Raw genomic sequence first — 56197 nt, 5'->3', positions numbered from 1 at the left:
CGCTCAACAGGGCGGTGAACTCGTCGTCGGGCGGGTCGTTGGACCAGAGCCCGAACACGCCGCCGGGGTGCAACCGGGCCGCCAGCCGGCGCAGGCCGTCCGCCGTGTAGAAGTCCGCATGCCCGGGATGCAACAGGTGGCGGGGGCTGTGGTCGATGTCGGCCAGCACCGCGTGCACGGGCCCGTAGCCCGCCGGGTCCGCGCTGAGGGCGAAGAAGTCGGCGTGCCGCAACCGGCACCGCGGATCGGTCACCAACGCCTCGGCGAACGGCAGCAGCCGCTGCCGGTGCCACGAGATGACCTCCTCCAGCGCGTCCACGACGAGCAGGGACCGTACGCGGGGGTCGGCCAGCACGGCATCCGCCGTGTATCCCAGCCCGAGCCCGCCGACGACCACGTCGAGATCGCCGACGGCGTCCAGCTCGGTCAGGCCCAGCCGGGCCAGTGCGATCTCGGCGACGGTGAACAGGCTGGACATGAGGAACTCGTCGCCGAGCTTGACCTCGTACACGTCGATCTTGAGCATCGGGTCCCGGCGGCGGCGCAGGCTGAGGTCGCCCATCGGGGTCTGCTGGAAGGCCAGTTCCGCGAATCGCATGCTCATTCCGCCCATGCTGCCAGGTCAGGGCGGCAGCGACCCCGTTAGCGGTCGGCGCAGTGGTCGAGCCGAGATGCCCGTCCGGGCGCCGGGAGCGCCGATCAAACGAGAATCGCGACGTCGCGACCCGCGCGTGGCGGCTGTGTCCTGTTGCCAGCACAACTGGCATCGGGCAACGGATTGCTCACCCCCCGTACGGGTGGAACCGTTGCGCGAGTCGCCATGTGCCTGCCTTCCCGCAGGTCAAAGCGGGAATCGGAGGCCGCCACCCTTGTCCGGAATCTTCGTGAACTACCGGTCCGACGATGACGATTTCGCCGCGGCGCTCGTGGACGATCACCTGCGCGCCGTCTTCGGGGACCACAACGTCTTCAAGGACACCCGATCGCTGGAGGCGGGCACCGACTTCCCGCCGGAACTGTGGCGCCGGCTGCTGTCCAGCCGGGTACTGCTCGTCCTCATCGGACGGCGCTGGCTGGCCCTGACGGACCGGAGCGGGTCGCGGCGCATCGACCGGGCCGACGACTACGTACGGCAGGAGATCGAGGCCGCCCTGCAGTCCGGGCTGCGGATCATCCCGGTGCTGCTCAACGACGCGTCGCTACCGGCAGCGGACGAGTTGCCGGCCCCGCTGCACGGGCTGGTCACGCGGCAGTTCGTGCGGCTGCGCCAGCGCCACTCCGGCATGGACCTGTCGCACCTGGTCGAGGCGGTGTCCTCGAGCGTGCCGCCGCTGCCCGCACCGGCACCCGACGACGGACCGGCTCCGGCGCCGAGCCACGTGGAATTCCACCAGGGCGGGGTCTGGGCCGCGGGCGCGACGATCAACGGGGACGTCGTGGCGCACGACAAGCACGTGCACGGCGGCAGGTCGTGAGTCCCGACCCCGGGGCCGGCGCGACGCCGCCGGTGCAGGCCGCGGCCCCGGCGGCCGCCGTGCCCCAGCAGCCCGCGGCCCCGGCTGACGGCCCGCGCCGGATCAGGGAGGCCGGCACCGAGGTCGCCGCCAACGCCGCGCAGCCGCGCAAGGCCGCCGAAGTCAACAACCTCCGGCGCGAGGCCGACGTCGTGTTCGCCTCGGGCGGCGCGTACTTCGGCAGCGCCACGATGGCCGACAGCGTGGCGCGCGACAAGATCGTGTACAACTTCGCCGGGCCCGGCGCCCGGGCCACCGTGGTCTACCGCCTCGACGCCAACCACGTACGCCTGGTCCGGGAGGCGTTCGTGGCCGACGCCGCGTACGCCGGACTGCTCGGCCGCTGCCGCGGCCGCAACGTGATCATCCTCCAGGCGGCCCGCGGTTCCGGGCGCGGCACGACCGCCCTGCGCCTGCTGCTCGACCACCACCAGAGCGAGATCTACGGACTCACCCCGGACGTGTCGCCGGACGAGATCGGGAAGGCGGTCCGCGGCAGCGGCGGCTATCTGATCGAGAACCTCGACGACCGGCGGATCCGGGAGCTGAGCGCCCTGACCCTGCACGACCTCGACGCGCGGCTCGGGTCGCTCGGCGCCAAGCTGGTCGTCACGATGTCGGCCGGGGTGACACTGCCCGACTCGGGCGTCCAGCGGTTCGTCGTGCAGCTCGAGAGGCCGCCGGCGCACCGGGCCATCCTGGAGAGTCACCTGCGGTACCGGCTCGGCGCGGCCCGCGCCGACGACCTGCTGAGGCGGCCGGGCCTCATCGCGGTGTTCGACGACGTCGTGACGGCGGACTCCGCCCGGGAACGCGCCGCCGAGTTCGCGATCCACGTCGAGGATCTGCTCGCCCGCGGCCGGCTGGACCTGGAACTCCTGCGGGCGCGGATGAGGACGTCGGTCACCGCCGAGGTGGAGACGTGGTTCAGCGGGCTCGCCACGCCGTCGCTGAAGTACCTGGCCATCGCAGCGGCGCTGCTGGACGGCCTGCCCTACCAGACGGTGGTGGAACCGGCCGAGTCGCTGCAACGCCGGTTGGAATCCGCGCCCGGCACCCCGGCGCCCACCTCGGCCACCGATCCGTTCGCGACCGGGCGTACCCATCGCATCCGGGAGATCCGCGCGCAGATCGTGCAGACCGAGGTCATGACCCGGCTGGGCAAGGTGCCGGCCGAGGTCATCCACTACCGGGACCCGGCGTACCCGCGGGCGGTGCTCGAACTCGTGTGGCGCGAGTACGACGAGCTCCGCGGCGCGCTGCTGAGCTGGCTGAGCGACCTGGCGAACCACCCTGTCGACGCGGTCCGGGTACGCGCGGCCGCGGCCGTCGGGCTGATCTCCACCACCGCGTTCGACCACATCAGCAAGGTGGTGCTGCGCCCCTGGGCCGCCGACCACAAGGAGAACAAGCGGGAGATGGCCGCGTACGCCCTGCAGGCCGCCGGCCGGTCCACCCGGCTCCGGCAGCAGGCGCTGGCCCTGGTGGACGAATGGATCGCCGGACCGTCCTGGCAGCTGCACGCCACCGCCGCCCGCGTCTACGGCTCCGCCCTGGGCACGACGCTGCCCGAACACGCCTTCAAGGAGCTCGACCGGCTCTCCGAGAACGACGACCCGGACGTCGCGTTCGCCATCGGATACAGCCTCGCCGAGCTCATCGACGCCGACCACGCCCACGCCCTGCCGGCCACAGACATGACGGTGCGCTGGATGCGCAGCCGCCACCAGGGCCGGAGCGCCACGGGCGAAATCGCGTTCCTCACCCTGGCCGCCGACCTGGTCGCCGTCCCCGAGTCCGGACAGGGCGGCTGGCCGCTGCTGCTCCAGCTCGCCACGGCCGACCGCGCCCTGCACCACAGCGTGGCGTCGGCCTGGGACGTCACCCTCAACGGTGCTCTCTTCCACGAGTACGCCCAGGACATCGCGGGTGCCTGGGCGGAACTGACCGAGCCGGACCCGCGGGCACGCCAAGCGCTGGCCCTGATGCTCGCGGCCGCGGCCGTGGGCAACGACCGCACCGAGAAGATCGTCCGGTGGATGGCCCGCGGCTGGATGACCGGCCCGGGCGCCGTCCGGGCACCCCGCACCGCGCAGGCCGTCCTGGCCGCCTTCTGAACCGGGAGCCGTACCGATGTATCCGCATGCGGGCCACCACCCGCCCTCGTCCCTGATAGTCAACGAACAGCCGGTGAACCGGATGAAGTTCACCGGACCGGTCCTGCGGGCCGGGGTCGCAGCCGTGTACTCGCGGGCCGACGGCACCGTGGTCGACCTGGGCCGCCGGCTCTCCTTCGGGGAGGCGCTCAGCGGCACCTACCGCACGATGTACGAGGTCGACATGTCCCGCCACGAGACGCACATGTCGAGCGGCGGCTCCGACCTGCCGACCCGCGACGACCGGTTCTCGTTCGTGGCCACCGTGACCGTCGGCTGGCAGGTCAGCGCCCCCGACGTCGTTGTCCGCGAGGGAGTACGCGACGGCGGCGCAGTCGTCACGCGCCGGGTTCTGAGCCTGATGCGCGGAGTCAGCCGCCGGTACGAGATCACCGACTGCGAGCAGGTCGAGCAGGAGATCAACGACCTGCACCGCTCGGGGCCGATCGCGATCCGGGAATTCGGGCTGACGATCGACCACATCTCGGCGTTCGTGACGCTCGACGACGGCGCCCGGCGCTACCTGCAGCAGCAGGTGGCCATCGAACGGGAGCGGGACCTGGGCCGGCGCAGCCACAACCTGAACGTCGAGGCGCTGGACAACGAGCACGACCTGGAACGCCGGCGCATGGACGCGGTGCTCAACGGCGTACAGGGTGAGCTCGGGCTGATCGCCCTGCATCTGCGCCACCACCCGGACGAGGGCCTGCAGGTGCTCCAGATGATGCACAACCGGCAGCAGGAGCTCGAGCAGCACCAGCAGGCCCGGTTCGCCAGCTCCGACGAGCTCTTCACCAAGATGCTGGACGCCGGGCTGGTCCAGGCCGCGGACGTGGAGGAGATCCGGCGGCAGGTGCTGCTGAACACGCTCAGCATGGTCGGCGGCGCCTCCGTTCCGGCACAGGGCGCACCCGCGCAGCTGCCCCCGGCTCCTTCTCCGGCGCCGGCCCAGGCGTCTCCTGCAGCGCCGGCCCCGGCGTCTCCTCCGGTGCCGGCCACCCGGCCCGCGCCGCCGGTGCGGGGGCGGGGCGGCAGTCCGGCCACCCAGCCCGCCGCCCAGCCGGCCGCCCAGCCGGCCGCCCAGCCGGCCGCGCAACCGGCCGGTCCTCCGGCTCCCGCGCCGGATCCCAACGGCGTCGGTGGCTGGCGGCCGCGGAAGGGCTCGCAGCCCGGAACAGGCGCCGGTTGACGTGCGATCCCTCTATCTGCTGGTCGTGATCGTCGTCATGGGGAGCCTGCTGGTCGGCTCGATCCTCGCCATGGTGCTGGCCGAGCGCCGGTCGTCCGGCCCCCGCAGGCCGCGCACCCGGCACCGGCTCCGGCTCCGGCTCCACCGCCACGCCACCGTCGCGAGCGGTGTGCACCCCGTCCACACCCCGCACCCACGACAGGAGCCGCCCGTGCACGCTCCTCACCAGAGTGCCCGGCCGTCCGGTGCCGGCCCGCAGAGCGGTCGCCTGCTCGACCCACCCCCGCCGGGACCCGACGGCCCGCCGGCGGCCGCACCCGCCGCTGCCCCTGCACCAACACCCGCCGCTGCCCCTGAACCTGCCCCGGCACCTCCTACGTCGCGCCCGGCGGTGAGCACGGTAGAGAAGGCGCTGGTGCCGGAGCAGGCTGTGGCGCCCCGCTTCGTGCCTGGGTCGCGGGCCTCGCAGATGCCCTGGCTGCTCCCCATGGAGAGTGCGTCCCCGTCCGGCGTAGCCGCGGATCAGGCCCGCCTGCGCAATCTCGAGGTCCGGGCGGCGTCGGTGATCGGCGCGGGTCACCGGTGCGAGGAGCCGGTGAAGCCGCGGCAGGACGCGTACCGGGTGGCGCGCGACCGGACCGGCCGGCATCTGGTGGTGGCGGTGGCCGACGGCATGTCCGACAGCGCCCGCTCCGAGCTCGGCGCCTCGGTGGCGGTCGCGACCGCGGTGGCATTGGTACGGCGACACCTCGACGGCGGCAAGGACGTGGCCGACCTGCGCGCCCGGGAGCTCTTCGGCGAGGTGTCGGACGCGCTGGTGCAGGCGGCGCGGGACCGGCGACTGGACCCGGCCGACGTCCGGACCACGCTGGCCGTCGCGGTGCTGCCGGCGTACCACGCTCCCAAGGAGGTGGCGACGGCGTGGGTCGCGCAGATCGCCGACACCCACCTGTGGCGGCTCGACGACGACGGCTGGCAGTGCCTCACCGGCGGCGCCAAGGACACGTACGACGGCAGCGTCCTGGACGCATTCCTGCCCCATCGCCCGGAGGCGGCGCGGGGAGCCACGTTCGACTACGCCGGCGACGACACGGTCGCCGTCCTGTCCGACGGGGTGGCCGACGCGTTCGCCGAGGTGAGCGGGGCGGCCGAGTGGTTCGCCGAGCGCTGGCGCCGGCCGCCGCCGCTCGCGTCGTTCGTGCTCGACGTGGACTTCGAGGCCAAAGGGCTCCAGGACGACCGGACCGCCGTGGTCGTCTGGGCGGGAAACCAACCGGCGACGGGCGGAGCCGCGCGGCGATGAACCCCCGGACCATTCCCGCCGTCCTGGACGTGAGCCGGCTCGGCCCGTTGCCGTCCACACCGGACTTCGACAAGGCGGGCGAGAGCGACGGCATCTGGCGGGTGCCGGCCTTTCCGGGCCACCTCTTCAAGCGGCTCAACGCCGAGGCGGCCCGCAAGATCGACAGCGTCGCCCTGGACCGGCTGGTCGCGCAGCCGCAGACCCTGACCGACCCCGGCGACCGGAGGCTCATCGACGAGGCCACCTCCTGGCCCGCCAGCCGCATCGTGGAACGGGGAGCCACGATCGGCGTACTGACCCCGGAGGCGCCCTCCGCCTTCTCGGTCAGCTGGCTGGCCAAGGCCCGTACCAATCCCAACCGGTACGGCCCGATCCCGGTGGACTACCTGGCCAAGCCGAACTCGTGGCTGGCCGAGCGCGGCATACCGCAGCAGTCGGCGGCGGACCGTGCGGCCACCTGCATGAGCCTGGCCCGGGTCGCGTGCCTGTTCGAGCGGTGCGGGATCGTGTACGCGGACTGGTCCTACGCGAACGCCTTCTGGCACCCGACCCTGCACATCGTCTACGTCTTCGACCTCGACGGCTGCTCGTACGGCACCCGCCCGCATGTCTTCACGCCCGAGTTCGAGGACCCGCTGACCCCGGATCAGAGCCCGGTCGACGCGTACACCGACCGGTATCGGGTGGCGTTGCTCATCGGCCGCATGCTCACCGGGATGCGCCGCAAGAACGAGGTGTACGCGGCGCTGGGAACCATGTCCGACGCCGTGCCGCAGACGTTGCTGCGCATGCTGACCGCCGGGGAGCGTACCGACCGGCCGACCCTGGCCGACCTGACCCGCAGCTTCGGCCAGCCGGTTCCCACGGCCCGGGCCGCCGACGCGACCGGGGTGGTGACCTGGCGGCCGCGCCGCGACTACAACGGGTCGCGGACTCCGAATCCCTCACCCGGTTCGGTGGCACCCGCATGGCGGCCCCGCCGCGACTACAACGGGCCACGGACTCCCGCCCCGGCACCCCGCCCTGCCACCGGCCCCCGCTCGGCCGCCGGTCCCCGCCCGGCCACCGGCTCTCATCCGGTCGTCGGGTCTCACCCGGCCACCGGCTCTCACCCGGCCACCGGCTCTCATCCGGTCGTCGGCCCTCGTCCGGTCGCCGGCTCGGGACGGGCACCTGTGCCCGTCAACAGGCCGGTCCCGCCCGTATCCCCGAGATATTCGCCGCCCCAGACGACCCGGCCCGCCCCCTCGGGCGGTGGGGCCGCCGGCCCGGTCCTCGCCGTGCTGGTCCTCATCGTTCTCGTCGTGCTCTGCGCCTTCGCCATCTTCTGACAGTCCCGAAAGGACCCGGCCGTGATCGACCCCGTCGTCAAATCGAAGTGCCTGCCCGCCTACGTCGTCATCGACACCTCGAGCTCCATGAAGCCGCAGGAGCAACTGCTGAACGAGACCGTGGACCACGTCTTCGACGTCCTGGGCAACAGCCCCCGCGTGTCGGAGTTCGCCCACATCTCGATCATCACGTTCAACACCGACGCCCACGTGGTGCTCGAGATGGCCGACATCGACCAGGTGGCCAACCTGCCGATGATCACCTGCGAAGGCACCACCAACTACGGCCGGATGTTCCAACTGGTCAAGCAACGCATCGACACGGACGTCACCGCGCTGCACGCCAGCGGAAGGGCGGTGCTGCGGCCGGCGGTCTTCATCCTCACCGACGGCGCACCCATGGACAAGAACTGGGCCGCCGACTTCGGCTCGCTGACGGACAAGATCTTCCGCAGGAGGCCGCACATCATCTCGTACGGGTTCGGCACCGCGAACCCGGCGGTGCTCGGCAAGATCGCCACCAAGGCGGCCTTCATCGCCACCGACGTCGACAACGAGAAGGAGGCCATCGTGAGCATGCTGACCAGCCTGCTCAACACGCTGGTCACCTCGGCGAGCGCCCAGGAGTTCCGCATCCCGGAGCAGGCCGACGGCTACGAGCGCGTACCGATCGAGTTCGTCGACTGAGCCGCTCAGGTCCCGCAGAACGTCCGGTAGACACCGAAATCCCGCGGCGCGGGAGCGGCGTAGCGCTCGAGGCCGGGGCGCTCCTGGTAGGGAGCGCTCACCGCGCGTACCAGCCGATCCAGCGGTTCCAGATCGCCGTCGGTCGCGGCCGCGAGCGCTTCCTCGACCAGATGGTTGCGAGGAATGTAGACCGGGTTCACCCGATCCATCGCCGCAGTGTCCGGGCCCAGGGCTCGCCACCGCGCCAGCCAATCCTCGAACTCCGCACCGAGCTCCCCGTCCCCCGAGAGGGACCGGAAGAACGAGGTGTAGTCGACACCGCCCTTGTGGAGCAGGGTGAGCAGCTCGTCGACCAGCGAACGGTCGACGTCACCCGTCAGCCCGAGCTTCTGCCCCATGCCGGCCGACATCAACTCGTCGTACCGGGTGCGGAACCGCCCCAGCGCCGCGACCGCCGCGTCCTCGTCGTCGTCCAGCAGCGGCAGCAGCGCCTCCGCGAGCCGCGCGAGGTTCCACTGCGCAACCAGCGGCTGATTCCCGTACGCGTACCGCCCGCCGTGGTCGATGGAGCTGAAGACGGTGGCCGGATCGAAGGCATCCATGAAGGCACAGGGCCCGTAGTCGATGGTCTCGCCCGAGATCGTCATGTTGTCGGTGTTCATGACCCCGTGCACGAACCCCACGAGCATCCACCGGGAGACGAGCGCGGCCTGAGCGGCCACAACAGCCTCGAGAAGCGCAAGGTACGGCCGCTCGGCGCCGACGGCTTCAGGATGATGCCGGCTGATCGCATGGTCAGCCAGGCGCCGCAACAGGTCGAGGTCGCCGGTGACCCGTGCGTACTGGAAGCTGCCGACCCGCAGGTGACTGGCGGCGACCCGGACGAGCACGGCCCCGGGCAGCGGCGACTCCCGGTACACCGGGCGCCCGGTCGCCACCACCGCCAGGGAGCGGGTCGTCGGGATACCGAGGGCGTGCATGGCCCGGCTGACGACGTACTCCCGAAGCATCGGGCCGACCGCAGCCAGCCCGTCACCCCCGCGGGCGAAGGGCGTCCGCCCGGAGCCCTTGAGATGCAGATCCCGAAGCCGGCCGCTGCGGTCGGTGAGCTCGCCGAGCAGCAACGCACGGCCGTCGCCGAGCCGCGGAACGAAACGACCGAACTGATGCCCGGCGTAGGCCTGAGCAACCGGGGTGGCCGACTCGGGAAGTGCGGTGCCGAGGAGGAAACCGAGGCCTTCGGGGGTGCGCAGCCACGCGGGATCGAGGCTGAGGTCGGCGGCCACCGACTCGTCCAGCACCAGCAGCCGCGGCTCGGGAACATCCTCGGCCTGCCACGGAACGGCCATCCCGGAAAGCTCACGAGCGAAGCGGTTGCCGATCATCACCCCTCGAGGGTACGTCCGGCGGCTCCTCGACCCACCGTCGCCCGACCGCGACGTAGGCGGCGTCGGCTCGGTCCACGACCAGGATGGTTTCTCCTGTACGCCGGGTACGCGGAGTCGGATGATCCACACCCAGGACGCGGATGCGCTGACCGCTCGCCTCGTCCCGTAGCCGCGGGATCCCGACGAACTCACCGCCCTGCGTCGAACCCACAGCGATGAGCCCGCCGCGCGTCGAAATGTCGAAGACCTCGTTCACGAGGAATTGCACTGCTGTCATGGCGGCTGGTCCTATACCTCGCTGTCGTACGCCTGATCTTCGACGGCTGCCGCCCAGCCGGCCACTCGGCCTCGCGGAGATCGCCCGTCCGCCACCTTGGCGCGTGTACGCGATACGCCGATTCGCCCCTCCCGAAGCCTCCAACCGGTATGAAACGGTGTCCTTGAGACCTGAGGAGGCTCCGATGGCCGCGACGGACAACCGCGACAGCGCCGACCTGAAGCTCGAGGTAGTCACCCTCCCGGTCAGCGATCTCGCCCGGGCGAAAGCGTTCTACGCCGGCCTCGGCTGGCGGCTCGACGCCGACTTCGTCCTCGGCGGCGCGCGGGCGATCCAGTTCACCCCGCCGGGCTCCGCCTGCTCGATCCACTTCGCCACTGACGCTGCGCCCGGTTCGGCTCAGGGCTTGTTCCTCGTCGTTCCCGACATCAAGGCCGCCCGGGAGCAGCTGGCCGCGCGGGGTGTGCAGGTCGGCGAGATCTTCCACCGTACGCCGGAAGGCCAGGCCGGCGGGCCCGCGCCCGACGGCGCCTCGTACAACTCGTACGCCACGTTCAGTGATCCGGACGGGAACGGCTGGGTGCTGCAGGAGGTGACCTCCCGCCTGCCCGGCCGCATCGACGGCGCCGGGACGACGTACTCGTCGGTGAATGATCTGGCAAGTGCCCTCCGGCGGGCTGAGGCGGCTCATGGGGAGCATGAGCAGCGCACCGGCGAAGCCGATGAGAATTGGCCCGATTGGTACGCCGAATTCCTCGTCAGCGAGCAGGCCGGGACGGAACCTCCGAAGTAGACGGGCGGCGGCCCCAGGCTACGAAGACGAAGAGCGCGAACAGCACCATCGGCGTGATCACCAGCGCGCCGCCGTGGAGGATGAACGCCTGGGTGATGGTGGCCCCCACCATGAGCAGCGCCAAGCCGGCCGCCGCCAGGCCGGCGAGGCGTGGCACCAGCAGCCCGATGCCGCCGGCGAGTTCCACCAGGCCGATGAAGTAGCGGAACCACGTCGCGGCGCCCATGTCCTCGAAGGTCTGGACCGCGTACGCCTCCCCGAAGAGCTTGGGCCCGGCCGAGGCGACGATGAAGAACAGCGCAAGGGTGATCTGGAGTGCCCACAGCGTGCGGTGAAGTCCCCGGGCGAGCGGTGCGGGTGCGGCGTTGACGGCGGTCATGACGATCATCCCCTTGTTCGAGTGGTGAGTGCACCAACTCAGACTTCCGGGGCGCGCCAAACTCATCGCCGGCCGGAGAAAATGTCGTGGCCGACCCCGGCGCGATCACTCTCTGCGTACCCGTGATACTCATGCCGATTGATTTTCGGTCGACTGCGAAACCGTCCGACGCCGGGGTGACGCGGTCGTGATCATGGGGGAAACATGGGGAGCAAGCGTTTCGCGGCAGTGGCCGCCGTCGCCTTTGTGGTGGTCGGAGGCTTCGCCGCGCCGGCCCGGGCGGCGGAGATTCTCAACACCGCCGTCGTGGCTGACGGCACGCTGACGGCGATCTTCAAGGACACCGAGGCGAACAGCCAGATCGACATCGACCTGCAAGACGGGTACGTCGTCATCGCCAACCGGTGGGGCTGGCTGGATCCGGGTGCGGGCTGCACCGCCGTCGACGGCCGGACCGTGCGCTGCAAGGCCGACGTCATCACCGGCGTGTCCGTGGCGGCCGGGGCGGGCGACGACACCATCACGAAGACGGCGAGTGTGCCCGGCGTCCTCGACGGCGGCCCGGGTGACGATGTGATCAAGGGTGGTCCCACCGGGGGCTCGGGCTCGAACCGGCTGATCGGTGCGGCGGGCAAGGACTGGCTGGTGGGCGGCCCCGACCGGGACGTGCTCGACGGCGGCCTGGACGGCGACCTGTTCGGCAGCGACGGCGGGTACACCACGGTCAGCTACGGCTCCCGTACCGCGCGCGTCGTCGCCGGCATCGGCAAGGGCAGCGGTGGCGAGGCCGGCGAGGGCGACGTCATCGACGCGAGCGTCTGGGAGATCGAGGGTGGCTCCGGCGACGACGAGCTCACGGGCGACCTTGGCGTCGCCCAGCGCAGCCACTCGCTGCTGGGCGGCCCCGGCAACGACCTCCTGACCGCCGGCCACGAGGGCAACGTCCTGGTCGGCGGCGACGGCGACGACGTCCTCAAGGCCACGTACGGCGTCTACGCCACCAGCGAGTTCCGCGGCGGCGACGGCCGGGACGAGGTCACCTACGCGGGTCGTAACGAGAAGCTCTCCATCACCCTCGACGACGTCGCCAATGACGGCAACGGTCGCGACAACGTGCACAGCGACGTCGAGAACCTGACCGGCGGCTGGGGCGCCGACACGCTCACCGGCGACGACGCCGCGAACACGATCGACGGCGGTGGCGGCGACGACGTCCTGGTCGGTGTGGGTGGCAACGACACCCTGGACGGTGGCTACGACAGCGACACGATCGAAGGCGGCGACGGCGACGACACCATCCCGGCCGGCCCGGCCGACCGGGCGGCCGACACGGTGCACGGCGGGGCGGGCACCGACACGGTCTCGTACCGCGACCGGAGCGGCTACCTCAGCATCACGCTCGACGGCGTCGCCAACGACGGCCAGTGGATCGGCAGCGGCTGGGAGGGCGACAACATCGGCACCGACGTGGAGACCGTCTACGGCGGCGCCGGAAGCGACACCATCGTCGGCAACACCGGTTCGAATCACCTGTACGGCCTGAGCGGCAACGACACCATCAACGGTGTCGACGGCATCGAGGGCAACGACACCGTCGACGGCGGCGACGACACGGACGCCTGCACCGCGGATCACGGGGACGCCAGCGCGAACTGCGAGTCGTAAGGCGCCCCTTCGTGCGGCTACCCAGCCGACGGTAGCCGCACGAGCAGGCCCGCGCCGCCCAGGTCGCTTTCCACGACCTCCAGCGAGCCGCCATGACCGGCGCAGATGTCGCGGGCGATGGCCAGGCCCAGCCCGGATCCGCCGGCGTCGCGGGCGCGGGCATCGTCGAGCCGGGTGAAGGGCAGGAGCACCCGTCGGCGGTCGGCCGCAGCGATGCCCGGCCCGTCGTCGGCCACGGTTACGCGTACCGTTTCCGCGGCGGGATCGGGTCCGACGGTGACCGTGACGGCGCCCCGGGCATGGCGTTCCGCGTTGTCCAGCAGATTGCGCAGCAGCCGGTCCAGCTGCGCCCGGTCGCCGGCCACGATGGCAGGACCCGTCACGTCGCAGCTGACCCGGATCGGGCCGGCACGGCCCCGGTCGGCGACCTGGTCACGGGCCAGGGCCGCCAGATCGACCGGCTCACGGGGGACCGCGACGGCGGCCTCCAGCCGAGCGAGCAGCAGCAGATCCTCCGCGAGGCGGTGCAACCGTCGCGCCTCGGTGGCCGCCTCCTGGATCACGGCGGCCTGGTCGGCGGGATCGGGGTGGGCGGCCGCCACCTCCAGAATCGCCCGCACGCTGCCGATCGGGGTACGCAGCTCGTGCGCCGCGTCGGCGATGAATCGGCGCTGGCGCTGGGCGGACGCCGCCAGCCGGTCCAGGGTGTCGTTGAACGTCACGGCGAGCCGGGCGAGGCGGTCGTCGGAGTCCGGCACCGACAGCCGCCGGTCGAGCCCCCGCGCGCTGAATTCTGCCGTCTGCGCCCGCATCCGCTCCACCGGTCGCAGCGCCCGGTCCGTTGCCAGCCACGCCACCAACGCCACCAGGACCACTGCCACCGGTACGCCGGGCGCGAGCAGACGATCGACACGTGCCACCGCACGCTCGGCCTCGAACGGCAAGACCATGACGTACAGCCGGATCGGCGGGGTGTAGAGGGGCTTGGCGCGCAGCCCGAGCTGGGTCAGATCCCAGGGGGTGTCGAGGTCGGTGTCGGCGTACAGCACGGGATAGGTGCGGTGCGCCAGCCTCCCCCGGGCGCCGGGCGGCGGGGCGCCGAGCCGTACCGAGCTGTCCTGCGGCCGGTAGTCGACGACCCGGCCGGTCGGCGGCGCGGGCAACAGCGTCCGGTCCGCGACGTACGGCTCCAACTCCTCGCTGCCTCTGCGCACCGTCCCGTCGGCGGAGACCAGGAGGTAGGCGACCGTGTCCGACTCCGGGACCGAGGACTCGCCCAGACTGAACGTGACGAAAACGTTGAGGTCGTCCTTGTCGAGCGAGGGGTTGCCGACGATGGTGTCCTGCAGACTCAACACCATCGTGCGGGCCTCCTGCTCGGCGGCGCGCATCCTCTCGGCGTACACGATGTGCCGAAGCCACAACCCGGCACCGAGCAGCAGGAGACTGGCCGCGACGCCGGCGGCGAACGCCGCGCGGACCCGGAGGTCACGCACCGAGATCCTCCAGCCGGTACCCCACGCCGCGCACGGTGTGGATGGTCCGCACCCCGAAGGGAACGTCGATCTTACGGCGGAGCGCACTCACGTACACCTCGACGATGTTGACGTCGCCGTCGTGGTGCAGGTCCCAGACCTGATCGAGAATCTCCGTCTTGCCGACCACCTCGCCGGGCCGGCGGATCAGGGTCTCCAGGACACCGAACTCGCGCGGCGTCAGCTCCACTGCCCGGCCCGCCCGCTGACAGGTGCGCGCCGCGGGGTCGAGGACGAGGTCGCCGACGCGCAAGTCCGGCGCCGCCCCACCCTTGCGCCGCAGCAACGCCCGCAGCCGCGCCACCAGCACCACGTACGAGAAGGGTTTCCGCAGGTAGTCGTCGGCGCCGGTGTCGAGCGCCTCGGCCTCGTCGTACTCGCCGTCCTTGGCGGTCAGCACGAGCACCGGGGTTGTGTCCCCGAGGCGGCGTAGTTCTGCGCAGACGCGGTACCCGTTGAGGCCGGGCAGCATCAGATCCAGCACGATCGCCGCGTACCGCTGCTGCGCGGCGTAATCGAGCGCCGCCCGGCCGTCGTGCACGAGATCGACGGTGAAGCCGTGCGCCTCGAGGCCGCGGCAGATCGCGCCGGCCATCGCCCGCTCGTCCTCGACCACCAGAATCCGCACGTCGCCCAGCTTGACACGCCCTCGCGGCGACCCTGAAGACGATCTTCAGGCGGTTCAGGACCGGTTCAACGGCAGGTTGCCAGCCTCCACGCCGTGACCCTCCTCGACCCCGCCCCGCCGCACAGTGTCAACCGCGCGCGCCCTCTGTGGCCGCACCTCGTAGCCGCGATGTGCTTCGCCGGATATCTGACGGTGTCGCTCCGACAGCACTGGTTGATCCGTACGACCGGCTACGACCTGGGCATCTTCGAGCAGGCGGTGCGGGCGTACGCCGACGGCCGGCCGCCGGTGGTGGAGCTGAAAGGCCCCGGCTTCAACCTGCTCGGCGACCACTTCCACCCGATCCTGATGCTGCTCGCGCCGCTGTACCGGCTGTTCCCGACCCCGGAAACCCTGCTGATCGCCCAGGCCGCGCTGGTCGCGGTCTCCATCATTCCCATCGGGCGTACGGCGGTGAGCATCCTGGGCCCGATCGGAGGGACCTGCGTGGCGGTTGCGTACGGCCTGTCCTGGGGCCTGCAGGAGCTGATCGGCTTCGACTTCCACGAGGTCGCGTTCGCCGTGCCACTGCTGGCGTTCAGCCTCGAACGGCTGTTGCGCCGGCAGTGGCCCGCGGCGGTCGCCTGGGCGGTGCCACTGGTGCTGGTCAAGGAGGACCTCCCCCTCACGATCGCCGCACTCGGCGGATACCTGGTGCTGCAACGGCAGCGCCGGCTCGGCCTGTGGACGATGGCGTTCGGGTTGGCGACCACGGCGCTCGTGGTGCTGGTGGCCTTGCCCCTCTTCAATCCGGCGCACCACTACGCGTACTCGATGCAGGCAGGTTCCGGTACCCCGCTGTTCGACCGCCTGGCGACGCAGGCCGGTACGGTCATCGCGCTGCTCAGCGTCGGCGTGTTCGTCGCCGTACGGTCGCCTGTCCTATTGCTTGCGGTGCCGACCCTCGGCTGGCGCTTCCTGGCGGACAACCCGAGTTACTGGGGCACCGGCTTTCACTACAACGCGGTGCTGATGGTGATCGTGTTCGCCGCCTTTCTCGATGCGGCACGCTCCCTCGGCCGCCACGCCCCGGACGCGACCGCCTCGCGCCCGTCGGGTCGGCTCGGGGTCGTGCTGGCGGCCGGGTGCCTGGTCGCGTGCGCGGTGCATGCGCCGGGACGGCCGCTCCGAGCCGTGGTCGACCCTTCGTTCTGGCGGCGGGATCCGCGGGTGGCGGCGGCGCACGCGATCCTCGACCGGATTCCGGACGACGCCGAGGTGGCGGCGACGAACCGGCTCGTCCCGCAGTTGACGGGCCGCGCCCGGGTACGCATGTTCCCGCCGCCGGGCACCGCATCGACGGCGGAATGGGTGGTCGCCGATACGGCGGTGGACGACTGGCCGTACCGGACTGCGGAAGTAGGCGCCGAGGTGAGCACGCTGGGCGCCGCCGGCTATCGCACGGTCGCCGGCTCAGACGGATTCGTGCTGCTGCACCGGGTTCACCCGGATACGACCACCAGATAGGAGCTGGTGGCCGGGAGGATGTCGCCGACGTTGGTCACGATGGACCGCGCCTCCTGCGTCGAGATGCGGCCATCGACTTTGGCGCGGAGCGTCTCGTCGGCCCACGAGAGATCGCAGACCTGTTCCTTCTTACAGCTGAACGCGTGAGTGACGGTGAGTTCCTTGCGGTCGCCGGTGCACGTCTCGTCGCCGTCGACGCTGTCGGGATAACACAACCGCTCACCCGTGAGCCGGAACTCGAGCGCGACCGTGATGATCGGCGCCTGCTTGGCGCGACCGGCCGGCCCACAGCCGTACGCGGAGCCGGTCGCCCTCGCGGTGACCGTTACCGCGCGTGCCTCATCGGCTTTATCGCGAGTGCCGGTCGCTTCGATGCCGGCCTTCAGGTACGTCCGTTCTGAATCGGACGGATCGCCCGCGTAGCACTCGGAGTCGGCGGCGGGCTCCGTCGAAGCCCGCGCCGCAGCAGGCGGATCAACCGACTGCCACACCACACTAAGGGTGATCGCCAGGCCGAGAGCCGCCATCACGGCGCCCAATCGGTAGAGGCGTCTCCGCCCGAGGAACGGCAGGGTGGAGGTGGCCATGGGGGGGACGCTACAACCTCATGATCTCCGCCGTTGTCCTCATCACCCCCAGCCGTTCGCCCCGTGGTGCGTTAGGACACTATTGCCTTAGCGTTTCCGCGACATCTTGCCGCGCAGTTCAAGTTCATCACGCTCGACATCCGAGAATATGAGCACCTGATACTGCTCGAATGGCTCATGCGCGGCCGGAACTGCAACGACCCTCGACAAGAAGGCCACCGCCAAGAGGCCGCGTGTAGATCTGGCGCCAGGGCGGAGAGCACGGCGATGCCCTCGTCGCGGTAGGGGTAGACGGTGGCGCGGGAGATGCCGAAGCCAAGGCCCGGCAGCGTCATGTCCTCGGCCTTGCGAAACCGTCGTGTCCGAGGCCACCGGCCCGAACACGTCGCCCTGATGACGCAGCACGTCGATGTCGGCGAGCGCCTCACGCCGCCGGGATCAGCACCACGAAATCGACTACCACCCGGCCCGGTCGGCCCGGCCCGGTCGGCAAGCAACCGCGGCAGAGCCGCAGCGACGTGTGAACCGCCGGTGGCGACACGCAGATCCTTCGACCAGGCTGTAAAATGCACTCCGGAAGTGCCTCATAGTAGAGATCCTTGCAGATGTCGCAATTGCAAGGTAAAGCAGATCAACGCGCGGGTGCCGCGCCGTTTTCCGTGGGCTCGGCCTTAAGGACGTGTCTATCGATGGCTCCACGCCTGCCTCCAGCATCATCCGGTACGGCTACGTTTCGTCCGTGTCGTACCGAGTCAGCATCCATTCCTTGCTGAGAGCACCTCACTGTCGAACCTTTCGATTGTCTACAACGTACCGTTAAGCATGGGTGGCGATGTCGACCAAAGAATTGAGCCGGTTTCGTCCGGGGGAGTGCCGCAGCGGTCTCGTCGGGGTGGTCGGGTGTGCCCGTTGAGCAGCCGGCCGGTGGTGCTGTGACGGCGCCGGGATCGGGTGAAGGCGGGCGGGCTTGGTGGAGGTCGCGCTGGTCGCCGTCGTTGGCTGTGCTGGTGCTGCTGTTGTGTGTCGCGGCGGGTGTCCGGTTGGGTTTGCTGGTTCTGGAGTGGCCGGCGAGTAACAGCGACGAGGCCACGTTCGGGTTGATGGCGATGCACATCGCCGAGGGTCGCGAGGTCCCCAGCTTCATGTACGGCCAGTCCTACATGGGCACCGCGGAGGCTTACCTCGCCGCCGGTGTGTTCTGGGTGTTCGGTCCGTCGCTGATCGGGCTGCGGATCGCGATGCTGCTGTTGTACCTGCTGTTCCTCACCGCCATGTACGTCCTGGCCCGGCGCCTGTACGGCACCTCGGTGGCGTTGGTGTCGGTGGGGCTGCTGGCACTGGGCTCCCGCGAGTTGTACGGCCACCAGTTAGTGGCTCAAGGCGCGATCCCCGAAACGTTGCTCGCCGGCACGCTGCTGCTGCTGCTCGGCCACCGGCTGCTGGACACCCCCGACCAGCCCAGCCACGCGGGCGCCCAGCGGTGGCGGCTGCTCGGCTGGGGCGCCACCGCCACGCTCGGACTGTGGAGCACCGTACTGATCGCCCCGTTCGTGCTCACCTCCGCCGTACTCGTGGCGATGAGCCTGCACCGGCGGAAAGCCGCCATCCCCGGCAGGCTGTGGGTACTCGGCGCGGGTCTGCTCACCGGTGCCCTGCCCTGGATCCTGCACGACCTCACCCGCCCCTGGCAGGACAGCGGCGTGGTCAGCGTCATCAACATGTACCTCAACGGCGGCACCGGGCTCAACGGCGCCCAGTCACCCGGACTCGCCACCCAAATAACCAACACCGTGACGACCAGCCTGTCGTACGTCACCGGAGGCTCCGCCATCGCCCACCCGTACTCACGGCCCGCGTGGTTCTTCGGCTACACCGCAAGCTGGCAACCACCCACCGACGACATACCCTCCGCACTCTGGGGCATCGCCCTCATCGTGCTGTGGACCACAGGCTTCACCACCTGCATCCGCGTACTGCGCCACCGCCACCACACCCAGCAACAACACCAGCCGCAGCAGCAGCAGCGGAACGGGGACGCACCCACCCAGGCACAAATCTGGACCCGGCTGGCGATGCTGACCGCAGCCGCCCTGACCGTCGCCGCGTTCGCCGCCAGCCCCACACCAGGCGTCGCCCCCGCCAACAACTTCCGCTACATCATCGGCGTACTCATCGCCACACCCGCGGTCCTAGCCCCGCTGTGGCACCTGCGCAGCGCAGCACCCAAAATCGGCGCCCTACTCAAAAACGCCGTACTCATCCTCGTCGCGACCACCCTGAGCCTGGGCACCCTGCAAGCCTACCGAGACGCCGGCCAAGGCCCCACCGAAGCACCCCGCCGACAACTCATCAACGCCCTGCAACACGAAGGCATAACACACATCTACAGCGGCTACCTCGAATGCAACCGGCTGACCTTCCTCAGCCGCGAACACATCACCTGCGCCGTACTGTTCGGCGGCCCCACCGACGGCCTGCACCCCGGACTCGACCGCTACCAGCCCTACCGCACCGCAACCCAAACCGACCCACGAGCAACCTACGTCTTCCGCACTACAGACACCCGCAACACCGCCCTAGCCCGCTCGAACTGCAGCTGGCAAAAACACTGGAACCTCGCCGGCTACGAAATATGGCAACCAGCAGACCACTGCCCCATCCCAGCCGAGCACGCCCGATAACCCCTGCACGCGAGACACAGTTGCGAACACGAACATGAACCCGAACGTCGCGTCGAAGCCGCGCAGGTTTCGTGGTTATCGCCGACGCAGGGCGGGCGCCCACCACGGATGAAGAATCCGGAACGCCGGATAACCGGAGCCCGACGCGGTGGCGAATGCCCAGATGATCAATGCCAGCCGTACCAATGCGCGCTTCTGCTTGGTCATTCTCCTGCCCACGATGTGTGTGCCCCTTCGTGATCGCGCAGCACATCGCGACCGCGAAATCACTTTAGTGTTCCGACGTGTCGTCGACCGTCGTCGATTCGACAGAACTCTTCGGTTCTCGGCGAGCAGGGTGCGTTAGGAGCGGTTTCGCAGGGAACCTTCCTTGCCCACCTGGCTGACATCGGTCCGCGAGGCCGTACGCGGGCCTCGCCGCGCTCAGCCTTGGTCAAGAAGCCCGGCCCCAACTCATGGAGCCGGGCTCGATGCCGCAGGGCGGCCCGCCTTGCGGCATCGTCCGGTTGCTGTCAGCTGACGGTGAGCGCGGTGTCGTCGATGACGAATGACGTCTTCAGCGAGGAGTCTTCGATCCCGGTGAATTTGAGGGTGACGGTCTGCCCGGCGAAGGCGGCCAGATCGTACGAGCGCAGGGTGTACGCGCTGGCGTTGAGGTTGGAGAACACCTGCAACGTGGTGGTGCCGACCTGCACGGTCAGTTTGTCGTACTGACGGGTGGTGGTCGTCTCCGCCGTGGCGATCTTCAGGTAGAACGACAGCGTGTAGGCGCTGCAACCGGCGGGAAGGGTCACCGACTGGGACAGGGTGTCGGTGTGGGTCGAACCGTAGCCGTCAAGCCGCGCGTCACGGGTGCCGGTGCGCGGCGATCCGTCGCCGGTGTTCGCGCCGATGACTCCGGCCGAAGCCGTCCACGGTGCCGTCGCGGTTTCGAAGCCGGGATTTCCGAGCTTCTGGCCGGCGCCGGTGCACCCCCCGATCCCGTTGACCGTCAGGGTGTACGAGACGCTGTGGGTCACCAAGCCCGCTCCCGTCACCGTGATGCTGTACGAACCGGGCGCGGCGGCCGCAGTGGTCGCGACGGTCATAGTCGACGAGGCACCGGACGTGACCGACGCCGGGCTGAAGCTCACCGAGACACCGGCGGGAGCACCGGAACTCGTCAGCGAGACGGTCTGCGCGCTGCCGGAGGTGGTGGCGGTGTTCACGGTGGCCGTGGCCGAGGAGCCCGGGTTCACCGTGCCAGAGCTCGGGCTGATTGACACCGAGAAGTCGTTGGCCGGCGCGGTGCCCGTGGTGAGTGTCCAGAACGCGTACGTCTCGGCGTTGGCCCAGCGGCCCAGGGAGGTGCCGTTGATGTTCGATGGGTAGGTGTCGCATGCCTGGTGGTAGCAGGAGTCGTACGCCTGCCCGGCGGTGCCGCCCCACTTGGCCACCTGGGCGCTGGTCTTTCTGTAGCTGGCCCCGGTGGAGTTGATCGATGACGGGATGCCGGCGTTGCGGAACGAGCCGTCGTCGCTGCAGCACTCGGTCGACGTTTCGGTGGGTACGTTGATCGAGGTGAAGTATTCGCGCAGCTTCACGGCGATGGCGTCGGTGCCGGTGACGAAGTAACCGCCGTTGGTGGAAGCGACCATGTCGAAGGTGCCGTACGCCTTGATCGCGGCCTTCTGGGCCGTCGTCAGCGAGTTGACGTAGAACTTGGAGCCGATCAGGCCCTGCTCCTCACCGGCCCACCAGCCGAACCGGACGTGGTTGGTCATGGTCGGGTGGCTTGCGGCAAGTTGGAGCGCGGCTTCGAGGAGCGTGGCCGTACCGGAGCCGTCGTCGTTGATGCCTGGCCCGGCCGACACGCCGTCGGAATGGGCTCCGAACATGTAGGTGTTGCTGGTGTCGCCGCCCGGCCAGTCGGCGATGATGTTCTTTGCGGAGCCGTTGCAGGTGGTGCAGGTCTGCGCGGTGACGGTGAAGCCGGCCGCCTGCAGCTTCTGCTGCAGATATGTCGTCGTCGCGGTGTGACCCGCCGTGCCGGTGGCTCGGTTGCCGCCGTTGCTGCTGGCGAAAGTCTGCAGCTGTTGCAGGTGGGCGTTGACATTGTCGACATCGACGGTTGGCGGAGCCGCCGACAGGGAAACGCTGCTCGCCGTCACGGATGAGCCGGACGATCGCACGCCGGTCGAGCCCGCCGCCGGCAGCGGGCTGAGCCCCACCGTCGCCGCGAGGAAAACAGCTAGGGCAGGTCCTGCCGTCACCGTTCTGAGTCTCATGAGGGGCTCCTAGGGTCGATGCCGATTCACGGCTGGCCGTAGGAAAACAGGAACGTGTAGCCATGCACAAGATATCGAACTACCTATATCTCATGACCGCCCATGGAGGCCGAGGGCGTCGTTGACGCCATCGAATCGGCCCGAAGTGCCGCATCGTGACGGCATCTTCCTGATCGCCGAGGCGACGTGCGCGGCTACCTCGCCAGGTACTCCCGAAAGTTCTCCGGGACCGCATCAGGAGCCGCGCACTGTGTGTCGCCGCTTTCCGGGCGGCCAGGATGCCCGCCCCGAGTTCTCGGGAACGCCGCACCGAGGCCCTGTTACGAAGCCCCCGGGTGCGGCCCGATCAGCGGGCAGTCGGGCAACTCGGTGTGGGTCACCCGGGCGCCGGGGCCGAGCGGCAGGGCGATGTCGAACCGGAAGCAGACGTCCTTGCTGCCGGCCGGGTAGCGCGTCGTCACGGCCCACCGATCGGCCGAGCGCTCGATCGTCCACATGGTCCCGACCACCGCGGTCACCTCGGCGTCGGTCAGCTTGCCGTCGGCGACCGCGGACGCCAGCTTCTGCTGACCATGGTCGGCGAAGCTGCGGGCGGCCGCCAGCGACTGGTCGTCGACCGTATCCTGGTGCCGTGGCAGCGCGACCCCGAACAGCCAGACGACCACGCCCGCCACAAGCAGGAACGCCAGCAGCGCGAGACCGGCCAGGGTCACGACAGACCCGCCGATGAGGCGGAGCCGTCGCGACCCCGTGCCGGTGTTGTCAGCGGACATCAGGAACCTTTGTAGCCGATCTGGTCAAGAGTGGTGCGCATGACGCCGGCATATCCCGGATTGCCGGTACCGGTGTCCTTCGGGTGGAAGGAGGCGCGGCTCAGGCAGGCGCCGCTGAGGAGGTCGGGCAGGCAGAACGGCGTTCCGCGGTCCCGGCCGTGGTCACCGGCAGGATCGTCGCGTGCGGCGCTACCCCGATGGTGGCGCCCGACCGGCCGCGCCCGGCGATCAGCATGGCGATCGCCGTGCCATGGCCCCAGGCGTCGTTCACTCCATTGCCCAGGTCGGGGAAGGCCCGGCCGGGCAGCACCGCGCCGGCGAGGTCGGGCAGGTCACGATCCACACCGGTGTCCAGCACGCCGACGGTCACGTCGTCGCCTTGGCTGAGCTGCCAGGCCCGCGGCAGCCGCAGTTGGTCGATCCAGTAGTGCCGGTCGATGCCGGACGGGGCCGGGGTGGTGCCGAGGACGGACGACAAGCTCAGCACGGTAGCGATCATTCGCATCGACAGCATGCTATCGCCGACGGTTCACGTCGTGCGGACCCGTTCAAGAGACAGGCGCGCGTTCACGCCGTGGCTGCGGACCTCGGTCACTGGCACCGCATGAGCGCCGCCACTCCGGGGCATCGCTGACGCTCGCCCCGAATTGCACGTCGTCTCCGTGGTGCTCGGGCATACGTCGATCGCCATTACGACGGACGTCTCTAAGGTCACCTGCTGGAAGCAGGCCGGCGCTCGGCGGCAGAGCTGATGTCACGGGCGCTCCTCGGGGCGCCGGGAGCCAAAGCGGCTCCCAGAATCCCGGTAGCTCCCAGCGTGGCTCCCACGACGGCCGATGAGCAGAATCCGTGGACATGAGAAAGGCCCTCAACCATGCCATATTGGCTGGTGGAGGGCCTTCTCTGAGAAGTGCGCCCGAAGGGACTCGAACCCCTAACCTTCTGATCCGTAGTCAGATGCTCTATCCATTGAGCTACGGGCGCTCAGTGCGTTGCCAGCATACACACCGGCTCAACACGCGGAGACTCCGGGATTCGAACCCGGGAGGGGGTATAAGCCCCCAACCGCATTAGCAGTGCGGCGCCATAGACCAGACTAGGCGAAGTCTCCTCGGGAGCCTTACAGGCCACCGACCGTCGAGGATACCGGACCGCCCGATGGCCCGGCAAAGAGGTTCCCCTCCGCGCGCCGCGCTGGAAACTGATCGACCACACGCGCCTCCAACAGGTGAAACCTCCGCGGCCAGGCTAGGCTGCCACGGCATGGAGGAGAAGCAGCCGCCGCCGCGTCGTCCGCGGGCTCCCCGGCCCGCGTTCAGCACGTCTGACCAGCCCGAATCCTCCGCGCCGCCGGCCCCTCGGGCCCGGAAGACGCCGCCCCCGGTGACATTCCGGCCGCCGGCTGCGGACAAACCCCAGAAATCTTCGGGTACGGGCACACCGTCGCCAGAAGCAGATCCGTCCACCAAAGTGAACGGCTCATCCCCCCGCGCCCGCAAAGCCACCACCCCGGGGAAGGCAGTGGCGAAGAAGGCGGCACCCGCGAGGCCCGTCCCGGCCGTGACGAAGGCCACGCCCCCGAAGCCCACGCCCGCGAACACCACGCCCGCGAAAGACGGCGCGCAAGCGGGCCAGGCCACCCCGGCGAAGAAGGCCACGCCGGCGAGCGACGCCACCCAGACCGGGCAGGACACGCCAGCAAAGGCCACGCCGACGAGCGACGCCACGCAGACAGGGCACGCCGCCCCAGGGAAGAAGGCCGCGCCGACGAGCGCGGCCACCCCGGCAGGGCAAGCCACTCCAGCAAAGAAAGCCACGCCGACGAGCGCGGCCACCGAGACGGGGCAAGCCGCCCCAGCGAGGAATTCCGTGCCGGCTAAGAAGGTCACGAAGTCGACGGCGGCTAGGAGGACTGCGCCGCTTAAGAAGGCCGTCAAGGCGGCCGCTTCCGAGCTGGCGCCGGCCGTGGTCGAGCCGGACATGACCACCGTCCCGGACGAGCCGACTCCCACACCGGAGGAGAAGGCAGCGACGTCCGCCCCGAGCGGCCCGGCGGCCAGGGCAGCAGCGGCCACGCCCAGCGGCTCAGAGCCGAAAGCCAGCAGCCCGGCGGAGCAACCCTCACCCGGCAAAGAGGCCGGGGCGACAACCCGGGCTGCCGAGCCCCCGGCTACGGCCCCGGGGCAGCCGGGGGCTGTCGTCCCCGTACAGCAGACCCTTCCGCCGCAGATTGCTCCATCGACGGACACCGAGTCCGTTGAAGCCCGCCGGCGCAGCACCGCGGCGGCCCGCTTCGAGGCCTGGGCCCGCATCCTCGCCGATCCCGCCCACTCCCCGGAGCTGCTCGCCGTCGCCGCCGTTCAGACCATCGGCCCGCGTGCCGCCGAATGGGCTCAGCGCATGCGGGATGCCTATCCGGCCGCGGGGCCTGATGCGATCGCTCGGCTGGCGGTGCAGCAGTTCACCCGGTTCGGCAGTGTGAACAGTGTCTTCGCCGCGGTCGCCGGCTCGTACGCTCCGATTGCGCTGCTCGGTGCCGCGGCCTTGACGCAGGCGGAGCTGGCGCTGCACGTGGCCGCGGCGTACGGTGTCGACCCGGCCGACCCGGCCCGGGCCGTGGATCTGCTGGTGCTGACCCGGGTCCACCCTGAGCGGGAGGATGCGGAGGCCGCGCTGGTGTCCGCGCAGGAGCACAGCTACGAGGGTGCCGGGCTGACCGATGCCGCGTGGCGATTGGGCCGGATGGTCGCGGTGCATGCCGGCGGCTGGGCGGTTCTCCGCGTTGCCAACCGGTACTTCCCCGGCGCCAGTCTGCTCGCCGCGGTACTGACCAGCCGGGCCGCCGCACAGACCATGGGAGCTCGGGCCACGCTCTTCTACCGGCGCTGAAGCCAGGGCTGAACTCGCGGCGTACCCCGATCGGGTGACCCAAGCGCACGCACATCCGGACCTATCCGCACAAGCGACGCGCCGACTGTCGGCAATTGTGCGCTCTATGTCGCACTTTCGGTGCGATGCGTAACCTCTCGCTCTGCCCACCCTAAGGGCATGGGAGACCTCGCGCGTTTGCTCAAGGAGAGCTGGAGCCTCGTCGAGGAGCACCAGGAGAAAGTCGCCGGCTATTTCTACGCGCGCATCTTTCTCTCGCACCCCGATCTCCGGGACCTCTTCCCCGTCCATATGGACGTTCAGCGGGCGCGGCTGCTCAACGCGATCGTCACCGCGGTGCAGACGCTCGAGGATCCGGAGAAGTTCGACGACTATCTCCGGGGCCTCGGCCGGGACCACCGCAAGTTCCACGTGGAACCGGAGCACTACGAGGTGGTCGGCGGCGCGTTGATCGAGGCCATGCGGCATTTCGGCGGCGAGCAGTGGGGAATCGAGTACGACCAGGCGTGGGCCGACGCGTACGCGGTGATCGCCTCGAAGATGCTGGCCGGCGCCGACGCGGACACGAACCCGCCGTACTGGTATGCCGAAGTGATCTCGCACGAGCGCCGCGCCAATGACATCGCGGTCTTCACCGTGATGCCGATGCAGCCGCTGGAGTATCGGGCCGGGCAGTATCTCAGCCTGGAGTGCCCGCGGTTCCAGCCGCGGTTGTGGCGTACGTACTCACCCGCGAACGCTCCCCGGCGCGACAACACTCTGGAGTTCCACGTACGCGCGGTCGGCGCCGGCTGGGTGTCGAGTGCGCTGGTCCGGCGGCTGGAGGTCGGTGACATGATCCGGCTCGCCGCGCCGATGGGGTCGATGAATCTGGACCGGCGCTCGACCCGGGACGCGGTGTTCGTCGCCGGCGGCACCGGCCTCGCGCCGATCAAATCGCTGCTGGAGGAGCTGACCCGGTACAACCGCACGCGCTGGGTGCACGTCTTCTTCGGCGCCCGGACCCGTGACGACCTGTACGACCTCGCCGAGCTGAACCGCCTGGCCGCGCGCTACCCGTGGCTGTCCGTGGTCACCGCGTGCAGCGACGATCCCACCTTCCCCGGCGAGCAGGGCAACATCTCGGACGTCGTCGCCCGGTACGGCCCCTGGAACGAGCACGACTTCTTCGTCTCCGGTTCGGGCCCCATGGTCAAGGCGACCTTGAAGACGCTGGCCGAGCTCCAGGTTCCGTCGATCCGCATCAAGTACGACAGCTTCTCCGAGATGTGACGGGATGGGACGAGACCGGGGATGTAGCGAGACGCTAATAGCTCCACGGGCGGCCGGTCTGGCCGTACTCCTCGACCGGCACGAGGGCGGAGTCGGCGGCCATCCGGTCCACGTAGAGGCGTCCGTCGAGGTGGTCGATCTCGTGGCTGACCAGACGCGCCATGGCTTGTTCGAAGGAGGTGATGACCCGGGTGCCGTCGAAGCGGGCGTGTTCCACGTCCACGCGTAGCGGCCGGACGACCAGGCCGCGGTAGTCGAAGAACGAGAGGCAGCCCTCGTACTGTTCGTCGGTCTCCCCGGACTCGTCGACGACGCGGGGGTTCAGCAGGACGACGGGCTGGGCGCCGCGTTCCGGCGGCCGGACCATGGCGGCGGCAACCGCCAGGCCTATTTGCGGCGCGGCCAGCCCCACCCCCTTGCTGAAGTCGTGCACGGTCTCGAGCCGGCCCAGGGTGGCCCGCAGCGCGGCCACGGCCTCTCGGGCGTGCGATTCCTCCCGGGGCAGTTGAAAGTGCCGGGCGCGCTGGCGGAGCAGATCCGCTCCGCGCTGCACGATGCCTATTCCGCGCATCCGCTGGCTCGCTCTCAGCTCATGGCCGTTCGGCTCCGGTGTACGGGGTTCCACGGCCGTTCGTTGCCGGGGGACGCCTTCGTCTCCGGTGTGCGGGGCGGTCTGCCCGCGGAACCGCCATTCGAGGCGGTAGCGGGCGTTGAGCAGGGGTGCGTCGGTCGACCATTCGAAGACCGCGCGCCGGTCGTCGTTGTGCCGTTCGAGCGGGGTACGGACGGGCACCTCGGCGGCCAGGGATGTCTCCACACCCCAGACCTGCGGTTCGAATTCGACCGGGAAGTCCAGGCGCACGGTGAGGTTGCGGGTGGGCAGGCGCACGGCCCGCTGGAACCAGTGCCCCCACTTCTCCTCGTCGACCGTGTAGGCGTAGTCGATGGTTGTGCGTTCGCCCGGATAGAGCGGGAACTGGCCGTGGTCGTTGGCGAAGAGCAGCCACACCTCCTTGGCGGCGTCGCGGTCCAGTTTGAGTCGCCACTGCATCGGCTCGACGGCGTCGCCTTCCCCGGCGACGGCGTGCAGGTCCATCTCCTCGAAGCTGAGCGGGTGCTGGCGGTGGTGCTGGTTGGAGCCGGCCGGGTCGTGCGGATAGCGGTCCACGGCGATCTTGACCAGGTACCGGGTCACCGGCTCGACGCCGGCGTTGTAGAGGGCGCGCCGGATCCGGCAGCGGTACGCGCCCTTCATGTACGTGAGCTCGGCGATCTCCTGCTCGACGATGAGTCCCGTCCCGGGCGGCAGCCACTGGACGGGCACCGGTGGGTCGCGATGCAGCTGGGTGCCGCGGGCGTGGCGCAGTTCGTCGTACTCCTGGAACCGCTGCCAGATCACGCCGCCGGCGGCCAGGACGGCCTCGGCCCGGCGGGCGAAGTCCTCGGTGGGTTTGTGCCGGCGGCCCTCGACGTGACTGACGTAGGACGGGTCGAAGCCCATCCGGGCGGCGAGCTGCTTCTTGGTCATGCCGCGCTCGACCCGCCATTGCGCAAGCGCCGCCACGAACTGGTCGGCGGCCCTCTCGACTGGCGAGGTGGTCATCACGGATGTCCCCTTTGCGACAGGAAGTTCAGTGTCCATGTCTTCCGGTGTCCGCATGGGGCTTGTAGCGCGTTGCCGACAGATACCTTGACGAAACCGGCAACGCCGCAACGCTGCGTTAGGTCACCCTTGCTCGGGGTATTGATACAGAAATACCTGTCTGGGCCCCCACATCGCGAAGCCTTCCGGGCATGGTTAGGCTAGCCTTAACAGAGTACGGTGAGTGATCCTGAACGATGTGCGAGGGCGAGGTGACAGCAGTGATCCCGCAGAGCTCCTGCTACCTCCGGGCCGGCGGCCGCCGGTGACCACCACCCTCGACCGGTCCGTCGCCGGTCACTCGGCCTTCGCCGAGCCGCCCCTCGCACCGGTCACCGCAACCCTGCAAGCGATGTTCGGCACGTCCACCGAGCTGCCGGGTCTGGCGCCCGACCTTCTGGTACGCGACACGACGGGCTGGATGCCGACGTCGGAGCTGACCGGCAGCGCCCTGGACGTCATGCTCGACTCGTCCGAGCGACGCTGGCAGGCGCAGCCCCACGCGGCCGCCGCGCTGGCCTGGAAGGCGTACACGTACTGGCTGGCCCTGCCGGCGGTGCTGGGCTGGGCCTCGGCCCGTCGAGTGCCGCTGCTGACCGGCTCCGACGTGCTGATGCACTTCGACGACCCGCGTCCCCTGGTGACGATCGGCCTGCACCCTGACGTGACGGTGGCGGTGCTGCCGTCCGACCCGCTGGCCCTGAGCGGCCGGGCAGGCGTGCGGGTGGTCCCCACCGAGGCGGCCCTGCTCGAGGAGCTGCGACGGTCGCTGCTGGACGAGCACCTGACGCCGCTGCTGGACGCGATCCACAGCCGGGTAAGGCTCGGCAGGCGCACCCTGCTGGGCTCGCTCGCCTCCGGGATCGCGTACGCGGTACTCCGCTCGGCCGACGTCCTGCCGGGCTCGTCGGCGGAGACCATCGGGGTCCTGCTCGGCGCCCTCGGCGTTGAGGACCTCATCGAGCTGGTCCCCGGCCGCGCCGGCAAGCTGGAGGTGCAGCGGAAGACCTGCTGCCTGGCCTTCACCCTGCCGCAGCCCAAGGTCTGCATGGGCTGCTGCATCCAGCAGCACTGACCTCCGTCAGCTGAGAGCGGCTCCGCTCAGCGTCGCCTTGGGGTCGTCGACCATCGCGCGGACGTTCCACACCCAGGCGCCGCCGGTCCACGTCGGCTGGAAGCCGAGCAGGTCGGTCATCGCCCGCAGCATCTCGATGTCGCGCTCCTGAGGCGTGAGCACCACCACGCCGGCCTTCCAGTAGCGGAGGTCGGCCAGCGTCATCTCGCGCCGGGTGTCGGTGATCTCCGGGGTGGGGTTCCCCTGCTTGATCGAGCTCATCAGCCCACTGGTCGGCCGCCACGGCGGCGAGAACAGCGCCGCGCGGTCCGCCGGGTCGAGCGGGTTCTGGGCCGGCAGCAGCGCGTACGCGCTCGCGATCCGCATGTCCTGCCCGGTGTAGGCGCTCCACCGCATCGGATCGGGGTACTGGCTGTCCGGCAGGGGCAGGGCGACCACCGTGTGGTTGTCGTCGACGTACTGGCGCCAGGCGCCCGACGTCACGAAGTCCGGCACCGGCTCCATGGGGGCCGTCCGCAGCGGAGTCGGGGCGAGCGGCACCAGGGCCATCGCCACCGCCGTGATCATCGCAACCCGGACCGGGCCGCGGGCGGACGGCTGGGCCTTCATCAGATCCGAGGCCTTCTGGCAGCCGAGCGCCAGCACGATGCCGATGACCGGCGCGATCGCCATGGCCCAGCGGGTCGGCACGGCCGAGTTCAGCACCGGGACGCTGTGCAGCAGCGCCCAGATGCCGTTGACGCCGGTGTCGGCGCCGTTGAGGTGGACCCGCGGGCCGAGCGACAGGGCGCCGAAGAGCAGCGCCAGGCCGGCCAGCGTGAGCACGGCCGCGCTGCGGCGCATCCACGCCACCAGGCCGAAGAAAAGGATGATCAGGCCCCAGCCGAAGAAGGAGTTCTCCTCGGAGGCGTTCTGCGCCAGGCGGGCGGCGGTCACGCTGTTACCGGCGATGGAGCGCTGCGCGTACGCGGTAAAAGCGCCGAGGTCGGTGCCGAAGTACCGGACGAACTCGGACAGGCCGTGATAGCTCTGCGGCCCGAAGAACTGCACGGAGAGCGGGTATGCCAGCACGGCCAGCGTCACCGCGGCGGTCACGCCCAGCGCGCGCAGGAAGGTCGTCACCTCGGCCCGGGCGATTCGCTTGCGCCGTGAGATCGCCATGGCGGTGCAGAAGATACCCAGCCCGACCGCGGTCATGAAGAGGATCTCGAGGTTGATGAACGCCTGCCAGACGAGCAGGCCCGCGAGGATCAGCCCGTTGCGGGCCGCGCGGCCCGGCGTACGCAGCGCGAGGGTGCGCCAGATGATCAACGGCACCAGGAACTGCGAGACGATGTTCGGGTGGCCGCCGGCGTGCGCGACCATGCTCGGCGCGAAGGTGACGAAGAGCGCGCCCACCCACGCGGCCAGCCGCGAGGTGACGAACTGGCGCGAGAGCACGAGATACCACGAGATGCCGGTGATCGCCAAGGCGAGAGTGAGAAACGCGTTGAACGCCACATGCGGCCCGAAGAGGACAGTGACCGGCGTCATCGGCAGTGAGACGGCCAGCACCGAGGTGTTGGCCATCATGTTCACCCCATCGGGGTAATTCATGCGATCGGAGAAGAACGGATAAGCGCCATCCGTGAGCACGCGCGCACCGTGCGCCAGCATCCACTCAAAGAATGCTTGATCCTGAGGATCATCGCGCAACTCATGATCAAGATTGAGCCACAAGGGCGCCGTCAGGAAGAGCGCTACCCCGACAAAGGTGGCGATCGCCAGCGCGTCTCGCCAGGTGAGAGAGCGCCACCAGCGGCGCCGCGGCGCCGGCTCCAGAGCCGGCTCGGGGGCCGCCTCGGTCGCCTTGCGATCTGCGGGTATGACCGTGATCGGCGCGGCGGCAACCTCGCTTTCGAGGGTGCGCAGCTCCGCATCCAGGTCTTCGGTGGCGGCCTCCGGGTCCGGTGGCAGAACGTTCCCGCCGGGCGACTGGCCGGTCGAGTCAATACCCGTAATCGTCATAGCATCGGCGAGCCTAACGGAGCTTGGTAACAGTGTCGTGACGGGCGGCCGAGGCGTGATCGACCCGATATGTACGCGCGTTTTACCGCCGCCTCACGCCAGTGGTGCATGATGGGTAACGATCCCGGGTACCCCCGGGGCAATGTCTCAATCAGGCAAAAATGGAGCGGTCAGCCCCCGCTCAACTTTCGGTTGCGCGCACCGGATGCTTAACTCTTCCGGTCCCGCTGTCAGCTCGGATCGGCAAGACGAGGGAACCTTACTTATGGCAGACATCACTGGAGACCAGCGGATCCAGTCCGAAGTGCTCGAAGGCCTCGCCATGGCCGTGAACCACCGTCGTTGGTTCGTCGAGCTGGCTCTCCCCTACCTGGGGGAGAACCCGATCGAGATCGGCAGCGGCCTCGGCGACTACGCCCTGGAGTGGGCGGAGCACGTTCCGCACTTCACCGCCACCGAGGCGGACCCGGACCGGCTCGTGCAGCTCAAGGAGCGCCTGGCCGACCACACCAACATCGACGTGCGGCAGATGCTGCTGCCGGCGCCCGACGCCGCGGGTGAGTACAGCGCCGCGGTCTCCTACAACGTGCTCGAGCACATCGAGGACCACGTCGGGGCACTGCGCAGCATGGCCGAGCTGGTCCGCCCCGGCGGCCGGGTCATCCTGATCGTCCCGGCGTTCATGTTCGCGATGAGCCAGGTCGACATCGCGACGGGCCACATCCGCCGCTACACCAAGAAGACGATGCGGGCCGCCATGACCGAGGCCGGCCTGACCATCGAGAAGCTGCACTACGCGAACGCGCTGGGCCTCATCGGCTACTACACCGCGACGAGCATCTTCAAGCTGGCCCCGAAGGAGGGGCCGATGGTGAAGATCTACGACAGCGTCGTGCTGCCGGTCACCAAGGCCGCCGAGAAGGTCGTGAAGCCGCCGTTCGGCCAGTCGGTCTTCGTCGTCGCGAAGGTTCCCGGCTGACCCAGGCACACCAGAAAGCCCGCCCGGTCACAGACCTGGCGGGCTTTTCGGCGTACAAGGGGCGGGAATTCAGCCCTTGACCTGGTACGTCGGGCGGATCGTCGCCCGCGCCAGCGTGTGGAACGCCAGGTTGAAGCCGACGTACGCGGGAGTCGCGTCCTCGCCGACCTCCAGGCGGTCCACGTCCAGGGCGTGCACCGCGAAGACGTACCGGTGCGGGCGGTCACCCGGCGGCGGGGCGGCGCCGCCGTAGCCGGCCTCGCCGTAGTCGGTGCGGATGGTGAAGGCACCTTCCGGCAGCGGGTCGGCCCCGCGCGGCAGCTCGGTGACCGAGGCCGGCAGGTTCACCACCACCCAGTGCCAGAAGCCGCTGCCGGTCGGTGCGTCCGGGTCGAAGCAGGTCACCACGAAGCCGCGGGTCCCGGCGGGGAAGCCGGACCAGGCGAGTTGCGGGGACAGGTTCTTGCCACCCACGCTGGGATGCACGTACAGCTCGTCGAGCGGATGCCCGTCGGTCACGTCCGTGCTGGTCACCGCGAAGGACGGAACCGGCGGCAGGATGTCGTAGGGATCCGGTGCCTCTGCGCGCTCCAAATTCATGCTGTTGTCCTTCCAGCTGTGCGGACTCCGCGGTCCAGACTGCCCCTGTGAGCTAAAAGTAACCGAGTGAGATGTCGCACAGCTTTCGAACCCGATAACCCCCGTGACCGGTTCGCCGAGGAAACGCACAGCTGGTGCGCGCCCTGGGGCTTGACCGGGGCGATAGTGGTGTCAGACATCCGACCGGGTTCGAGCGGCAGAGATCCCCGTGCCCGGTGGTGATCGGTCGCTCAGCGCAGCCGCGGCCAGCAAGTCGGCACCTGTCCAGCCGGACAGGTGCCGACTGCCATGCGGGGCGGCTACAGGCCGAACAGCGGCAGGCAGGGTTCCAGACCGGTGATCTTCACCTCGGTGGTCCGCGCCGCGGCCCAGGCCGGCCGGTCGAGGACCAGCCGCCGGCCCGGGACCCGCTCCCCGCGTACGACGTGCCACTCGGTGCCGTTGTCGGCGTAGCCGAGCTTGCGCGAGACGGCGTACGAGGCGGCGTTGTCCTCGAACGCCTCCGAGGTCGCGAGCTCGGCGCCGAGGCCCGTGAAGGCGAGATCCAGCACCGCCGCCCGCATCTCGGTGCCGTATCCCCTGCCCTGGTGCGCCAGCCCGAGCCAGGACCCGGTGCCGACGATCCGCGCCGTGGCGAAATCGCGGGCGCCCATGTCCTGCGTACCGATGACCTCGTCGCCGGCCACGACCACCAGCTGCAACGCCCAGTCGCCGGGCGACCAACGCCCCCATTGCGTCCACTGCCACTTGATCGTGTTGCGGGCCCGTTCCTCGGGCGTCGTGTGGGTCCAGGGCGCCACGAACGGCATCACCGCGGGGTCGTGCACGCCGGCGGCCGCGACATCGCCGAGCCGGGCGAGATCATCGAGATCCGGCAGGCGCAGTTCGAGCCGCGGCGTACGAAGCCGCAGCCCGAACAACGGCCAGTGGTCGGTGATCATGCCGCCGATTCTGGTCGCGCCGCTTCCCGGCGGCGACCGAATTAGAACGGCGGTGCCGGATCAGAACCGCTCGATGTGCAGCCCCGCGTACAGCCGGCGGTACACGACCCCGGTCCGCTGGTTCCCCGCATCGATCATCATGCCGCGGCCCATGTAGATGCCCACGTGACCGGCCCCCACGACGAGGTCGCCGGGACGAGCCGCGGCGCGCGAGACGGTACGTGCCCGCGCCGCCTGACCCCCCGACGAGTGCGGCAGCCGCAGGCCGGCACGGGCGTACGCCCGCTTGGTGAAGCCGGAGCAGTCGAACGCGCGCGGACCCTCCCCGCCGGGGGAGTAGCGCTTGCCGACCTGCGCCCTGGCGTAGGCGATCACCGACGCCATGCGCGGCGACGTGCCGCGTGTGAGGCGAGGGCGGGCCGCGACGGCCCGCCGGACGGCGCGCTTGCGCAGGACCGGACGAGCTTGCGCACGACTCGCGACGGCTGCGGCACGGCGACGGGCGGCTGCGGCACGGCGTCGAGCTGCTGCCGCACGGCGTTGGACCGCTGCGGCACCTCGTTCAACGGCGGCGGCACCTCGTTCAACGGCGGCGGCTCGGCGTTCGGCGGCGATCCGCCGTTCCACCGCGGCCATGCGCTCGGCGAGCAGGATCGCCTCCTCGGCCTGGCGGGCGGACTCCTGGTCCCGCCGTACCGTCAGAATCTGACGCTGAGCCGTCGCGGCAGGCCGGGTGACGGATCGCCGGGCCGCCGCCCGGGACGCCGCCCGGTCGCGCGCCCGTTCCTGCACGGTGGGCATCGCCGCCTCGGCGGCGGCCGCGGAAAGCGGGAGCAGCGGCAGGTCAGCGGGGGTAATGGGTTCGAAGACCGGTGCAGTGACGGCCAGCGCCAGGGCGCCGGCGGCCAGCACGCGGCCGGTGGACGGACGGGACAGCAGAGCCTCCGAACTAGGCCCGGGGCACTCACGCGCATCCCGTCCCGGCGCGGTCGGGAACTGCCGCCGCGCCGGCTGTCATCCGTTGAACGGCGACAATGGGAACCCGGACGTTATTGATTAATTCCGCCGACCATGCCAACACACATTCGTGGTGCTGTTCGGCGGAACAGAAAAAATTAATCCCGGCCGGTGTCGATTCCGGTGACGCGCGTTCGTGTAGATCGTGACGAACAAGTCGAGAGGAGCCAGACATGAAGACGTACCTGCTCAGCATGTACCAGCCGGACGGGCCGACGCCTCCGCCCGAGGTCCTCGAGCCGATCATGCGGGGCCTGGCCGCGCTCAACGAGGAATTGCACGACACCGGAGCGTTCGTCTTCACGGCGGGTCTCTGCCCGCCCGACACGGCGACCGTGATCCGCGCGAAGGAGGGCGATGTGATGCTGACCGACGGCCCGTTCACCGAGGGCAAGGAACACGTCGGCGGGTTCACCGTCGTCCGGGCGACCGACCTCGATGTCGCCCTGCGCTGGGGCGAGCGGATGGCCGCGATCACCACGCTCCCGGTCGAGGTGCGGCCATTCTCGAGCTGAGCGAGGTCTACCGCACGGAGTACGGCCGCGCGGTGGCCGTCCTGACCCGTCTCCTCGGCGATCTCGACCTCGCCGAGGAGGCGGTTCAGGAGGCGTTCACCGTCGCGTCGGCCCGGTGGCCACGGGACGGCCTGCCGGCGAGCCCCGCCGGCTGGATCATCACGACGGCCCGCCGCCGGGCCGTCGACCACCTGCGCCGGGAATCGGCGCGCGGCGCCAAGGAGAGCGAGGCGCTTCGGCTGCTCCCGCCGGAGCCCGCCGGCGAGGAGGAGGACCTCTTGCGCCTCATCTTCACCTGCTGTCACCCCGCCCTCCGGCAGGAGGCACAGGTCGCGCTCACGCTGCGGCTGCTGGGCGGGCTCACCACACCGGAGATCGCGCGGGCATTCCTGGTGCCCGAGGCCACGATGGCCCAGCGCATCGTCCGGGCGAAGGCCAAGATCCGGGACGCGGGCATCCCGTACCGGGTGCCCGGGGACGCCGAGCTGCCGGATCGGTTGCGGCCGGTCCTGGCCGTGCTCTATCTGATCTTCAATGCCGGGTACGCGGCCGGCAGCGGCCCCGACCTCGTCCGCGACGACCTGTGCGCCGAGGCCGTCCGGCTGACCCGGATGCTCGCCGCGCTGATGCCGGACGAACCCGAGGTGGCCGGACTGCTGGCGTTGCAACTCCTCATCAGCGCGCGCCGCCCCGCGCGGACCACTGTGGACGGCAGGCTGGTGCGGCTCGCCGACCAGGACCGCTCCCGGTGGGACTCCGCGCTCGTCGCCGAGGGGCAGGAGCTCGTCCGGGGGTGCGTACGGCGGGGCCGGCCGGGGCCGTACCAATTGCAAGCAGCGATCAACGCCGTGCACAGCGCCGCCCCGACCGCCTCGGCCACCGACTGGCCGACGATCCTCGAGCTGTACGACCAGCTCCTGGCCCTCGCCCCCACGCCGGTCGTCGCGCTGAACCGGGCGGTGGCGCTGGCCGAGGTCGCGGGGCCGGAACCGGCGCTGACGATCGTCGACGGCCTGGCCCTGAACCAGTACTACGTCTTCCACGCGGTACGCGCCGAGCTGCTGGCCCGGCTGGGGCGCGCCGACGAGGCGATGGACGCCTACGACCGGGCCTCGAAGCTCACCGAGAACGAGGCGGAGCGGTCCTACCTGCGCCGGCACGGGCATCCGTAATACTCGGCGTCATGCCGACCTCACCGATCGATGACATCCGCGCCCTGTCCCCGGCGATCCGCAAGATGGCGCCCCTCATCGAGCAGGACCGCGGCGTGCCGCCCGCGCTGATCGAACAGCTCGCCGGGCTGGGCGTCTTCCGGCTGGCGGCCCCGCGGGAGTGCGGTGGTCTCGAGGCCGAACCGGGCGCGCTGGTCGAGATCTTCGAGGAGCTGGGACGGGCCGACGGCTCGACGGGATGGTGCGCGATGATCGGCGCCGCGACCTCGATGGCGCTCGGCCATCTGCCGCCGGCCACCGCAACGGACCTGCTGCGGGACCCCCGGTTCCTCATCGCCGGCGTGGCCGCACCGCTGGGACGGGCGGCACCGGTCGAGGGCGGTTACCGGGTGAGCGGACGGTGGTCCTTCGCGAGCGCGTGCCACCACGCGACCTGGCTGGTCGGCGGGGTCGTCACGCCGGCCGGCGCGCGGCTGGCCGTGCTGGACGCGGCCGACGTGTCCATCCACGACACCTGGGACGTGGCCGGGCTGCGGGGCACCGGCAGCCACGACTTCTCCGCCGACGACGTGTTCGTCCCCGCCGACCGGACGTTCTCCCTGGCCGAGCCGCCTCGGCAGGCCGGGCCGCTGTACGCGTTCCCCGCCCTGTCGCTGCTCGCGCTGGGCATCGGCGCGGTGGCCCTGGGCATCGCACGGGCGGCGATCGAGGACTTCGGCGAGCTCGCCCGGGCCAAGCGGAACCCGGTGACCGGTGATTCCATCGGCGCGAAGCCGGCCGTACGGGTGGCGGTCGCGGAGGCCACGGCGCTGCACGGCTCGGGCCTCGCGTACCTGCTGAGCGCGGTGCGGACGGCCGGTACGGACACAGCCGCCCGTGCGGCGCTGCGGCTCGCGATCTCCACCGCGACCCGCAACGCCGCCAGGGCGGTGGACCTCGTCTACAACGCCGCCGGGGGCACCGCCGTGTACGACTCCAGCCCGCTGCAGCGCCATTTCCGCGACGTTCACGTGGCCACGCAACACGCCATGGTGTCCGGCGACGTGACCGAGACGGTCGGCGCGGTGCTGCTGGGTCTCGGCGACACCGTGCCGACCGCGCGGCTCTGATCAGCGGGTCAGGGTCGCGTACAGGTGGAAGCGGGTGACGCTGCGCGGATGCACCCCCGGCATGGTCCGGACCTTGTCCCACAGCGGGCCGCGCGAAACGCCGCCGTCGTTGGCGGCCAGGGCCTTGCGGTGTGCCTCCGCGGTCTCCCACTCGGCGTAGTTGAAGACCTGGGAGCCGTCGGTGCTGAGGTGGAAGAACCCACCGATGCCCCCGGAGGGCAGGCCCCGGTCCGCTGCCAGGGCGTCGAACACCGCGTCGATCCAGGTCCGCGCGATCTCCGGGCCGTCGGTGTCGACCCGGACGCTCACGATCGCGCCCGGGGTGCGGCCCTCGGCGTGCCGGTCTCCGCGGTAAAGCCGGTACGCGGCCAGGCCGGGCAGGTCCAGCGTCGGGTTCTCGGTCGTCCACTGTGAGTAGTGCAGGACGCGATCGCCGTCCACGTCGACGAAGAGCGAGAGGGACAGGAGCCCGTCCGGCCACGGCTTCGCCCGCCACGCGGCCACGACCGCTTGCGCGGCGGCCCTTTTATCCTCAGCCACCCACTCGCCGGCGAGCACGATGGCAACGTCGTCACGGGCCGGGTCGGGCATCCGGTCGCTGATCCGCATGGCCTAGGTCCCGTACGGGCGAACGGCGCGGGCCTCCCGCAACGTGTGCCCCCACCAGGCGAGCCGGTCCAGCATCCGTTGCGCGGCGACGGCGCTCTCCGGGTCCACGGGCCGGCCCGCGGCGTCGAAGCACTGCCGGCCGCCGTGGAAGCTCACGGTGTCGCGCACGGTCATCGCGTGCAGTTCGGCGAAGACGGTACGCAGGTGCTCCACGGCTCGGAGGCCGCCCGACAGTCCGCCGTACGCGACGAAGGCGACCGGTTTCGCCTGCCATTCGGCGTAGTGGTCGTCGATCGTGGCCTTCAGCGGCGCCGGATAGCTGTGGTTGTACTCCGGGGTGACGACGACGAAGGCGTCGGCCTCGCCGAGCTGCTTGGTGACGGTGTCGGTGCCGTCGGCGAGATCGACGATCTCGGCGGCCAGGTCGGATCGCCCGCCGATCTCGGCGGCGACCCAGGCTGCGACGGTGGGGCCGAACCGGCCTTCCCGGGTGCTCCCGACGATGACTGCGGTGCGAAGCGGCGTGATGTCCATGCCGGGGACGCTAAAACCCCAACTAATGTTGAGGTCAAGCCGACGAGGGGACGACGCGATGGAGCTCACGGTGGGGCAGCTCGCCGACCGCAGCGGGGTGACGGTGTCGGCGCTGCATTTCTTCGAGCGCCAAGGCCTGATCACGAGTACGCGCACCGCGGGCAATCAGCGCCGCTACCGCCGGGACGCGCTGCGCCGGGTGGCGTTCATCCGCATCGCCCAGCGGGTCGGCATCCCGCTGAAGGAGGTCGCCGCGGTCCTCGCGTTGCTGCCAGACAACCGCACGCCCACCCGTGAGGACTGGGCCCGGGTGTCGCAGTGCTGGCAGGAGGAACTCGACCGCCGCATGCGCCACCTCGAGCAGCTGCGCAGCGACTTCACCGGCTGCGTGGGCTGCGGCTGCATGTCGATCGACCGGTGCCCGCTGATCAATCCCAACGACGAATTGGGCCGACTGGGCGCGGGTCCCCGCCGCTTGATCGGTGACTGACGCCATTCGGGCGAACCGGACTCAGTGGACTTTCTCCCGGGCGTAGCCTCCGCCCCGCGCACCTGTCAAGATTCGAGCGTTAAGTCCGAAAAGCCCCGAAAGGCGCCCGCCTCATGCGTCGCACGTCCTCCCTTCTCCTGGCCTTCCTCACCGCGACGGTCACCCTCGTCGCCGGCGCGGGCACGGCCGCCCACGCGGCCCAGGCGGCCGTCAAGATGACCTTCAACGCTGCCCCGGAACCGGTGGTCAAGGGCGCGCCGGTGACCCTGAGCGGCCGGGTCTGGATCGGCGCCACCGGCAACCGTTCCCGGGTCAGCTTCTACTTCCGTCAGAGCGGCACCGCCGCGTACGCCTACAAGGGCTTCGCGACCGCCACCGACGCCGGCATCTTCACCCGCCGCTTCACCGCCGAGACGACCGGAACCTGGAAGGCGGTCTTCGCCGGCACCGCGGCCCGTAAGAACGCCGCCCGCCTCGACGCCGTGCAGGTGATCCAGCGCCGCTCCAAGGAGATCGTCAGGTGGACGGGCGACTCCGCCGGCTGGCAGAGCCCGACCGTCAAGGTGCCGACCGTCGACTTCAAGGCGATCGTGTCCTGGAGCTGCACCGAGCCGGACTTCTCCTTCCTCTACCTGACGTGGGAGGGCAAGACGAACGGCTACGAATACGTCGGCGCGGAGAAGCAGTCGGGCACGCTCACGCTCAACGGGCACGAGGGCGGACGCCTCGGCTTCTTCAACATCAGCACCGCGTCGAACTGCTCGTGGACCCTCCGCGTGTTCTCCGGCATCACGACCGTCCAGGTCTGAGCACACTCACGGCAGGAGCACGATCTTGCCGAGATGATCGCTGGACTCCATCAGCCGGTGCGCCTCGGCCGCCTCGCGCATCGGCAGGGTGCGGTCGATGATCGGCCGGATCGTGCCGGCGTCGACCAGCGGCCACACCTGATCGTGGACGCCGCGCACGATGCGGGCCTTGTCCTTCACCGGACGGGCCCGCAGCGTCGTCGCGGCGACCGACCCCCGCTTGGCCATCAGGGCGCCGAAATCCAGTTCGCCCTTGCGGCCGCCCTGCATGCCGATGGTGACGATGTGGCCGTCGGTGGCGAGCGCCGCGATGTTCCGCGGCAGGTACTTCGCGCCGATGATGTCGAGGATCACGTCGGCCCCGTGGCCCTCGGTGAAATCCAGGGTCGCCTCGACGAAGTCGTCGGTGGTGTAGTCGACAGCGAGGTCGGCGCCGAGGGCCAGCAACTGCTCGTGCTTGCGCTCCCGGGCGGTGACGATCACGGTGGCGCCCAGAGCCTTGCCGAGCTGAATCGCGAACGTGCCGATCCCCCCGCCGCCGCCGTGCACCAGCAGCGTCCGGCCCTGACGCAGCCGGGCGACGTCCACCACATTCGACCAGACGGTGCAGGCGACCTCGGGCAGCGCGGCCGCCTCCTGCAGCGACATGCCCCGCGGCACCGGCAGAAGCTGGCCGGCCGGCACGGCCACCCGCTCGGCGTAGCCGCCACCGGTCAGCAGGGCGCAGACCCGCTCGCCTAGGTGGTGCCCGGTGACGTCCGGGGCCAGCGCGGTGATCACCCCGGCGCACTCGAGCCCCGGATACGGCGAGGCGCCGGGCGGCGGCGGGTAGTGACCCTGCCGCTGCATCACGTCGGCGCGGTTGACGGCGGCGGCGGTCACCTCGACGACGACCTCGCCCGGGCCGGGCTCGGGGTCCGGGACCTCGGCCCAGACCAGCGCCTCGGGGCCGCCCGGCTTCTCGATCACGATGGCGTGCATGGGATCAAGCTTGCCCGAGGGGTCCGACAGGAAACGGAGAGGGCTCGCGGGCGGCACCCACCGCCACCCGCGAGCCCTCCGTCTCAGGCGGGCACGGCCCACCGCTGGTTGGCGCCTCCGGTGCAGGCCCAGATCTGCAGCTTCGCCCCGTTCGCGGTGCTGTTGTCCTTGACGTCGAGACACTTGCCGGACGCCGCGTTGACGATCGCCCCGCCGGACACCTGCCACTTCTGCGTCGCGACGGTGTCGTAGCAGTCCCACAGGTGCACGGTCGCCCCGTCGGGGGTGCCGTTGCCGGCCACGTCCAGGCACTTGCCGAGCACGCGGACGGTGCCGTCGGCGCCGAGGGTCCACTGCTGGTTCGGACCCGGGGTGCAGGTCCACATCTGGGGCAGAGTGCCGTTGGTGGTCGATCCACCGGTCACGTCCAGGCACTTGCCACCAAGCCCGCTGATTGCACCGGTACGGCCACCGCCCGACTGACCGCCGCTCCACGTGAACGTCGCGGAGGTCCGGGCGGGCAGGCTGTACACGAAGGACTGGCTGCCCCAGTTCACCTTGACGCTCTGCGTACCGCCACTGGTGTTGTACGCGATGAGCGCCTTCGAGCCGTCCGGGTTCTTCCACGCCACGTTCTTGACCGTGCCGTTGGCGGTCGAGTCGATCCGTACGGCGCCGGGCTTCACGAACTTCGTGAGGTGCCCCATCGTGTAGTACTCGATCGTGTAATCGACCTGCCCGTGCCGGCTGTCGCCGTTGTGCACCGTGACGAGGCCGGTGCAGGTGCCACATCCGCCGTTGTGCGGCCCCTTGTTCTGGTCGACGGCGAGGCTCCATTTGGTCCAGGACCGCGCCCAGTTCCGGGTGTAGTCGATGAGCGTGTTCATGTCCTCGGCGTGCTGATCGCCGACCCAGGTGCCGCCCGAGTGCTCGGTGAAGTACTGATTCATGGACGGGTACTGAGCGCGTACCGAAGAAGCCTTGTTCGGATCGCCGCCGTAACCGTGCCATGCCACCCCGCCGAAATTGGGATGGTTGCGGATCGCCGAGTCGTTGACCAGGGGCGCACCCCAGGTGTCGTAGTCGCTGTAGTTCCAGTCGTGCACCAGCAGCTTGGTGCTCGTTCCGGCGCCCTGGAGAGCGGGAAGCAGATCGTTCCTGGCGAACGACTGAAGACCGGAAACAGACCACTGCATGGAGGGATATCCGGGACAGCATCCGGGTTCGTTCTGCTCGGTCACATACTTCACGGGTACGCCCTGAGCCGCGTAACCCTGCAGGTATTTGACGAAGTACTGGGCGTACGTCTTGTAGTACTCGGCCTTGAGGTAGCCCTGGTTGTAGGAATTGTTGTCCTTCATCCAGTACGGCGCGGACCACGGCGAGGCGAACAACGTCAGCTGAGGATTGAGGCCCCGAGCCTGCTTCGTCAGCGCCAGCACATCGGTGTCACGGCTCAGCGAGAAGTCGTTGAGGTCGCAGCACGTCTCGTCGTACGAATAGCTGGACCGCGCGAGATCCGAGGACCCGATCACGTTGCGGACGGCACTGACACCGATGCCGCCGGTGGGGCTGAACAGCTTCGTCATGACGTCGTTGCGGGCGGCAGCGGAAAGCGCCCCGCTGCCGTTGATGAGCCAGGCGGCGGTGTCGGTGAACGAGGCACCGGCACCCTCGAACTGCTGGTACGTGACGTTCTCGTTGACCGTGATCGTCTGGTTCGCGCCACCGGTGCTCGACGCGAACGCGATGGGTGTCTGCTGCTGCAGGCCACGGGTGACCGTACGGCCACCGCTGTCGCTGGTGGTGGTGAGGTAGATCTGCACCGGCTCGTTCGCGGCTTCCGCGGACGGCGCGAACGCCACGAGGGCGCCGGCGCCGAGCAGGGTTGCAGTCACCGCACCGGCTAGCTTGCTACGGAGGGGCATGACGGGGATCTCCCTTGACCGGAGGTGGGGGCCTGGCCGGGATAGATAAGTAAGCGAACAATTAACACCTCCGTCGATGTCTTGTCAACGTCGTGAACCCGGCCGCGGGAAAGGTCTGCCCAGTTCAGGACCATGTTCTGGACCTTAAATTAAGTTGCAGCCGATACCTGTTAAGGTTGATAACAGAAAACGGATCGAGTTCGCCCGTTCGGCCACTCTTCCTGAGAAACTCCTTGTCGGCGTTGTCCTGGACATCCACGCTCATCGACACTGCACGGGTCCCCGGGGACAGGGGCCTGGCCGGCGCGGGGGCGCGCCGCCAGGTCCCGCGGCTAACCCGCCCCTCCAGGCCGGCGACGTCCACACCGGCACCTAGTGAGGGCGGCGTCACGGCGCCCCGTGTCCGATCCGCCGCACGTAGGGCGATCTGGCAGACTGAGTGCCGCTGTCCGGGAGGGCTCGCCTAGTGGCCGATGGCGCCGGTCTTGAAAACCGGTATGGGGAAACTCATCGTGGGTTCGAATCCCACGCCCTCCGCACTGCCTGACCTGCGTTTTCGCAGGTGAACCCTCGTATCTGAGCGTGAGAGCCGGGCGGCGCCGTGGGCGCCGATGTCCAGCTGTTAACGGCCAGAAACGAGGGTTCACGAGCGTCCGTGTCGAATGCGTGTCGACGAGACTGCGGCGTTAGCCCTGGTCGTCGCCCTTGTCGGCGTCACTCTGTGTCGATGAAGGCTCGGGTGCGTCGTGCGGTGCCTCGGCTGGCTCCTCTTGGGTGGCCGCTTCGATGCGCCGGCGGTCGATCTCATCCTGTCCGGTGAGGCACTTGGCGTAGACGCGCAGGAGTACGTCGACGCCGTGGCCGGCCCATTCGGCCACCTGGACCGGGGAGACGCCGGCGTTGAGCCAGGTGGAGACGCAGGCGTGCCGCAGGCTGTACGGCACGTCCAGCAGCGGCGAGGCTGCTTCCTCAGGCGTGAACGCGGCTTTGCGGGCGTGGTGGAAGGTTTCGAGGTACGCCCATTCGGCCAGCAGTCCGCCGCGTGGTCCGAGGAATAGCAGGTCGCCGGGGCCGATGTCGTAGTTCTCGAAGTGGGTGAGCAGGATCTTCACCAACTCCGGGTGCACGGGGAACGGGCGGGTCGCTCCGACCGCGCGGTGCTTGAGTTGCCGCGCCTCGCGGGACTCGCCGTTGTTGGTCCAGCGCCGGCCGCCGCGGGGGTTGGAGGCGTCGAGCAGTCCTTCGCCCCAGCCGGCTTCCGGGAGCTTGAGGAAGGTGCTTCGCCGTACGTGCAGCGCCTCGGAGGGGCGCACGCCGGCCCAGTATTGGAGGGCGAAGAACGCGGCGATTCTCTGCCCTCGTGGGCCGGAGTCGCGCACCGCGTTGAGAAAGCGGCGCGCCTGTTCGGGGTTGACGACCGTTCGGCGGTCGACCTCCCCGACGACTTGCGGCGCGGCCACCGTGGGGTCGTCATGCTCGGCTGCGGGCCCACACCGGAATCGGCAAGGAGAACGTGCGACACGCGACGGGCAGCCATGCCAGGCCTTCACCGTCCGGGTCTTCGCCCACCTGGTGACGACCGTGGATGATGGAGGGCATGACGGCCAGCGGGGAGCACGTGCTGTGGAGTCACTACGCCGACAGCCCGCCGACCGGCCGGTCCCGCTCCCTGCTGGTAGGCGCGGCGCTGCTCACGGTCGCCCTGCTCGGGGTGGCCTGGCGCATCCGGTCACCTCGCCTCGCGCCGTTCTTCGGCCTGGCGCTGATCGCCGGAACCGGGCTGCTGCTCTTGCATCTGCTGAAGTCGCGTCGCCGCGAGATCTCGCGCGTCTGGACCGATTCCGGCCGGCCCGGTGTCCTGCTGATGCGTCGCGCCGGCGGCGCGGTCCAGACGCTCGACCCGGCACGGGTCAGGAGGATCTTCCTGGTGCACACCTCCGGCTCGTACCGCGATGAGCGTCCCGGCGAGCCGGGCGAGTCGCACAGCTACGTGCTCACCCGCGTGACGCTACGAGCCGGCCTGACCTGGTACACCACGCCGAATCAGCCCCTGCCCGACAGCGAGCCTGGAGACGCCGGGCGGGAACAGCCGTCCCGGCCGGAGACCCGCAGACGGCTGGTGGCCACGTTCCCGAACGCCCGGCTCTCGCAGCGGCACCTCCGCCGAAGCCAACGGGAGTCCACTGAATGAGACAGACCGCTGTTCCCTGGATTGAGGGACTCAGCGAGATCCTTCCCCGAATGCCGCGTCCACCTCTGTGATCAGCCATGTCAGATCCTGCTCCCGGCACACTCGGCGTAACGCCTCGTCTTCGACCTCCCCGCCGGCGGACGGCGGATCCGTAGGTGCCGCCTTGTGTTGCCTGATTGCGGTCGCGGAAGAATCTTGCTCAGACCACTTGACGCCATACCGGAACGCCTCGGGCTTTTGTCTCGGCGGGCGTGGGCCTGGTTCGGATGGCGCGTGCAGTGATGGCTATCCGGCGCGCCGGGGGCCCTTGCAGTTGCTGGTCGACGCGGACAGCATCCCCGAATGACTGAGCCAGGCGCCAACGAGTGCCGGGTTTGCCGCGGGCCGGTAGAGTCGACCGATGCCAACGCCTGGTTCCGAGGTGCCGCGCGGCGTTGCGGCTGCCATGCCGGAGGGCTGGCGGCTGGTGTTCCTCCCGAGCCTGACCGGGCACCTGTTGTCGTCGGCCGCCGCCGGCATGGTGATCCCCCTGGTGGTCACACTGCCGGCGACACTGTTTTGCGTACTGCCGGTCGCCGGCGTGGTCGGCGGCGGCGCTGGGGCACTGCGCACGGGTCTGGTCCTGTTCGGTCTGCTGCTGCTCGCCGGCGTCGCGGTGGCGGTCGCTCTGGTTCGCGCCGCCGGGACGGATGTGCGCTGGGTGGAGTTGCGGCCCGGCGCGGCCCCGACGGTGCTCGTCGTGCGTCGGGTGTGGGGCAGGTCGACGGTCCGGGTGGCAGACCTGCGTCGCGTGGTGGTTGTAGAGCGTCGCAAGCTGGATCGCCGTATCGGTGTGCAGGTGGTGGTGCACACCGGCGGTGAGACGGTGACATGTACGGCAGGACAGGGCAGCCCGACGGAGCGGGTCGGCGTGGCGCAGCTGGCCGGTTGGGTGAGCGAACGCCTCGCCTCGGCCGGGGTCTTGGTGGAGTGGGAGACGGTGACGGAGCCGGCCCTGCTGACGGTCGAGAACTGGTGGACCGCGGAGAAGGTCGCCCAGGCGTGGCGAGTACCAGTCGCGCGGGTCCCCGAGATAGCCCAGCAGCAGGGGGTACGCTCGCACACCGGGCTGTCGCGGATCGGAGCGACGCACCAGCCCGGCCGGTCCACCGGGCCGCGTTACGATCCCGACGACGTCTGCCGGGTGGCGGCTCGGCGATCCGTCGAGGAACGGGCGCCGGGCGGGTGACGCGGGCCGCAGTAGCCGACGGCGACGTCCGTCTGGTCCGGCTCGGCGTCCGCCAACGGCACGCCGCCACCGACCACGAGCTGGTCGTCCACGCCATCGTGACACGTCCACGCCCGTAGAGTGATCGTCATGGGCGCAGCGAACGCTGGACCGAGTCGCCGGGCATGGCCACCAGCGGCTGGCACGTCGGCGCTGTTTCTTGCCGTGATCCTCGCCGGTTGCGGCGCGGAAACCGCCAACGAGACCTCAGACTACGGCGAAGTCACATCCGTCAACGGCAGCACTGTCACAGTGTCGATCATCGGGTGCCGCAGCGACTACGACCCATACGACGACCCCAGCTCCTTCGAGTACCGCCACCGCAAGCTCATCGCCCCCTCACGGTCGCCCAAGCCGTACCACAGCTCCAGTTGCCAACACGTGCTCAAGCTCGACCAGTTCACCGATCTCCGCGGCGCGGCCGTACGAGCCGGCGACACCGTCTCGCAGACCTGCCACCGGGTCAATGGGGACGGAGACCTTCCGACCACGACGTCAACGGTCTGCACCTACCACGTCAGGGCTGGGCCCTGATTCGAGCCGCGTGACAGCGCACATGACCTCAATTTAAGAGCTCAGTTCAGAATGCGCTTCATGCTGCCTGGTAGCGCCTCAGTGACCAGTGCCGTGCCGTGCCATGACGGTGACGCCGATGAACGCGGCGATCGACAGCGTGATCTCGGTGAGGACGACGGGCAGCGAGGTGCTGTAGTCGGTGGATCGGGCGAAGGCGATGATGAGCGGTGTGATGACCGCGCCGGCCGCCGGCAGCAGGATGCCCATGGCGGCCGCGGTGCGCCCGATGCCCGGAATCTGACGCAGAAGGATACGGACTCCCGCCACGGCGCCGTCGAAGTCACCGATGCCGTTATCGGCGGCCCAGCGCTGGAATCCGTTCAATCGCGCGGTAGACCGTCGAGCGTGCCACGCCAAACAGCTCGGCCGGCTTGGCGCTGGTGCGCTCGCCGACCCGGTGCAGGGCCACCAGGTGCGCCTCCTGCTTGACGCTGAGCTTGGGTGCCTCTCCCCGTAGCCGGCCCCTTGGCCTTGGCGATCTTCATACCTTCGCGGGTCCGTAGCCGGGTTAGGTCCGCATTGGAGGGCAGTCAGTGAGCGTCCCGATGAACGATCCCCAAACGGAACATCAGCGCCGACGCTCACCCGTCACAGCCAGCGATAGACGAAAGATCAACTATCTGACGGCTGGTGACGCGTTTCTACCGGCACCCTGATACCGGCGGCGAAGTGAACGCTGCCGCGCAGGACCATCGGTGACGTAGGCGGCGCCGACGCGAGCCCAGGGCTCGCTGCGCGGCTCAGCGCGACGCGTTGCGGGAGTCGATGCCGACCTTGACCCAGTACGCGAGTTCGCCATGGCTTTGTAGTTGGTCATGCGGCACGGTGAGCCACCTGCGGCCCATGGGCCGGTCATTGCCCATGTGCGCCGGTTCTCCTCCTCGTCGAAGCAGGTCGTCGTACTCTGCGGGATCGGTGCGCACGAGCAGGTCACCGTCACGACCGGCGGCGACTGTGATGCGCTCATCCACCATGAACGACAGGCCATCGAACATGGGCACTTCACGCACGTCTGATGTCCGGCCAGCACATCCCGGAGCCCTCGCGCGAGGGCGTCACGCGGGCTCGGGGCAGGCGTGGTCACCGGCCACCCTTGGCGATGTAGTCCTGCCCGTCGTAGTGGAGGTTGAGCGTCTCGATGACGCCGTCGCCGAAAGTGAAGAATTCGGCGAACCGGACGGTGCCGCCCGGCATCTCGGCGTCGTACAGCACGGCGGATCCCTGCTCGTCGATATCCCCAAGATTTTCCGCGGTATCCCCACTGCTCTTGCGGTTCGGGGGGCCTGCCGGCCCAAGGCTCGGACCAACCCCGCAAACCACGCCCGCGGCACACCGGCCACTGGCCACCGGCCGAGCCAGCAGAGACTTTAACGACCTTGTGCGCAGTGGTTGGTGTTTGTTTGAGCTGGGCGTTTACCAGGTGAGGCCGGCGGACTTGTCCGAGACGTGGCCGGCGACGGCGTTGATGGTTTTGGGGAGCAGGTCTCGGCGGCCGGTGTAGCGTTGCAGGACGCGCCACCATTTCACTTCTGCGACGGTGTGCCCGACCCCTCGCCAGCGTCCAGCGGATCCTCACGGAGGCCGGCGGTTGACCTGGCTCGGCTGGCAAACGTGGACGAGGGCCTGGCCGGAGACGACGGCGCGCCTTGAGCCGCCGTCTCATGCTCGGAGCGCTCATGTGCTACGGTGACCGAGTTGCAGTTTTGATTTCCGTAGACGTTTTCGGCGCCTGATGGGTCATCCAAAACCCGTCCAGGCGCCTTTCCGTTTGTACCTGTCGGTTCCGGCGCGGCGATCAACGCGGCGACGTAAGAGTCCGCACAGTGCGGCCTCTAACAACCTGCGAAAGAGCAGACATGACTACAGGCACCGTGAAGTGGTTCAACGCCGACAAGGGCTTCGGCTTCATCACCCCCGACGACGGCGGCGCCGACGTCTTCGCCCACTTCTCCGCGATCTCGACGAGCGGCTACCGCAGCCTCGACGAGAACCAGAAGGTGGAGTTCGACATCACCCAGGGCCAGAAGGGCCCGCAGGCGTCGAACATCCGCCCGCTCTGATCCACACTCCGCGAACGGCGGTCCGACTGATTCAGCGGGCCGCCGTTCGGCGTTTCATCCCCGGTCCTCGCGGGACGCTTCCGAGATCAGCGCGACTGGCCGGCCCGGTCAGCGACCCGGTCGACCGGAAGCAGTCCTGCGACTGCAGCATCGCGGGGAAACGCCGAACAGCGGCAGCTGGATGGGTCTTGAACCGCCCGTGCGTGCACGAGCATGAGCGGGGTCCATCGGGGGCACAGATTGCCAGAGAATCCACATGCCGCGGCCGCGGCCCATTCGATTGCCCGATACACCGTCGAGCGGGCGACGCTGAACAGCTCCGCCAGCCCGGCATTGGTGTGCTCGCCGACTTGTTGCAGTGTCACGAGGTGCGCTTCGCGCTGCACGTTCAGCTTGGACGCCCTGCCCGCAGTCAGCCCTCGGCCTTGGCGCTGTCGGTGGACAGTCGGCACAGCGGACCCTGAGGTCCTTCATGGCGGCACTGTACCGTTTGGCCCTCGCTGGCCGAGCACTTGACCGGCGGGGCTTTACGGGACTCGCCGATTAGGGGGGCTGAACGCCCTGTCGGGTGCCCGGTGGGGCGACCGACACCCGGTACAGATGCGTCCGGACCGGTCCGGCAACTCAATCATGATCAGCGACTTGGCTCCGGGGCTGTCCGGGGCATAGACCCGATGGTCGTCGTGCTTACCGCAGCTTCTACCTACTCCCGTTTATGCTCCGCCGCGTGCGCGACAACGAGGTGAACGGCATGGATCTCAACGAGGTGCTGCTAGCGGTGGAGAAAGCCGCCCCGGTCGACGCGGTTGAGGCGGTGACTCGGAGCGTGGGGTTGAACCTGGACGCGTTGTGGGTGTCGTTCCTCGTGGCGGACATGAGCGGCCGTGCCCTCGTGCGCCTGGTCCACGTCCCGATCGGGGGTGACGTGCCTGCCGGCCGTCGGCAGGACGAGGATGTTGCGATGGTGCTGCCTTTCGACGGCGGTCCGCAGGAGCAGGCGCTACGCGCGCAGCGGGTGCTGGTCGAGTACGTCGGTGACCAGCACGTGGTGCGGGCGCCGGTCACCCAGCGCGGCGAGGCCATCGGGTTGCTGGAGATCGCCCTGCCTGCCGCACCGACCGACGCGGTCGTGGAGCGGGTATCGCGCGCCGCGCACACGTTGGCGTTCGTGGTGATCGCTAACCGTCGGCACACCGACTTGTTCGAATGGGGGCAGCGGACGAGTCCGTTCACCCTCGCCGCGGAGATCCAGCGGCGGCTCCTGCCCGCATCGTTCACCTGCGAAGCCGACTCATTCACTCTGGCGGGATGGCTGGAGCCGGCAGCCAGCATCGGCGGCGACACCTTCGACTACAGCCTGGCCCGAGACCTGCTGCATCTGAGCATCACCGACGCGGTCGGCCACGGTGTGCACAGCGCCCTCACCGCGACCCTGTGCGTCAGCGGACTACGCAACGCCCGGCGCCGCGGGGGCACCCTGCTCGAACAGGCACAGGCCGCGGACGAGGCGCTCATCGCCAACGCCGCGGCCAGTTCGCCCTTCGCCACCGGGCTTCTCGGCCGGCTGGACCTGTCTACCGGAATCCTCGCGGTCGTCAACGCCGGACACCCCACCCCGCTGCTGGTCCGCGACGGGGCTGTGCAACCGGTGGCGCTGCCCGCCAACCGGCCTTTCGGGGTGCTGCCTCACAAGCCCTACCGGGCTGCCGAGATTGAGTTGCAGCCCGGCGACCGGCTGGTGCTGCTCACCGACGGCATGCTCGAACGCGGCGCCGCCGCCCTGGACCTGTCCAAACGGCTGCAGCACCTGAGCGCGCTGCACCCCAGGGAGGTCGTCCGTGTTCTCGGCGACCTCGTTCTTGAAGTCGCCGGACCTGTCCTTCCCGACGACGCCTGCCTGCTGATCCTCGACTGGCACGGAGGGCACGGCGATACCCGCCACACGGCAGCCGGCGCCGACCCCCACCGGGCCAGCAAACGGCACCGCGGATAGCGCGGAGGCTATGGCCCTGCTCGTCACCGGCAAGCGGGTACGACAAACGGTCCCTCTCGTGGCAGAGAAGGACCGTGCGGGCGGTGAGATCAGGCGGCGTCCGCTTGCCGTTGGCGCTGGTGGTTCTGATTGTGCCGGAGCGCTTCCTCGAGCTGATCTTCAAGGATGATGATCCGGCAGGCGGCTTCCAGAGCGGTGCCCTGACCGACCATCTCCCGGGCTCGCGCGGCAAGGCGCAGCTGATAGCGGGAGTAGCGGCGGTGCCCGCCGGCCGAACGAAATGGGGTGAACAGCTTCGCCTCGTCGAGCCGGCGCAGGAAGTCCTGCGAAACGCCGGTGATCTCCGCGGCGCGGCCCATCGTGTAGGCGGGGTAGTCGTCGTCGCCGAACATGTCGTCGGGTTCGGCCATATACACCTCCATGACGAGGGCCCCGGCGCGGAAGCGCCGGGGCCCGGGGTTACGGGTTGAAACACCATCTACCGACAGGTTCGTCGGGTTGCCGTATCCGCACCTGCCGCCATCGGCGGTGTGGGGTGCGAGGATCGCATAAGCGTGACCGGAGACCACCTCTCGTTCGATGGAAACTACGGTGTCCGCGCCAGAGTCGAAACTGCATCCTGGCGGCGGGCGATCCAACGGTGTTCGGCCCTCCCTTTCCTCTGCTTTCAATTTCTGTGGTGCTTGTCGTGCTGTCCACCGGTGCCGGAGCCCACGCGACTTCATAGCCCCGTTCACGTGCGACGGACTGTCCTGCTCCAGGCGAGCCCTGAACCAGCGTCGGCCCGCCTACTTGCTTGCCCTGACCTGGAACTACGTCAAGGTCTTACTTCCCACTTCCACGTGCCTTACCATGCCTTGCTGCGCGCGGTGATCAGAACTTCCACCGCTGTGCCGAGCGAGCCACGACGTTCCGGGCCCTGCTTAACGCTCGACGTGCGTCGTCTGCGTGTTCGACGATCTCTGTTGTCAACGACAGGAACACTAGCACGTACGGCGGGGATGTCTAGTGGTTCGAACTTAGATTTTCTCGGCGGCTGTCCCTACTTTCCGCATCGCATCGATGGTTGTCCCCCGACGGCAGCGACCTCACCGAGTGGCTCATCGCCTGGGGATGGATGGCTCCGTCGGACGGCAAGGGCCCGAGCCCGTGCCCAGCGGCCTACTACTGCGCCGCGGCTCCCTCGCCGTCAGATGACGCTTGCTGTAGTTGAGGAGCTAAAGCCGCGAACGGCTCCCCTTCGACAGGCTTACCGAAACCCTTGATTCCGCGCTGGCGGTGGACGCGGTCGGGGATGCGTTAGTACACGGCCGCAGGTCGGCGGCAGCTACGGAACGTAAGCTGTCGCGGAGCCAGCCGGACGAAATGGCGGACGCACCTAGATCTTCGAATCAACCGCGCGTCGAATACGTGTCGGCGAGTTCGGGCTCAGCGGCTCGCCGGAGGCGTTGCCGCAGCTAGGACGGGTCGCCTAGGGGCCGATGGCGCCGGTCTTGAAAACCGGTGAGGCGTTCCGCGTCTCCGTGGGTTCGAATCCCACGCCCTCCGCACCTCACCTGCGTTTCCGCAGGTAAATCCTCGTTTCTGAGCCGGTGAGCTGGGCGGCGCCGCGGGCGCCGATTCCAGCTGTTAACGGCCAGAAACGAGGATTCACGACTGTCCGCGCCGCATACGCGCCGTCGGAACGGCGGGCTACCCGGCTTGTTCGCCCTGGTCACCGTCACGTTCGGTGACGTCAGGCGTCGCCCTTGCGTCGTCGAACGCCTCCCGCGTTGCTTCCTCGAAGCGCTGGCGGTCGATCTTGTCTCATCCGACGAGGCACTTGGCGTAGACGCGGAGAAGGACCTCGACACATTGACCCGCCCACTCCGCGACCTGGGTCGACGGTCGCATAGTGACGGTGATCGCCGACCCGGACACCACGATCGTCGAGGTGACGGTCAGCGGCCGATGGGACCGCCGGCTACACGAGGCCAGCGCCCGCATCCTGCACGGCTGCCTCGCCGCGCATTCTGCAGCGATCATCATGGACCTGTACGACCTCGGCGATCCCAGCGGTGCCAGTGCCGCGTTCTGGTCAACCGTGCGCCGATGGGGCCAGCGGATGCAACCATCGACGCGGGTCGCGGCGTGCCTGCCCACCCAGACACCGTTGGCCGTTGCACTCCGCCGCCGGGGCCGGGGCCGAGACCTGCCGACATACACGAGCGTGCCGGAAGGCCGCGCCGCCCTCATCAACACCAGCGCAAAGACCGACCAGCCGCCGCGACGGCTGCGCCTGCAGCCCGAACTGACGGAGGTGGTCCGAGCCCGCCGGCTGCTCATCGATGCCTGCGCCCGCTGGCAACCATCCGAGCTGGAGATACGCGCCCGGCTCGCCCCGAATAGGGCGAGTGGTCGAACGCCGCCCAGCACGCATACGCGCCGGGCGATCAGGCTCCACCGGTGAAATCCGCCCGTCCAGGACCCTTGTGCCTCTGAGCCGCCGGGCCGCTGCCGGAATCGGGCAATCATGACAACAGCTGTGCAGCAGCCGAGGGCTGCCTCCGGAAGCGACATCAGCCCTGGTCGCGGAGCCGACTTTCCAGGAGCGCGGAAAGCTCCTGGGCAAGTGCCCCCAGGCTTTCGCCGCGGTACACACCTGCCAGCTCGTCCAGCAGTCGGGCCACGACCGCGGCCTGAGCCGCCGCCAGCGCCAGCGTTCGTCCCGCGGACCGGTCCCCCTCGACAAGCCGTTCCCGCAGACGTTCGGTGTACTCATCGCGATCGAGCGGGTTGCCGGAACTATCCCGCACAGCTGCTGTGGGGCGCGGTGGTACTTGGTCGGCAGCCGGGGCCTTGCTGAACTGGGCATGTTCGGGGCAGTAGTCAGTCTGGCGGATCGGGTCAGAGGTCCAGCCGACAGCGTGATCACGAGCCCAGGATCGGGCGTCCGCGTCATTGCGCCACGCCTCGATGGGCAGCGGCTCCAACTGGATCGGGCATCCCGCCACGTCGCAACTGAGAACGGCCCGCCGCAGCGCGCCTCCCCTGGACAAGTGGATGCTCACTACAGCCCGCTCTCGTGGTCGTCGCACTATGCGACCGAGTCATCATCGGCTGACGGACCGGTCACCGCGCAACTCGATGCTACTGCCCGGCAGCACTTCTCAATCATCGTGGCGGCTGGAAAGGGCGTAGGGTCGGTATGCAGCTCGGATTCCAGGACCGCTACGAGGATCTCTTTCCTTGCCCGCGTGCCGCGATCAGGCAAGCACGACACTGCACGTCCACCGGCCCGTTTCAGGGAGGTTCGATCATGTCCAAGGACTCGACGACCAAGGCGAACGTCAAGAAAAAAGGCAAAACCATCAAGGAGAAGCAGACCGCGAAGCGCCTCAAGCGCGACGAGCTGAGCGGCCAATCCTCGAGGATCCCGACCACGGGGCGCTGAGCACCAGGGGCGCACACCACCGGTCCGGGATCGGCCAGTTGAATCAGGACCAGCTCGACTAACTCGCCCTGACCCAGCCAGCAGTTGCTCCCTGATCGCCGCACACCAGGCCCACCGTGAACCCCGCCACCACCGGGCGCTACAGCGAAAGCATGAACTGGGCGACCCCCATGTGAGTGCGACCTGCCCGACGGCCGCTGAGCATTGACCGAAGGGCACCCTGAACGCCTGGCGGCCGGCGCGCACCGACGCCGGCGTCAGCGGCCGCAAGCCCGCACACGACCTGCGCCCAAGCGACAAGCCATCCACGTTCTGGCTTGTCCACAAGAGTCATCGTGCCCAGCTGAGCGCCGGTGCGGACACCTCCAGCCCGCAACTAAGGGCTGCCCGTACTCTCATGGAGATCGGGAGCGGTATGGCGGGACGCCTCTGGTTCACGCGGCGAGGTAGGGCGCGGCCGTCGGGCGATGCCACCCGCCGCACGTGGACGATCGAACCGGGCTCAAGCCATACCGCGCACCTCGGCCTCGAGGGCGGTGGTGGCGAGGTCGTAGGGGATCCAGGTGTCGACCGGTCGTCCTAGCAGCGTGGCGAGTTCCACCGCGGCTCGGCGAGCTCGCGTGACGGCGCAGTCGACCTGCGCCGCGTCCGCGAGGGGTGCCTTGGGAGTGGCGCGACGCAGGGCATCGGCGACGCGTCTGTCGACGATCTTGTTGATCCAAGCGAGGACGTCGAGGTCTGGACCGTTGTGGCAGCCGGCGAGCCACCAAACTTCGACGTAGGTGGCAGCGAACACCATGACCGCCAGCTGTTGGTCTCGCAGGCGGGAGTCCAGCCGGGCACGCACATGGCCGCAGGTGTGCTCGAAAAGCGAGACGAACTCGTCTTGACTACCCCTCGAGATCGGTCGCATCAGCCGACGAAGGTGATCATCCAGCGGTGTGACCGAGGATTGGCCTCGAGTGCTCTCGTCGAGATGTGACCGCTGGAGGGCCGGCTTACGATGGAAGATCCGCATGGGTTCGCTCCTGCTCGGCGGAAAGGAACGCCGCCGGGGTCCAGAGCGACAAATATGATCGACTCGAATTTGCTCTTCGACGCTACGACATCGAGGGTAGGACGACCAATGCGGTCACCCGAGAGGGGGAGCAGAGATTTTCCGCGTGCGGCGCTCGGCATCGTTGTCCCGCGGCGGCGAGCAACGCCTCGACGGGCAGCCGTACCATCCCGCTCTTGGGCGAGATCGCCCAGTAGCGCAGCGAGCTACCGTCCTGGCGCAGCGGGCCACCGCGCTGGCCGAGCAGCAGCGCCTCGGCAGCGATCGTGGAGTCATCGCACGACGCGATCATCTCCGAACCCTCGACGGGGTGATCACCAGTTGGAACTCAGGCGCCGAACGGCTCTACGGCTACCGCCGCGAGGAAGTCCTCGGCTGGCCCGCGACCATGC

54 protein-coding genes and 4 tRNA genes (1 of these 58 cut by a window edge) are annotated in these 56197 nt (G+C 69.5%); 29 read left to right on the top strand and 29 right to left on the bottom strand.

Annotated elements, in window-relative coordinates; translation table 11 throughout:
• Positions 1-604: the 5' portion of a spermidine synthase gene (locus tag AB0368_RS31035; protein WP_366157562.1), read on the bottom strand. It extends 119 nt beyond the left edge of the window; 604 of the gene's 723 nt are visible here — the first part of the coding sequence; it begins with the start codon at positions 602-604; its stop codon lies beyond the left edge, outside the window.
• 265 nt (positions 605-869) lie between these two features.
• Between AB0368_RS31035 and AB0368_RS31030 the strand changes: the two genes are divergently transcribed.
• The 6 genes from AB0368_RS31030 to AB0368_RS31005 all read left to right on the top strand — a co-directional run bounded on the left by AB0368_RS31030 (position 870) and on the right by AB0368_RS31005 (position 8180).
• Positions 870-1475, top strand: coding sequence for a TIR domain-containing protein (locus tag AB0368_RS31030; RefSeq protein WP_366157561.1), 606 nt, complete (start codon positions 870-872; stop codon positions 1473-1475).
• On the top strand, positions 1472-3631 hold the full coding sequence (locus tag AB0368_RS31025) for a hypothetical protein (RefSeq protein ID WP_366157560.1): 2160 nt from the start codon (positions 1472-1474) through the stop codon (positions 3629-3631). The genes AB0368_RS31030 and AB0368_RS31025 overlap by 4 nt, the downstream gene beginning before the upstream one ends.
• 82 nt (positions 3632-3713) lie before the next feature.
• The gene (locus AB0368_RS31020) at positions 3714-4859 is read left to right on the top strand and encodes a hypothetical protein (protein WP_366157559.1); all 1146 of its coding nucleotides are present in this window, start codon (positions 3714-3716) and stop codon (positions 4857-4859) included.
• A 1-nt stretch (position 4860) separates the two neighbouring features.
• Complete coding sequence (locus tag AB0368_RS31015; protein ID WP_366157558.1) at positions 4861-6162, top strand: protein phosphatase 2C domain-containing protein; 1302 nt, start codon at positions 4861-4863, stop codon at positions 6160-6162.
• Positions 6159-7493, top strand: a complete 1335-nt coding sequence (locus tag AB0368_RS31010) for a hypothetical protein (protein WP_366157557.1) — start codon at positions 6159-6161, stop codon at positions 7491-7493. The genes AB0368_RS31015 and AB0368_RS31010 overlap by 4 nt, the downstream gene beginning before the upstream one ends.
• 21 nt (positions 7494-7514) lie before the next feature.
• On the top strand, positions 7515-8180 hold the full coding sequence (locus AB0368_RS31005; protein ID WP_366157556.1) for a VWA domain-containing protein: 666 nt from the start codon (positions 7515-7517) through the stop codon (positions 8178-8180).
• 5 nt (positions 8181-8185) lie between these two features.
• Here the strand turns inward: AB0368_RS31005 and AB0368_RS31000 are convergent, their stop codons facing one another.
• Positions 8186-9565, bottom strand: coding sequence for a protein adenylyltransferase SelO (locus AB0368_RS31000; protein ID WP_366157654.1), 1380 nt, complete (start codon positions 9563-9565; stop codon positions 8186-8188).
• Positions 9540-9845 (bottom strand): hypothetical protein, encoded by a 306-nt coding sequence (locus AB0368_RS30995; protein ID WP_366157555.1) that lies wholly within the window; start codon positions 9843-9845, stop codon positions 9540-9542. Before AB0368_RS30995 ends, AB0368_RS31000 begins: the two co-directional genes overlap by 26 nt.
• A gap of 184 nt (positions 9846-10029) precedes the next feature.
• Here AB0368_RS30995 and AB0368_RS30990 point away from each other — a divergent pair, with 184 nt between their 5' ends.
• On the top strand, positions 10030-10638 hold the full coding sequence (locus tag AB0368_RS30990) for a VOC family protein (protein ID WP_366157554.1): 609 nt from the start codon (positions 10030-10032) through the stop codon (positions 10636-10638).
• On the opposite strand, the gene AB0368_RS30985 is transcribed toward AB0368_RS30990, so the two are convergent.
• Positions 10604-11017: a DoxX family protein gene (locus tag AB0368_RS30985; RefSeq protein ID WP_366157553.1), complete on the bottom strand. Its 414-nt coding sequence runs from the start codon at positions 11015-11017 to the stop codon at positions 10604-10606. The genes AB0368_RS30990 and AB0368_RS30985 overlap by 35 nt on opposite strands.
• Positions 11018-11221: 204 nt before the next feature.
• Here AB0368_RS30985 and AB0368_RS30980 point away from each other — a divergent pair, with 204 nt between their 5' ends.
• Positions 11222-12682: a hypothetical protein gene (locus AB0368_RS30980; protein ID WP_366157552.1), complete on the top strand. Its 1461-nt coding sequence runs from the start codon at positions 11222-11224 to the stop codon at positions 12680-12682.
• 17 nt (positions 12683-12699) lie between these two features.
• Here the strand turns inward: AB0368_RS30980 and AB0368_RS30975 are convergent, their stop codons facing one another.
• Positions 12700-14178 carry a HAMP domain-containing sensor histidine kinase gene (locus AB0368_RS30975; protein ID WP_366157551.1) on the bottom strand — a complete coding sequence of 493 codons (1479 nt, stop codon included), beginning with the start codon at positions 14176-14178 and terminating at the stop codon, positions 12700-12702.
• A complete protein-coding gene (locus AB0368_RS30970) occupies positions 14171-14845 on the bottom strand; it encodes a response regulator transcription factor (RefSeq protein WP_366157550.1) in 675 nt (224 codons plus the stop codon). Before AB0368_RS30970 ends, AB0368_RS30975 begins: the two co-directional genes overlap by 8 nt.
• Positions 14846-14938: 93 nt before the next feature.
• Between AB0368_RS30970 and AB0368_RS30965 the strand changes: the two genes are divergently transcribed.
• Positions 14939-16351: a DUF2079 domain-containing protein gene (locus tag AB0368_RS30965; RefSeq protein WP_366157549.1), complete on the top strand. Its 1413-nt coding sequence runs from the start codon at positions 14939-14941 to the stop codon at positions 16349-16351.
• Here AB0368_RS30965 and AB0368_RS30960 read toward each other — a convergent pair.
• Positions 16327-16938, bottom strand: a complete 612-nt coding sequence (locus AB0368_RS30960) for a hypothetical protein (protein WP_366157548.1) — start codon at positions 16936-16938, stop codon at positions 16327-16329. The two genes, AB0368_RS30965 and AB0368_RS30960, sit on opposite strands and share 25 nt — an antisense overlap.
• A gap of 995 nt (positions 16939-17933) precedes the next feature.
• On the opposite strand from AB0368_RS30960, the gene AB0368_RS30955 reads away from it, so the two are divergent.
• Positions 17934-19619: a hypothetical protein gene (locus AB0368_RS30955; RefSeq protein ID WP_366157547.1), complete on the top strand. Its 1686-nt coding sequence runs from the start codon at positions 17934-17936 to the stop codon at positions 19617-19619.
• A gap of 512 nt (positions 19620-20131) precedes the next feature.
• Here AB0368_RS30955 and AB0368_RS30950 read toward each other — a convergent pair.
• The 5 genes from AB0368_RS30950 to AB0368_RS30930 form a co-directional block, all read right to left on the bottom strand.
• Positions 20132-21886: a M20/M25/M40 family metallo-hydrolase gene (locus tag AB0368_RS30950; RefSeq protein ID WP_366157546.1), complete on the bottom strand. Its 1755-nt coding sequence runs from the start codon at positions 21884-21886 to the stop codon at positions 20132-20134.
• Between the two features lie 320 nt (positions 21887-22206).
• Entirely contained in the window at positions 22207-22659 is a 453-nt protein-coding gene (locus tag AB0368_RS30945) for a hypothetical protein (protein ID WP_366157545.1), read from the bottom strand.
• A 100-nt stretch (positions 22660-22759) separates the two neighbouring features.
• Positions 22760-23164 (bottom strand): S8 family serine peptidase, encoded by a 405-nt coding sequence (locus AB0368_RS30940; protein WP_366157544.1) that lies wholly within the window; start codon positions 23162-23164, stop codon positions 22760-22762.
• A 406-nt stretch (positions 23165-23570) separates the two neighbouring features.
• A tRNA-Arg gene (locus AB0368_RS30935) sits at positions 23571-23643 on the bottom strand.
• A 36-nt stretch (positions 23644-23679) separates the two neighbouring features.
• Positions 23680-23770: transfer RNA gene (locus tag AB0368_RS30930), tRNA-Ser, on the bottom strand.
• Positions 23771-24219: 449 nt separating this feature from the next.
• On the opposite strand from AB0368_RS30930, the gene AB0368_RS30925 reads away from it, so the two are divergent.
• Positions 24220-25548: a hypothetical protein gene (locus AB0368_RS30925; protein WP_366157543.1), complete on the top strand. Its 1329-nt coding sequence runs from the start codon at positions 24220-24222 to the stop codon at positions 25546-25548.
• 159 nt (positions 25549-25707) lie between these two features.
• On the top strand, positions 25708-26820 hold the full coding sequence (locus tag AB0368_RS30920) for a globin domain-containing protein (RefSeq protein ID WP_366157542.1): 1113 nt from the start codon (positions 25708-25710) through the stop codon (positions 26818-26820).
• Between the two features lie 34 nt (positions 26821-26854).
• Here AB0368_RS30920 and AB0368_RS30915 read toward each other — a convergent pair whose 3' ends face one another.
• Positions 26855-28423: a peptide deformylase gene (locus AB0368_RS30915; RefSeq protein ID WP_366157541.1), complete on the bottom strand. Its 1569-nt coding sequence runs from the start codon at positions 28421-28423 to the stop codon at positions 26855-26857.
• 391 nt (positions 28424-28814) lie between these two features.
• Between AB0368_RS30915 and AB0368_RS30910 the strand changes: the two genes are divergently transcribed.
• A complete protein-coding gene (locus tag AB0368_RS30910) occupies positions 28815-29537 on the top strand; it encodes a hypothetical protein (protein ID WP_366157653.1) in 723 nt (240 codons plus the stop codon).
• Positions 29538-29543: 6 nt separating this feature from the next.
• On the opposite strand, the gene AB0368_RS30905 is transcribed toward AB0368_RS30910, so the two are convergent.
• Positions 29544-31133, bottom strand: coding sequence for a hypothetical protein (locus tag AB0368_RS30905; RefSeq protein WP_366157540.1), 1590 nt, complete (start codon positions 31131-31133; stop codon positions 29544-29546).
• 676 nt (positions 31134-31809) lie between these two features.
• On the opposite strand from AB0368_RS30905, the gene AB0368_RS30900 reads away from it, so the two are divergent.
• Positions 31810-32523 carry a class I SAM-dependent methyltransferase gene (locus AB0368_RS30900; RefSeq protein ID WP_366157539.1) on the top strand — a complete coding sequence of 238 codons (714 nt, stop codon included), beginning with the start codon at positions 31810-31812 and terminating at the stop codon, positions 32521-32523.
• A 69-nt stretch (positions 32524-32592) separates the two neighbouring features.
• Here the strand turns inward: AB0368_RS30900 and AB0368_RS30895 are convergent, their stop codons facing one another.
• The 3 genes from AB0368_RS30895 to AB0368_RS30885 form a co-directional block, all read right to left on the bottom strand.
• Positions 32593-33123, bottom strand: coding sequence for a YbhB/YbcL family Raf kinase inhibitor-like protein (locus AB0368_RS30895; RefSeq protein ID WP_366157538.1), 531 nt, complete (start codon positions 33121-33123; stop codon positions 32593-32595).
• A 299-nt stretch (positions 33124-33422) separates the two neighbouring features.
• Complete coding sequence (locus tag AB0368_RS30890; RefSeq protein ID WP_366157537.1) at positions 33423-34064, bottom strand: GNAT family protein; 642 nt, start codon at positions 34062-34064, stop codon at positions 33423-33425.
• A 60-nt stretch (positions 34065-34124) separates the two neighbouring features.
• On the bottom strand, positions 34125-34976 hold the full coding sequence (locus tag AB0368_RS30885; RefSeq protein WP_366157536.1) for an NlpC/P60 family protein: 852 nt from the start codon (positions 34974-34976) through the stop codon (positions 34125-34127).
• A gap of 278 nt (positions 34977-35254) precedes the next feature.
• Here AB0368_RS30885 and AB0368_RS30880 point away from each other — a divergent pair, with 278 nt between their 5' ends.
• The 3 genes from AB0368_RS30880 to AB0368_RS30870 are packed head-to-tail and all read left to right on the top strand — an operon-like array spanning position 35255 to position 37877.
• Positions 35255-35596: a YciI family protein gene (locus tag AB0368_RS30880; protein WP_366157652.1), complete on the top strand. Its 342-nt coding sequence runs from the start codon at positions 35255-35257 to the stop codon at positions 35594-35596.
• Entirely contained in the window at positions 35584-36768 is a 1185-nt protein-coding gene (locus AB0368_RS30875; RefSeq protein ID WP_366157651.1) for an RNA polymerase sigma factor, read from the top strand. The genes AB0368_RS30880 and AB0368_RS30875 overlap by 13 nt, the downstream gene beginning before the upstream one ends.
• Positions 36769-36779: 11 nt before the next feature.
• Positions 36780-37877 carry an acyl-CoA dehydrogenase family protein gene (locus AB0368_RS30870; protein WP_366157535.1) on the top strand — a complete coding sequence of 366 codons (1098 nt, stop codon included), beginning with the start codon at positions 36780-36782 and terminating at the stop codon, positions 37875-37877.
• On the opposite strand, the gene AB0368_RS30865 is transcribed toward AB0368_RS30870, so the two are convergent.
• Together AB0368_RS30865 and AB0368_RS30860 are read right to left on the bottom strand one after the other, a co-directional pair.
• Complete coding sequence (locus tag AB0368_RS30865; RefSeq protein WP_366157534.1) at positions 37878-38486, bottom strand: hypothetical protein; 609 nt, start codon at positions 38484-38486, stop codon at positions 37878-37880.
• A gap of 3 nt (positions 38487-38489) precedes the next feature.
• Positions 38490-39020 carry an NAD(P)H-dependent oxidoreductase gene (locus AB0368_RS30860; protein ID WP_366157533.1) on the bottom strand — a complete coding sequence of 177 codons (531 nt, stop codon included), beginning with the start codon at positions 39018-39020 and terminating at the stop codon, positions 38490-38492.
• Between the two features lie 58 nt (positions 39021-39078).
• Between AB0368_RS30860 and soxR the strand changes: the two genes are divergently transcribed.
• Entirely contained in the window at positions 39079-39510 is a 432-nt protein-coding gene (gene soxR / locus AB0368_RS30855) for a redox-sensitive transcriptional activator SoxR (protein WP_366157532.1), read from the top strand.
• A 113-nt stretch (positions 39511-39623) separates the two neighbouring features.
• Complete coding sequence (locus tag AB0368_RS30850; RefSeq protein WP_366157531.1) at positions 39624-40319, top strand: hypothetical protein; 696 nt, start codon at positions 39624-39626, stop codon at positions 40317-40319.
• A 6-nt stretch (positions 40320-40325) separates the two neighbouring features.
• Here the strand turns inward: AB0368_RS30850 and AB0368_RS30845 are convergent, their stop codons facing one another.
• Positions 40326-41300, bottom strand: a complete 975-nt coding sequence (locus AB0368_RS30845) for an NAD(P)H-quinone oxidoreductase (RefSeq protein WP_366157530.1) — start codon at positions 41298-41300, stop codon at positions 40326-40328.
• An 83-nt stretch (positions 41301-41383) separates the two neighbouring features.
• Positions 41384-43198, bottom strand: a complete 1815-nt coding sequence (locus tag AB0368_RS30840) for a lectin (RefSeq protein ID WP_366157529.1) — start codon at positions 43196-43198, stop codon at positions 41384-41386.
• Between the two features lie 482 nt (positions 43199-43680).
• Between AB0368_RS30840 and AB0368_RS30835 the strand changes: the two genes are divergently transcribed.
• Positions 43681-43765 (top strand) — tRNA-Ser (locus tag AB0368_RS30835).
• 149 nt (positions 43766-43914) lie between these two features.
• On the opposite strand, the gene AB0368_RS30830 is transcribed toward AB0368_RS30835, so the two are convergent.
• Positions 43915-44688, bottom strand: a complete 774-nt coding sequence (locus tag AB0368_RS30830; RefSeq protein ID WP_366157528.1) for a hypothetical protein — start codon at positions 44686-44688, stop codon at positions 43915-43917.
• A 137-nt stretch (positions 44689-44825) separates the two neighbouring features.
• Here AB0368_RS30830 and AB0368_RS30825 point away from each other — a divergent pair, with 137 nt between their 5' ends.
• From AB0368_RS30825 to AB0368_RS30810, 4 genes are all read left to right on the top strand, one after another.
• Entirely contained in the window at positions 44826-45419 is a 594-nt protein-coding gene (locus AB0368_RS30825) for a hypothetical protein (RefSeq protein WP_366157527.1), read from the top strand.
• A 400-nt stretch (positions 45420-45819) separates the two neighbouring features.
• On the top strand, positions 45820-46647 hold the full coding sequence (locus AB0368_RS30820; RefSeq protein ID WP_366157526.1) for a hypothetical protein: 828 nt from the start codon (positions 45820-45822) through the stop codon (positions 46645-46647).
• On the top strand, positions 46644-46766 hold the full coding sequence (locus AB0368_RS30815) for a hypothetical protein (protein ID WP_366157525.1): 123 nt from the start codon (positions 46644-46646) through the stop codon (positions 46764-46766). Before AB0368_RS30820 ends, AB0368_RS30815 begins: the two co-directional genes overlap by 4 nt.
• Before the next feature lie 10 nt (positions 46767-46776).
• Positions 46777-47220, top strand: a complete 444-nt coding sequence (locus AB0368_RS30810; RefSeq protein WP_366157524.1) for a hypothetical protein — start codon at positions 46777-46779, stop codon at positions 47218-47220.
• A 78-nt stretch (positions 47221-47298) separates the two neighbouring features.
• On the opposite strand, the gene AB0368_RS30805 is transcribed toward AB0368_RS30810, so the two are convergent.
• The 3 genes from AB0368_RS30805 to AB0368_RS30795 form a co-directional block, all read right to left on the bottom strand.
• Positions 47299-47586: a hypothetical protein gene (locus tag AB0368_RS30805; protein WP_366157523.1), complete on the bottom strand. Its 288-nt coding sequence runs from the start codon at positions 47584-47586 to the stop codon at positions 47299-47301.
• Between the two features lie 416 nt (positions 47587-48002).
• Positions 48003-48272: a TfoX/Sxy family protein gene (locus AB0368_RS30800; RefSeq protein WP_366157522.1), complete on the bottom strand. Its 270-nt coding sequence runs from the start codon at positions 48270-48272 to the stop codon at positions 48003-48005.
• A 70-nt stretch (positions 48273-48342) separates the two neighbouring features.
• Entirely contained in the window at positions 48343-48474 is a 132-nt protein-coding gene (locus AB0368_RS30795; protein WP_366157521.1) for a hypothetical protein, read from the bottom strand.
• Between the two features lie 644 nt (positions 48475-49118).
• Here AB0368_RS30795 and AB0368_RS30790 point away from each other — a divergent pair.
• Together AB0368_RS30790 and AB0368_RS30785 are read left to right on the top strand one after the other, a co-directional pair.
• Positions 49119-49322 (top strand): cold-shock protein, encoded by a 204-nt coding sequence (locus AB0368_RS30790; protein WP_364166529.1) that lies wholly within the window; start codon positions 49119-49121, stop codon positions 49320-49322.
• A 727-nt stretch (positions 49323-50049) separates the two neighbouring features.
• Positions 50050-51315 carry a PP2C family protein-serine/threonine phosphatase gene (locus tag AB0368_RS30785; RefSeq protein WP_366157520.1) on the top strand — a complete coding sequence of 422 codons (1266 nt, stop codon included), beginning with the start codon at positions 50050-50052 and terminating at the stop codon, positions 51313-51315.
• A gap of 89 nt (positions 51316-51404) precedes the next feature.
• Here the strand turns inward: AB0368_RS30785 and AB0368_RS30780 are convergent, their stop codons facing one another.
• Positions 51405-51725, bottom strand: a complete 321-nt coding sequence (locus tag AB0368_RS30780) for a MerR family transcriptional regulator (RefSeq protein WP_366157519.1) — start codon at positions 51723-51725, stop codon at positions 51405-51407.
• Positions 51726-52775: 1050 nt separating this feature from the next.
• Here AB0368_RS30780 and AB0368_RS30775 point away from each other — a divergent pair.
• Positions 52776-52863 (top strand) — tRNA-Ser (locus AB0368_RS30775).
• Positions 52864-53209: 346 nt separating this feature from the next.
• Complete coding sequence (locus AB0368_RS30770) at positions 53210-53764, top strand: hypothetical protein (protein WP_366157518.1); 555 nt, start codon at positions 53210-53212, stop codon at positions 53762-53764.
• Between the two features lie 109 nt (positions 53765-53873).
• On the opposite strand, the gene AB0368_RS30765 is transcribed toward AB0368_RS30770, so the two are convergent.
• Entirely contained in the window at positions 53874-54365 is a 492-nt protein-coding gene (locus AB0368_RS30765; protein ID WP_366157517.1) for a hypothetical protein, read from the bottom strand.
• Positions 54366-54613: 248 nt separating this feature from the next.
• On the opposite strand from AB0368_RS30765, the gene AB0368_RS30760 reads away from it, so the two are divergent.
• Positions 54614-54748: a hypothetical protein gene (locus AB0368_RS30760; protein WP_366157516.1), complete on the top strand. Its 135-nt coding sequence runs from the start codon at positions 54614-54616 to the stop codon at positions 54746-54748.
• Positions 54749-55250: 502 nt separating this feature from the next.
• On the opposite strand, the gene AB0368_RS30755 is transcribed toward AB0368_RS30760, so the two are convergent.
• Positions 55251-55661, bottom strand: a complete 411-nt coding sequence (locus AB0368_RS30755) for a hypothetical protein (protein WP_366157515.1) — start codon at positions 55659-55661, stop codon at positions 55251-55253.
• Positions 55662-55848: 187 nt separating this feature from the next.
• Complete coding sequence (locus AB0368_RS30750; RefSeq protein WP_366157514.1) at positions 55849-56097, bottom strand: hypothetical protein; 249 nt, start codon at positions 56095-56097, stop codon at positions 55849-55851.
• Positions 56098-56197: the final 100 nt, after the last annotated feature.

Source organism: Actinoplanes sp. NPDC051475 (genome assembly GCF_040689425.1).
Taxonomy (GTDB): Bacteria; Actinomycetota; Actinomycetes; order Mycobacteriales; family Micromonosporaceae; genus Actinoplanes.
Note: the sequence above shows the minus strand (reverse complement) of the source record. Positions and strands in the feature narration are given on the sequence as shown.

Bases quoted from the DNA above. Each gene is read 5' to 3' on its own strand.
- AB0368_RS31020 (WP_366157559.1), top strand. From the start codon at position 3,714: ATGAAGTTCACCGGACCGGTCCTGCGGGCCGGGGTCGCAGCCGTGTAC.
- AB0368_RS31010 (WP_366157557.1), top strand. From the start codon at position 6,159: ATGAACCCCCGGACCATTCCCGCCGTCCTGGACGTGAGCCGGCTCGGC.
- AB0368_RS31000 (WP_366157654.1), bottom strand. From the start codon at position 9,565: ATGATCGGCAACCGCTTCGCTCGTGAGCTTTCCGGGATGGCCGTTCCG.
- AB0368_RS30995 (WP_366157555.1), bottom strand. From the start codon at position 9,845: ATGACAGCAGTGCAATTCCTCGTGAACGAGGTCTTCGACATTTCGACG.
- AB0368_RS30990 (WP_366157554.1), top strand. From the start codon at position 10,030: ATGGCCGCGACGGACAACCGCGACAGCGCCGACCTGAAGCTCGAGGTA.
- AB0368_RS30985 (WP_366157553.1), bottom strand. From the start codon at position 11,017: ATGACCGCCGTCAACGCCGCACCCGCACCGCTCGCCCGGGGACTTCAC.
- AB0368_RS30980 (WP_366157552.1), top strand. From the start codon at position 11,222: ATGGGGAGCAAGCGTTTCGCGGCAGTGGCCGCCGTCGCCTTTGTGGTG.
- AB0368_RS30960 (WP_366157548.1), bottom strand. From the start codon at position 16,938: ATGGCCACCTCCACCCTGCCGTTCCTCGGGCGGAGACGCCTCTACCGA.
- AB0368_RS30950 (WP_366157546.1), bottom strand. From the start codon at position 21,886: ATGAGACTCAGAACGGTGACGGCAGGACCTGCCCTAGCTGTTTTCCTC.
- AB0368_RS30945 (WP_366157545.1), bottom strand. From the start codon at position 22,659: ATGTCCGCTGACAACACCGGCACGGGGTCGCGACGGCTCCGCCTCATC.
- AB0368_RS30940 (WP_366157544.1), bottom strand. From the start codon at position 23,164: ATGCGAATGATCGCTACCGTGCTGAGCTTGTCGTCCGTCCTCGGCACC.
- AB0368_RS30920 (WP_366157542.1), top strand. From the start codon at position 25,708: ATGGGAGACCTCGCGCGTTTGCTCAAGGAGAGCTGGAGCCTCGTCGAG.
- AB0368_RS30915 (WP_366157541.1), bottom strand. From the start codon at position 28,423: ATGACCACCTCGCCAGTCGAGAGGGCCGCCGACCAGTTCGTGGCGGCG.
- AB0368_RS30910 (WP_366157653.1), top strand. From the start codon at position 28,815: ATGTTCGGCACGTCCACCGAGCTGCCGGGTCTGGCGCCCGACCTTCTG.
- AB0368_RS30905 (WP_366157540.1), bottom strand. From the start codon at position 31,133: ATGAATTACCCCGATGGGGTGAACATGATGGCCAACACCTCGGTGCTG.
- AB0368_RS30900 (WP_366157539.1), top strand. From the start codon at position 31,810: ATGGCAGACATCACTGGAGACCAGCGGATCCAGTCCGAAGTGCTCGAA.
- AB0368_RS30895 (WP_366157538.1), bottom strand. From the start codon at position 33,123: ATGAATTTGGAGCGCGCAGAGGCACCGGATCCCTACGACATCCTGCCG.
- AB0368_RS30890 (WP_366157537.1), bottom strand. From the start codon at position 34,064: ATGATCACCGACCACTGGCCGTTGTTCGGGCTGCGGCTTCGTACGCCG.
- AB0368_RS30880 (WP_366157652.1), top strand. From the start codon at position 35,255: ATGAAGACGTACCTGCTCAGCATGTACCAGCCGGACGGGCCGACGCCT.
- AB0368_RS30870 (WP_366157535.1), top strand. From the start codon at position 36,780: ATGCCGACCTCACCGATCGATGACATCCGCGCCCTGTCCCCGGCGATC.
- AB0368_RS30865 (WP_366157534.1), bottom strand. From the start codon at position 38,486: ATGCGGATCAGCGACCGGATGCCCGACCCGGCCCGTGACGACGTTGCC.
- AB0368_RS30860 (WP_366157533.1), bottom strand. From the start codon at position 39,020: ATGGACATCACGCCGCTTCGCACCGCAGTCATCGTCGGGAGCACCCGG.
- soxR (WP_366157532.1), top strand. From the start codon at position 39,079: ATGGAGCTCACGGTGGGGCAGCTCGCCGACCGCAGCGGGGTGACGGTG.
- AB0368_RS30850 (WP_366157531.1), top strand. From the start codon at position 39,624: ATGCGTCGCACGTCCTCCCTTCTCCTGGCCTTCCTCACCGCGACGGTC.
- AB0368_RS30845 (WP_366157530.1), bottom strand. From the start codon at position 41,300: ATGCACGCCATCGTGATCGAGAAGCCGGGCGGCCCCGAGGCGCTGGTC.
- AB0368_RS30825 (WP_366157527.1), top strand. From the start codon at position 44,826: ATGACGGCCAGCGGGGAGCACGTGCTGTGGAGTCACTACGCCGACAGC.
- AB0368_RS30820 (WP_366157526.1), top strand. From the start codon at position 45,820: ATGCCAACGCCTGGTTCCGAGGTGCCGCGCGGCGTTGCGGCTGCCATG.
- AB0368_RS30810 (WP_366157524.1), top strand. From the start codon at position 46,777: ATGGGCGCAGCGAACGCTGGACCGAGTCGCCGGGCATGGCCACCAGCG.
- AB0368_RS30790 (WP_364166529.1), top strand. From the start codon at position 49,119: ATGACTACAGGCACCGTGAAGTGGTTCAACGCCGACAAGGGCTTCGGC.
- AB0368_RS30780 (WP_366157519.1), bottom strand. From the start codon at position 51,725: ATGGCCGAACCCGACGACATGTTCGGCGACGACGACTACCCCGCCTAC.
- AB0368_RS30760 (WP_366157516.1), top strand. From the start codon at position 54,614: ATGTCCAAGGACTCGACGACCAAGGCGAACGTCAAGAAAAAAGGCAAA.
- AB0368_RS30755 (WP_366157515.1), bottom strand. From the start codon at position 55,661: ATGCGACCGATCTCGAGGGGTAGTCAAGACGAGTTCGTCTCGCTTTTC.
- AB0368_RS30750 (WP_366157514.1), bottom strand. From the start codon at position 56,097: ATGATCGCGTCGTGCGATGACTCCACGATCGCTGCCGAGGCGCTGCTG.